At 43.6% G+C, this 44,134-nt stretch carries 30 protein-coding genes; 14 read left to right on the top strand and 16 right to left on the bottom strand.

Annotated features, from left to right (window positions below):
* Positions 1-432 precede the first annotated feature (432 nt).
* On the top strand, positions 433-687 hold the full coding sequence (locus ACYVAA_RS13390; RefSeq protein ID WP_460542497.1) for a YcxB family protein: 255 nt from the start codon (positions 433-435) through the stop codon (positions 685-687).
* 178 nt (positions 688-865) lie between these two features.
* Here the strand turns inward: ACYVAA_RS13390 and tnpC are convergent, their stop codons facing one another.
* The 9 genes from tnpC to ACYVAA_RS13345 form a co-directional block, all read right to left on the bottom strand.
* Positions 866-2,395 (bottom strand): IS66 family transposase, encoded by a 1,530-nt coding sequence (gene tnpC, locus ACYVAA_RS13385; RefSeq protein WP_460542495.1) that lies wholly within the window; start codon positions 2,393-2,395, stop codon positions 866-868.
* 173 nt (positions 2,396-2,568) lie between these two features.
* On the bottom strand, positions 2,569-2,913 hold the full coding sequence (gene tnpB / locus ACYVAA_RS13380; protein WP_460542493.1) for an IS66 family insertion sequence element accessory protein TnpB: 345 nt from the start codon (positions 2,911-2,913) through the stop codon (positions 2,569-2,571).
* Positions 2,913-3,209 (bottom strand): IS66 family insertion sequence element accessory protein TnpA, encoded by a 297-nt coding sequence (gene tnpA, locus ACYVAA_RS13375; RefSeq protein ID WP_460542491.1) that lies wholly within the window; start codon positions 3,207-3,209, stop codon positions 2,913-2,915. Before tnpA ends, tnpB begins: the two co-directional genes overlap by 1 nt.
* A gap of 12 nt (positions 3,210-3,221) precedes the next feature.
* On the bottom strand, positions 3,222-4,061 hold the full coding sequence (locus tag ACYVAA_RS13370; RefSeq protein ID WP_460542489.1) for a hypothetical protein: 840 nt from the start codon (positions 4,059-4,061) through the stop codon (positions 3,222-3,224).
* Complete coding sequence (locus ACYVAA_RS13365) at positions 4,030-4,752, bottom strand: NRDE family protein (RefSeq protein WP_460542487.1); 723 nt, start codon at positions 4,750-4,752, stop codon at positions 4,030-4,032. The genes ACYVAA_RS13370 and ACYVAA_RS13365 overlap by 32 nt, the downstream gene beginning before the upstream one ends.
* On the bottom strand, positions 4,739-5,230 hold the full coding sequence (locus tag ACYVAA_RS13360) for a DinB family protein (RefSeq protein ID WP_460542485.1): 492 nt from the start codon (positions 5,228-5,230) through the stop codon (positions 4,739-4,741). The genes ACYVAA_RS13365 and ACYVAA_RS13360 overlap by 14 nt, the downstream gene beginning before the upstream one ends.
* Positions 5,231-5,375: 145 nt before the next feature.
* A complete protein-coding gene (locus tag ACYVAA_RS13355) occupies positions 5,376-5,771 on the bottom strand; it encodes a DoxX family protein (RefSeq protein ID WP_460542483.1) in 396 nt (131 codons plus the stop codon).
* On the bottom strand, positions 5,768-6,127 hold the full coding sequence (locus ACYVAA_RS13350; protein WP_460542481.1) for a YHS domain-containing (seleno)protein: 360 nt from the start codon (positions 6,125-6,127) through the stop codon (positions 5,768-5,770). Before ACYVAA_RS13350 ends, ACYVAA_RS13355 begins: the two co-directional genes overlap by 4 nt.
* Before the next feature lie 169 nt (positions 6,128-6,296).
* Positions 6,297-7,001 carry a Crp/Fnr family transcriptional regulator gene (locus ACYVAA_RS13345; RefSeq protein ID WP_460542479.1) on the bottom strand — a complete coding sequence of 235 codons (705 nt, stop codon included), beginning with the start codon at positions 6,999-7,001 and terminating at the stop codon, positions 6,297-6,299.
* 323 nt (positions 7,002-7,324) lie between these two features.
* On the opposite strand from ACYVAA_RS13345, the gene ACYVAA_RS13340 reads away from it, so the two are divergent.
* The gene (locus tag ACYVAA_RS13340; protein ID WP_460542477.1) at positions 7,325-7,756 is read left to right on the top strand and encodes a DUF417 family protein; all 432 of its coding nucleotides are present in this window, start codon (positions 7,325-7,327) and stop codon (positions 7,754-7,756) included.
* Positions 7,757-7,877: 121 nt separating this feature from the next.
* On the opposite strand, the gene ACYVAA_RS13335 is transcribed toward ACYVAA_RS13340, so the two are convergent.
* Entirely contained in the window at positions 7,878-8,912 is a 1,035-nt protein-coding gene (locus ACYVAA_RS13335; RefSeq protein WP_460542475.1) for a LacI family DNA-binding transcriptional regulator, read from the bottom strand.
* A gap of 166 nt (positions 8,913-9,078) precedes the next feature.
* Between ACYVAA_RS13335 and ACYVAA_RS13330 the strand changes: the two genes are divergently transcribed.
* The 10 genes from ACYVAA_RS13330 (at position 9,079) to ACYVAA_RS13285 (ending at position 27,830) form a co-directional block, all read left to right on the top strand.
* Positions 9,079-10,746, top strand: a complete 1,668-nt coding sequence (locus ACYVAA_RS13330; protein WP_460542473.1) for a sodium:solute symporter family protein — start codon at positions 9,079-9,081, stop codon at positions 10,744-10,746.
* Positions 10,747-10,749: 3 nt separating this feature from the next.
* On the top strand, positions 10,750-13,029 hold the full coding sequence (locus ACYVAA_RS13325; RefSeq protein WP_460542471.1) for an FAD-dependent oxidoreductase: 2,280 nt from the start codon (positions 10,750-10,752) through the stop codon (positions 13,027-13,029).
* Between the two features lie 147 nt (positions 13,030-13,176).
* Positions 13,177-16,299 carry a SusC/RagA family TonB-linked outer membrane protein gene (locus tag ACYVAA_RS13320; RefSeq protein WP_460542469.1) on the top strand — a complete coding sequence of 1,041 codons (3,123 nt, stop codon included), beginning with the start codon at positions 13,177-13,179 and terminating at the stop codon, positions 16,297-16,299.
* A 19-nt stretch (positions 16,300-16,318) separates the two neighbouring features.
* Positions 16,319-18,109, top strand: a complete 1,791-nt coding sequence (locus tag ACYVAA_RS13315; RefSeq protein WP_460542467.1) for a RagB/SusD family nutrient uptake outer membrane protein — start codon at positions 16,319-16,321, stop codon at positions 18,107-18,109.
* Positions 18,110-18,195: 86 nt separating this feature from the next.
* Complete coding sequence (locus tag ACYVAA_RS13310) at positions 18,196-19,335, top strand: glycoside hydrolase family 43 protein (RefSeq protein WP_460542465.1); 1,140 nt, start codon at positions 18,196-18,198, stop codon at positions 19,333-19,335.
* Positions 19,336-20,247: a family 43 glycosylhydrolase gene (locus ACYVAA_RS13305; RefSeq protein ID WP_460542463.1), complete on the top strand. Its 912-nt coding sequence runs from the start codon at positions 19,336-19,338 to the stop codon at positions 20,245-20,247. It abuts the gene before it with no gap.
* 165 nt (positions 20,248-20,412) lie between these two features.
* The gene (locus ACYVAA_RS13300; RefSeq protein ID WP_460542461.1) at positions 20,413-22,521 is read left to right on the top strand and encodes a TIM-barrel domain-containing protein; all 2,109 of its coding nucleotides are present in this window, start codon (positions 20,413-20,415) and stop codon (positions 22,519-22,521) included.
* 27 nt (positions 22,522-22,548) lie between these two features.
* Positions 22,549-24,345 (top strand): FAD-dependent oxidoreductase, encoded by a 1,797-nt coding sequence (locus ACYVAA_RS13295; protein ID WP_460542459.1) that lies wholly within the window; start codon positions 22,549-22,551, stop codon positions 24,343-24,345.
* Positions 24,342-25,430, top strand: a complete 1,089-nt coding sequence (locus tag ACYVAA_RS13290; protein WP_460542457.1) for a hypothetical protein — start codon at positions 24,342-24,344, stop codon at positions 25,428-25,430. The genes ACYVAA_RS13295 and ACYVAA_RS13290 overlap by 4 nt, the downstream gene beginning before the upstream one ends.
* Before the next feature lie 117 nt (positions 25,431-25,547).
* Complete coding sequence (locus ACYVAA_RS13285; protein WP_460542455.1) at positions 25,548-27,830, top strand: beta-N-acetylhexosaminidase; 2,283 nt, start codon at positions 25,548-25,550, stop codon at positions 27,828-27,830.
* 381 nt (positions 27,831-28,211) lie between these two features.
* On the opposite strand, the gene ACYVAA_RS13280 is transcribed toward ACYVAA_RS13285, so the two are convergent.
* From ACYVAA_RS13280 to ACYVAA_RS13255, 6 genes are all read right to left on the bottom strand, one after another.
* A complete protein-coding gene (locus tag ACYVAA_RS13280) occupies positions 28,212-30,596 on the bottom strand; it encodes a beta-N-acetylhexosaminidase (protein WP_460542453.1) in 2,385 nt (794 codons plus the stop codon).
* A 23-nt stretch (positions 30,597-30,619) separates the two neighbouring features.
* Positions 30,620-31,588 (bottom strand): family 43 glycosylhydrolase, encoded by a 969-nt coding sequence (locus tag ACYVAA_RS13275; protein WP_460542451.1) that lies wholly within the window; start codon positions 31,586-31,588, stop codon positions 30,620-30,622.
* An 8-nt stretch (positions 31,589-31,596) separates the two neighbouring features.
* The gene (locus ACYVAA_RS13270) at positions 31,597-33,960 is read right to left on the bottom strand and encodes a discoidin domain-containing protein (protein ID WP_460542449.1); all 2,364 of its coding nucleotides are present in this window, start codon (positions 33,958-33,960) and stop codon (positions 31,597-31,599) included.
* 31 nt (positions 33,961-33,991) lie between these two features.
* Positions 33,992-35,350 carry an MFS transporter gene (locus ACYVAA_RS13265; protein WP_460542447.1) on the bottom strand — a complete coding sequence of 453 codons (1,359 nt, stop codon included), beginning with the start codon at positions 35,348-35,350 and terminating at the stop codon, positions 33,992-33,994.
* Positions 35,351-35,362: 12 nt separating this feature from the next.
* Positions 35,363-36,493 carry a glycoside hydrolase family 172 protein gene (locus ACYVAA_RS13260; protein WP_460542445.1) on the bottom strand — a complete coding sequence of 377 codons (1,131 nt, stop codon included), beginning with the start codon at positions 36,491-36,493 and terminating at the stop codon, positions 35,363-35,365.
* A gap of 984 nt (positions 36,494-37,477) precedes the next feature.
* Positions 37,478-39,313: an alpha-L-fucosidase gene (locus ACYVAA_RS13255; RefSeq protein WP_460542443.1), complete on the bottom strand. Its 1,836-nt coding sequence runs from the start codon at positions 39,311-39,313 to the stop codon at positions 37,478-37,480.
* A gap of 262 nt (positions 39,314-39,575) precedes the next feature.
* On the opposite strand from ACYVAA_RS13255, the gene ACYVAA_RS13250 reads away from it, so the two are divergent.
* Together ACYVAA_RS13250 and ACYVAA_RS13245 are read left to right on the top strand one after the other, a co-directional pair.
* Positions 39,576-40,451 carry a helix-turn-helix domain-containing protein gene (locus tag ACYVAA_RS13250; RefSeq protein WP_460542441.1) on the top strand — a complete coding sequence of 292 codons (876 nt, stop codon included), beginning with the start codon at positions 39,576-39,578 and terminating at the stop codon, positions 40,449-40,451.
* 132 nt (positions 40,452-40,583) lie between these two features.
* Positions 40,584-43,433 carry a ligand-binding sensor domain-containing protein gene (locus tag ACYVAA_RS13245; RefSeq protein WP_460542439.1) on the top strand — a complete coding sequence of 950 codons (2,850 nt, stop codon included), beginning with the start codon at positions 40,584-40,586 and terminating at the stop codon, positions 43,431-43,433.
* Positions 43,434-44,134: the final 701 nt, after the last annotated feature.

Below are 44,134 nucleotides of genomic sequence, written 5' to 3'. Positions count from 1 at the left end.
ACTTTTGAACGAAGTCTCAGAGAAATAGCAAAAAAAGAAAAAGATCAGAAAGTCAGAGAATTTGCAATTGAAAGAATTAATCAGCTAAAATGAAACTTAAGTAGCATAACAAATACTAGTCCACTGTCGACCGTCAACTGTCAACGGTGAATATGAAGGCTTCCCTTTTCAAAAGTAATTCGTGCTAATCCGTGTAAACTTGTCCGCCGAGGTGGATTCGTGGACAAAAATTTTCTATCCCAGCTTTGTAACTTTCAAATACGAGTCCACTGTCGACTGTCCACTGCCAACCGTGGACGGCTCCACTTTTTAAAAGCAATTTGTGAAAATTCGTGCAATTCGTGGACAAAAACCTGTCTAGCTGAAGGCTTCATTTTCAGTGGAGTTGGAATTTATGAATTTTGGAAATTCTATCGTGAGAAAAGGAAATGGTTGAAAGACCGCTTAGACGGTCAAATTACAGGACAACTGTTAAAGATAGAATTCAGTGAAACCAGAATTAAACATAATGGACCATTTCCCACAGGAGAACTTAACTGGAATGGATTAAAAAATATAATAAAAACAAAAAATGGGCTGCTTCTAAAACCTGTAAATGGGCTTAGTATTTATCTGCCTGACAAACTATTTAATGACAAGGAACAAATTGATTTCATAATTTCAAAAAAGAAAAAAAGCTACGTTTAACAGGCCTTGTCAGAGCCAATCCAACTTTTCTTTATGAACAAACTCCTTAGAAGGCCTCATTGGCAAGTATTTATTTATACGGTATTGGGCAATGCGCTTATTCCTTCGTCTGAACTCGGAACATACATTCGGGTACTTTACGGACTTATCTTCCGTATCCCCCCTACCAATCCCGTCTTTATAATTTGAGGATTTGCTTTTTGTAGTTTCGTGGGTAGAGTTTTCTGATATCCCTGTGGTTGGTGTCCATGATGTTGTCCATGACATATTTGAGCCACTCATAGGGATTGATGTCCTCTTTCTTGCACATGGCAAAGAAGGAGTAGGCTATGGCCGCCCTTTCGGCACCTTTATGTGAGCCGGCGAACAAGTAGTTTTTCCTTCCCAGTGCCAGTGGCCTGATGGTGTTTTCGATCAGGTTGTTGTCCATCTCCAGGTTGCCGTCCAGCAGGTAGTTGCACAGTTCTGCCCATCGGTTCATGGAATAGAGCATGGCCTTTCCCATGGCACTTTTCGGGAGCACATTGGGCAGCTCGGCCTTGAGCCATTCGGCGAAGCCGTTGAGCACCGGCAGGGCGTGGTCAAGGCGGTAGGCCTTTCTCTGGTCCGCATCCAGCCCCTTTTCGCGGCAATGGGCTTCCACCCCATAGAGTTTCTGGATGAACAGCAGTGCCGTCTCGGCCCTTTTGGCATCATTGTTCTTGGCCTCGAAGAATTCCCTTCTGGCATGGGCCCAGCAGGCAAGGTGGGTGACCTCCTTCCGGCTTCCGTAGCTTTCATACACCCTGTAGCCGTCGGTCTGCAGGTACCCCCTGAAGTCCTTCAGCATCCTTTCCGGGGCCTTGCCCCCGCGGCCCTTCTGGTAATCGAACAATACCGTACCGTCCATCGGGTTATGGTACACCCAATAGTATCCCAGGTGGGCGGCCTGCTTTTTTTCGCCGTCCAATACCTTTATGGTCGATTCGTCCACCTGGAGGTAGCCCTTGGAACGGGTATCCTCCAGCAGGCAATCGTACAGGATTTCCAGCCGGTCAAGGCTCTGACGGACCCAGCCGTCCATGGTGGAGGCCGCTATCGGGATCTTTTCCCTTTTGAAGCGCTGCAGCTGCCGGTAAAGCGGCAGGTGGTCCACATATTTGTCGGTCAGGATGCTGGCCAGAAGGCCTGTCCCCGCAATCCCCTTTTCGATGAACCTCGAGGGAAGGGGCCCTATCTCTACCTTCGTGCTGTCGTTTTTTTGCTTCGGCACGTACTTGTAGCGTATGTATCTTCTGACAACAAGTTTTGCAGGGACATAGTCCAGCTCCTCGGTCACCTCCGAGCCAATACATTCCATCTCCGAAAGGTCGCCTTCGGGGTGGATCTCGACTTCTTCCACGGGAAGGTGGCCGGGAAGCGGGTGTCTTCCGGGATGGCTCTCCCTGGGTTGTTTCTTTCTGATGTACTCGATCTTTTTGCCCAGTTCCTCCCCTTGTTGCTCCTCCTTTACGGGATCCGCTTCAAAGGGAAGGGGAAGCTGGTCCCTGTTGGCCTCAAAGCGTTCCCGCTTCTGGGCAAAGGCCAGGCGGGCAAAACGGTCGACAATCCCACGGAGACGATCGATCTCCTGCTCTTTTTCCTCCAGTCGGCGTACCGATTCCTGTTCCCTTTTCTCCAAAAGGGATATCAGTTCTGCTTTGGTCAACTGGTCGAGCGGTTTTGACATGCCCCGAAAATAATACATCACTGGCGGTCTTCCATGGATTATTTTTCCACAGGCCCGGTGGAAAAAACAGTTTCCGGAGAGTATTTTGAATAGACGGGAACCAAAACACCCCATTAATGGACACAGGGGCGGTTGCCCCTAAAAAAAACTGAACCACGGTCAGGTATTTTTTTTTACCTTCCGTGCACATAGCGGGGCGACTGTCTTGACCTTTCCACTTTGATGCCCTCTACCATCAGTACCAGTTCCGGCCAGCTGACGGTTCTCCCTTTCCAGGGTGAGGGGGGCACAAAGGTCCCTTTTTCCAGCCTTTTGTAGTAAAGCACAAAACCGCCGTGCTCCCAGTGCAGCAGTTTGATCAGTGTCCTGGACTTGTTGAGGAAGACAAAGACATCTCCCGAGAGGGGATCCCTGCCGGTATGGGAGCTGACCAGACCGTGCAGGCCGTCGAAGCTCTTGCGCATATCCACCGGACTGCCGTAAAGGTAAAAACGGTTGCCCGAACCCAGGCTGAACATCAGTACAGCTTGATCAGCGAGGACACCACCGAAAGGTCCCCTGAGGGAACCGATACCCGCACCCCGTTGGGATAGCTCACCTCAAGTGCGGACACTCCCCGGTGGGCACCGGATGTGTCCACTTCGATAAACCTAGCAGCGGATTCTTTGGAGACTGCCTCTTTCTTCAGCTTGCGGTACCAATAATTGAATTTATGAAATCCCATCCCTTTGGAGGCACTGAAGGCCTTCTGCGTCATGCCACTCTGTTCGAACTCGCAAACCAAGGAGGTCATGGTTTCGGTCAAATTGTCCATATCCTATCTTTTTTACAAAAATGGGGACTTGGGTTTTATCTTAAAATACGCAGTTCGTAAGGGGGATACGTATTTTAAATCAAATCTTCCATAATAAAATCCTGGGATGGAGGAGGCAATTTTATGGATGATTTTTTCTAAGTCCCTGGAGTTAAGATGGGAACCGTCCAAGAATTTTGTACCCTTGTTATGATTGCCAATTTCTTCTAAGACAATCGATTCGCCTTTAGCTATAACCTGATTGAGATCCATTTTCTTTGCCAGCCGCTTGATATGCATGGCATATCTGGGCTTAGCGTACAGAAGCTCTTTCAATGAGCTGGTCCCATTTCCCACCACCGTCAAAAACTCCTTTGTGGTAATACCCGATATCTTTCCATATTGCTCCATGGGATGTCTGCTGTAAAAAATAGCCACTTCTTTGTTGAAGTCAATAAAATCCTGGATCAGGAAGGGTTCTGGGTGGAGCTCTTTGTATGTGTCCAATGATGCCTTATCGTAAATTTTTTTCACCCCTTTTCCTCTGCAACCGTCATCTGGTTTCACTATTATGGGATAAGGCAAGTCACTCGATGATGATGCAGAGCCGTCCACTTGTAGCAGCTTGCCATTTTTCATCCTCCTTGTTGCTGGATAGGAACCAGGGGGGAGCTTGGCATAAATAGCCGCTTTGCTTACGTTAAATAAGCCTCCGTTCCTTATCCCTGGATTGATGTATTTATACAAAGTTGGGTTAAGTGTTTTGATGAAATAGTAAAACCATAGAGGAATTAAGGGAGCATAAATCGCCCACATCGGCCAAAATTCCCAGTGAAATAGTTTATAAACAAATATCCTGATGTAGTCTCTCATGGTGAAGTGAAAGCGTATTTTGTATGAGGTCAAGGTGTTTTAGGCTAACTTCATCATTTTTGATAATTCCCTGCGTAATGGACTTTGTAAGCATCTTATTTCCCCGGTTGATCACCAGGCCATTTTCTTTATCATCCCTTTTGGTATTTCGATGAAAGTCGAGAATGCGCTCACTGTCGACATGAACGGTTGATATAAAATCTTTGAACCATGACTCACGGGACTCCCTTACCGCGGCAGGATATAATGTTGAACTCGACCAAATATGGCACTCTTTTTCATTTAATGGAGTATTTACTTTCTTTGCTCCATCCCAAATCAATTGATAAAGAGCTTTATCATAATACATAATTATGGTAAATGGCTCTATTTGTTCAAGATTTATTTCTTCCCAAGCATTCAGGGGACAGGTTGCTGAGGCAATCATAAGGAGAATCTTGCCTCGGCTCAATTGATACGGAGGAGAGGGGATATGTTTTTCTTTGGCACCATTTAAAAGTACGACCATTAGTTGGCTTCCCGCTACCACAAACCAGGTTCCGTTGCTTGCGGGGTCTTTTGGGTAGGTAAGCGACTTGTTTCCTATTTTATAGGTTTCAGGAGGGAAGGAAGGTTTTCTTTTACTGCTTTCATCCCGGTTTGATGTGAGCACTACCCCATCCTTAAGCGGTACATAACTAACAGTGCACATTGAACTTGTATTTTATGGTTGAGGGGGACAGTCCGAAACTTTTGTCTACCAAATGGCTTTTGTCCAGTTCCTTTAAGCCTATTTTTATCAGGGCCTGGTGGTGAATACTATGGTCAAAATTGTATTCCAGTTCTCTGTAAAAACTCGAGGTCAAAGGCTGTGAAGACAGCTCTGCAGCACTTTTCAGCTCAAGCGGTTTATCGGGTAATTGGGTATTGCTTTTAATGGATTTTAGGAGAGAAACGGCAAATTCCCTTTCGGTTTGGGTTTTAAGGTTCCTCTCTTTTGCTTCATAATTTAGTCGGCCCGAAGGGTAGGATTTCAGCAGTAATTCAAATGATTCGATTACATGCCTTACGTGTTCACCGATACTGTTTTCGTCCAAAATGGCTAATCGGGTTTTGTATTCATCATCGGACAGTTGTTCGATAAGTTCAATTAGGGATTCTAAATTTTGAATGATGGCTGTTTTATTCATTTAGTTTTTTTAATTATTGGCAAATGGTAGCATTTCTTGATCTTCCTACTTCATCAATAAGCGATTTTTTAGCATAATTGTTATCGTAAACAGCTTGCTGCCGAAATAACAAGCCAAAATATCAGAATTATTAACTTAGTCAGCTTCATGGGAACAGCTTTTTTTTCCAGAAAAAGGTGGCAGGGTGGAGAAAGAGGGCTAAAATGTTAAGACAAAATATCGCAACAGCCATCTCAAAAAGCTTTCCTCCATCATGGAGTACCACGATGCCCAAAGGTCCTAAGTGGCTTAAAATTGCTCCAGCAATGATAAATAGGCTCAGGACGTTTCCGATCAGCGAGCTTGCGGGAATTAAGAGCATGATGGAGCAGATAAGCTCCAACAGTCCAATGACATACCTGCCATAGGGTTCTGAACCTAACTGAGAAAAGATATAAACGGAATCGGGGTGGGCTGTGAATTTATAAAACAAGGTCTGTAAGTAGATGATGGCTACAGCTATATTTACTGCAATCAACATACTTTTTTTTGATACATTCATTTTCTTGAAATTATTTTCTTCCAGTTTTTGTCGGCATTCTTTTTCAGGAAATCCTCCTTTTTATTCCATGAGGTCAAGGTGTTGTTTAAGTAGGCATTATAAAAGAGATATAACTTACCCCCCTGGACTTTAAAGGTTTTGGGGTTGATATCCACTTTTTCCCCATAGTCCCCCATAGCGAATGCACAGTATCCCCCGTATTGAGGTAAGTATTTCGCCGGTGATTTAAGAAAGAGTAATTTGTTTTTGTTTGAGGAGAAATAGTAGGTGGCTCCTTGGTATGGGGCCGAAATTGACGGTTCCCCTTCTTTTGCTTGTCCTTCCTCAAAATAACTGACAAGGTCATAACCGTGCACGCCTATTCCTTTTTCGAGGTTTTGGTGGTTGGAGGATTGGGCTATTGAAGCATAAAAAAGAAAGAGAACAAGAAAATTAGCTTTGATGATAATGGTATCATGTTGGGTGAATTTTGATGATACCCAAAAATAGTTTTGACCGGCTAAATGAATTGTAAGTTAGTTTACATTAGCTCAAAAAATCCTTTAATTTTTCTACATCGAGTAGAATAATGGTTTTTCTGGAATAGTGAATTAGTTGTTGTGTCTCCAACTTTTTGATCAAGGAAATGACCGTTTGCCTGGTACTGCAAATGATCTGGGCCAGGTCTGCTTGGGTCAAATAATTTTCTAAATGGATTTCACTCTGGAACGCTATTCCTTCTGAGTTGGCCCACTCGATCAGGAATTGAATCAAACGATGCTCTGCAGACTTCAAAAACAGGTTGGTATAATTGTTTGAAATTCTTTTAAATTTCAAACCGATGAATTTTGTGTATTTCAAGGCCAGTTCTGGCTTTTTCATCATCAAAGCTTCGAAATCCTTTACCGTAAAGCTGCATAGGACCACGTTATTGGTAAGGACGATTCCGTATTCGTTTCGTTCCTTGGTATCATCGGAAGCATCAGGGAATTGACCAAAGATATCGCCTTTCCGGACAACTTCCTGAACTATTTCCTCTCCATCTTTACCGATGCTGACAATTTTTATGACGCCTTTCTTTAAAAAAAATATCATGGACTGCTCCTCAGAACCAAAAAATACCAGATCACCCTTCTTCCCTTTTTTAAATCCGGAAATTACACATAAGCTCTTTAAATCTTTGTTACTGATTTCCCTGAAGAATTTATGGTCGCGTAAATACCAAAAGCGTAAGTCAACTTTATTTTCCACTGTAATTTGTATTAAGTCACTTTGATGGGGGGCGGTGGTTGCTGTTTTGGAGGAATTGATTAGGTAAATATATCATGGCCTGTTGAAATATAAAAACAGGGACCTGGAAACCGGTGAAAGGAACAAAGCCTCAATACCTGCCCTGTATCGTAGGGATCCGCTCATGCTCCTTATTTACTATTTTTTGATCCCTTTAGCTCATTGGTGACAAATTTATCCAAACTGTAAACTCCTATACATTTTGTCCCTTCATTGAGACCTACATTTGAAGATATGAAATACAGGAGATGAGTTGAGATTAAAGTTTAAACAAAAGAAAGAGTATGAGTTTCGAAAAAAGAATTTACCGGTATGGGGTTTATGTGTCCTCCTTTGGAGTGATCTTGTCCTTATTATGGATTGGAGTGTTTAAGTTTACTCCTACGGAAGCTGCGGCGATAAAACCCTTGATGATTAATCATCCGCTTACCCAGTGGCTTTATTTTGTCTTGTCGGATCAGCAGGTATCTAATTTTATTGGTGTGGTTGAAATAGTGACCGCCATTTTGATCGGGCTAGGATATTATCAAAAAAGTATAGCCAAAGTGGCTGCTGTTTTGGTGATGCTGACCTTTATAACCACCTTAAGTTTCCTGATAACCACCCCTAATGTTTGGAGGCAGGTGGATGGAGTGCTGATTACAGACTTTTTTATTTTAAAAGATATCCTCTTTCTGGGATTTGGGCTGATGCTGTATGGTGATCCGAAGGAGTAGGAGTAAAAGAGCTTAAAAATAAAACTGACGGAGAACCCGGAGATGGATGAAATAAATGGATTACCCCGCTTATGCTTTGTCCATTTCCGGGCTTCTATAGTTTTAAACAAAACTGATTCGTTCAATTTCCCTGATTCTTTAGTTGTGATGATTCTCTGATGTTGAGTTTGCCTTGTAATACAATGGTTTGAGGACGGAAGTTTTTTTCGTCCTTCAATTGGGCTATTAATAAATTGGCAACCTGAACTCCCATATCATAGGTGGGTTGTTTGACGCTGCTTAGGGAAGGGTCCACCATTTCCACTATGGGTGTTTCTGTGAAGCCCATAATCCCAATATCTTCAGGGATTTTGTACCCGTTTTTCTTCAAGGTTTTCATAGCACCGATGGCGGTACTGTCATTGACGCAAAAGAAAGCATCGGGTAAATTTTTGTCTTCGATAAGTTGTTGGACGACTTGCTCTGATTCATAGTGAAATAACCCTGTACTGATTACATGGTCTTCACTAAAGTGTAGATTATGCTTTTCCAAGGCTTTTTTGAATCCTTTTATTCTTTCAGTAAATAATTCCAACTTCTGGTGTTCCTTTCTCCCACTCAAGTGATATATCTTTTTGTACCCCTGTAAAATGAGGTGTTCGGTAGCAAAGAAGGACCATTTGAAATCATCAAACTTCACACAACTGGTATTGGGGATATCAAATACCCTGTTAAAAAACACTATAGGGAGTCCTTTCTCAGATAGATTCTTGTAATGGGCAAAATTCGAATTGTCTGTAATGGAGACAATTAAACCATCTACCATATTGCTGTACAGGTAATTTAGGTTATCCTTTTCCATGGTAGGGTTTTCATTGGATTGGGTGATGACAAGTTGGTACCCGTTGCTGGATAATATGTCTTGGATCCCCATTAAGACTTCGGGAAAAAAACTGTTCATGAATTCTGGAATCACCGCTCCAATGGTAAACGTTTTGCGTGAAATTAGCCTTTTAGCCACAGGATTGGGGCGATATCCCATCGCTTCCGCTTTTTCCAGGATCATTGTCTTGGTTTCCTCTTTGATGTCTCCCTTGTTATTGAATGCTCTTGAGACAGTGGAGATAGCCAATCCTAATTCTTTTGCAATGTCCTTAATGGTAATGTTTTTCATCATGTCCTGTTTGAAGTCTGACCAAATATAAATATATAATTTTACCGGAAACGTTCCCGTAAAAAGGGAACGTTTCCGGTAGCGTTTCCGCACACTTTTCTATTATTTGATTGGTAACTGATCAATTGTATTGCGAAATTTAAGCTACACTCAAAGCTCAAGATAATCTATGAACAATCTAGACCTGTGGTCCATATTACTATTTTCGGTGATAGTATTTATCACCGGAATGTCTTTTTCCAGAAGCGGAAAGGACATTAAATCATTCTTTGCTGCAGGAGGGGCAGTTCCTTGGGAAATAAACGGCTTGTCGCTGTTCATGAGTTTTTTTTCTGCAGGTACTTTCGTGGTCTGGGGATCTATTGCCTATAGTCAGGGCTTTGTTTCTGTGGTTATTCAATGGATGATGTGTCTGGCAGGATTGTTTATAGGAATGTTTTTGGCAAAGGAATGGAGGAAAAAGAACGTGGTGACTGCCGCCGAATTCATTTCGCTGCGCTTGGGCACATCGGCACAAAAAACATACACTTATTTGTTTTTCCTTATTTCCATTTTCACAACGGGTGGATTCTTATACCCTGTTGCCAAAATTATAGAGGTATCTACTGACTTTCCACTTCATTATTGTATAGTTTTATTGGGGATATTTATTGCTTTGTATACTGCAGTGGGTGGTTTATGGGCTGTTTTGGTTACTGATGTGTTGCAGTTTATCGTCCTCACAGCAGCCGTAGTTATTGTCTTGCCATTGACCTTGTCAAAGGTAGGCGGTATGGATGCCTTTATTACCAAAGCTCCAGCAGCTTTTTTCAACTGGACCAGTCAAGAGTTTTCTCCTGAATTTATGCTGGCCTTTGCCATTTATAATTTTGTTTTTATCGGTGGAAATTGGGCTTACGTCCAACGTTATACAAGTGTAAGGTCAGGAAATGATGCCAAAAAAGTGGGCTATGCTTTTGGCGCCTTGTACTTGGTAGCCCCCTTGGTATGGATGCTCCCTCCGATGATCTACAGGGTAATGAATCCCACTTTGACGGGCCTGGCCATGGAAGATGCCTATTTGATGGTTTCCAAGGAAGTCTTGCCTGCCGGGATATTGGGCTTAATATTGGGGGGGATGATTTTTGCAACATCAAGCTCGGTCAATACTACTCTGAACATCGCTGCAGGGGTTTTTACCAATGATATCTACAAAGTCCTAAAACCTAACAGTTCGGACAAAAACATGGTCAAAGTAGGAAGGTTGGCCACTTTGGGTTTTGGTTTTCTGACCATAATGGTGGCACTCTTGGTTCCCTATATGGGAGGAATCGTAGAGGTTATTTTTAGCGTGGCAGCTATTACGGGAGGTAGTATGTATTTGCCGGTAATTTGGTCACTTTTTTCAAAGCGCCAAACGGGCAAAACGATTTTGTCCACCACTTTGGTGAGTTTATCTGTCAATCTGTTCTTTAATTTACTTGCTCCTGTTTGGTTAGGAGTGAGTCTGACGAGGTCGCAGGAAATGTTGTTGGGTACTCTTTTTCCGGCAGTTATGCTACTGGTTTTTGAATACTGGCTGTACAAAAAGGGACATGTGGCAAAGGAATTCAGCCGTTTTTCTTCCGGCTCCAAAGAGGAAAAAAGCAGTAGCTCCAGTAATACCCGTGGGATCCGGATCATTGGAATGGGAATCATCGCCATAGGTACACTCATCTCCCTACTCGGAGCAATCGCAGATTATGCCAATGCGGTGGTGATTTCTGCCGGGATGGCCATTGTAGTGATTGGGAGTTTTTTATGGTATAAGGCAAACAAAGTCGAGTATAAAGAAAATAAAAGTTTAGTTAATAATTGATAAATGATTTTACAAGGGTATCAAGCGAATACAAGAAAGCCACAAACAAAGGATTTGGAGGCTGATCTGGTAGTGATAGGAGGAGGGATGTCTGGTGTTTGTGCAGCCATTACAGCTGCAAGGGCAGGTGTCAAAGTGATTCTGGTCCAGGATAGGCCTGTTTTGGGGGGGAATGCTTCCAGTGAAGTCAGGCTTTGGATATTAGGAGCCACTTCCCATATGGGCAATAATAACCGTTGGTCAAGAGAAGGTGGGGTGATCAATGAAATCCTTTTGGAAAACCTTTACCGTAACAAAGAAGGGAATCCCTTGATTTTGGATACTGTCTTGTTGGAGAAAGTGACCAATGAGAAAAACATCCAACTCTTGTTAAATACCAGTGTCCATGAAGTAATCAAGAAATCAGAGAGGGAAATTGACTTTGTGAAGGCTTTCTGCAGTCAGAACTCCACTGAATATAGATTGAAATCCCACTATTTCTGTGATGCATCGGGAGATGGTGTAGTAGCTTTTCTTTCCGGTGCAGCTTTTAGGATGGGGGCAGAGAAAATGGAAGAATTCGGGGAGAAATTTGCCCCCGATGAATCCTATGGAGAGCTGTTGGGCCATTCCCTGTATTTCTACAGTAAAAGGGCTGAAAAACCGGTCAAATATGTTCCGCCGGCTTATGCCTTGAAAAATATAGAAGAAATTCCCAGGTATAAGATTTTGAATGAAAAAGATTATGGTTGTCGTCTATGGTGGATCGAATATGGGGGAAGGAAAGACACCATTCACGATACCGAGGAGATTAAATGGGAACTATGGAAAGTAGTTTACGGTGTTTGGGATTACATTAAAAACAGCGGGAACTTTGAAGATACCGAAAACCTCACACTGGAATGGGTTGGGACAATTCCAGGAAAAAGGGAAAGCAGAAGGTTTGAAGGGCTTTATATGATGAAACAACAGGATGTGGTGGAGCAAAGAACGTTTGAAGATGCCGTAGCCTTTGGAGGATGGTCTCTGGATCTTCATCCAGCAGATGGTTTGTATACCAGTAGGCCTGGCTGTAATCAATGGCACTCCAAAGGTGTCTACCAGCTTCCTCTTCGGAGTTTTATCAGTAAGGATATAGATAACCTCTTTCTTGCCGGAAGGATCATCAGTGCCTCTCATGTGGCTTTTGGCTCCACCCGTGTTATGGGAACCTGTGCCCATGGGGCCCAAGCTGTTGGGGAAGCAGCGGCATTATGTATGGAAAAAGGGATGCTCCCGAAGCAAATTCTGGAAAATGGAAGCTTGAAAGTCCTTCAGCAAAGATTGAACTTTAACGGGCAAAGTATCCCTGGGATAGCAATAGATAAAAGTAAGGACTTGACATCTTCCTGTACCCTGAAAGCTTCCAGCACCTTGGTGCTGAGTGAAATCCCATTTGATGGAGATTGGCAGTCACTGGAACATGCGTCGGCCCAATTATTACCCTTAAAAAAAGGAGAATGCTATACCTTTTCGGTAATGATCAATGCAGAGGAAGAAACCAGTCTCTGCTGTGAACTTCAGACCAGTCTTAAGGCGCACAATTATACCCCTGACAGGCTGATAGAACAAAAAGAGATAAGACTCAAAAAGGGCCAACAGCGGATATCCATTGCTTTCTCTGAACCTTTCCCATCCGACCAATACGGTTTCTTGCTTTTCAGAAGTAATGATAAAGTGGCTGTTTTGAATAGCCAAAAGCGAGCTACTGGAATAATCTCCGTGTTCCAAAAATCGAATAAAGCTGTTTCCAATAATGGTATGCAGCAGCCGGATAGGGATATAGGAGTGGATGCTTTTGAGTTTTGGACCCCAGGGAGAAGACCAGAGGGACAAAATTTGGCCATGACGATCAGCCCTGCCTTGCATGCTTTCGATGTTTCCCAAATCAATAATGGTTTTGTAAGGCCCTATGAGAAGGTCAATGGATGGGTAAGTGATTGGAATGATAAGGACCCTTCCCTAGAGCTGGAATGGGATCATGAGGTCACGGTTTCTTCCATACGGTTCTACTGGGATTGCGACTACGACCACGCCATGGAATCATCGCTAATGGATCATCCTGAGGATATTGTCCCTTTTATCATTCAGGAGGCAACGGTGATGGACTGCTCGGGAAAGTCGATCGCAAGTGTCCAAAATAATTATCAAGGGATAACTGAACTTTCGATTCCTGAAGGACATCGGACCAAAAAACTTAAAATTGCGCTTAAAACAAGCAATGACAGTGTGCCGGCCTCATTGTTTGAAATCTCAATAAGATAAATCAGTAGTAGTTATTACCAATACGGAACCTTTGCATGCGAGGAGGTAATGGGGTAACTATGGTTGAAAGGAGGTGTAAATAAATAGTTTTATATAAATAGTACTCTAAATAGTTGTTTTTTATAACCCAAAATAAATTGAAATGTTATGAATCTTTACTTACAAAATAAATTAAAAATTTGCTGCACATTGCTAGGTGCAATGGTAGTAAGTTCTGCAGCACATGCTCATTTTGACAAGGCTGGTGCAGCCACGTTGACAGGGGAACTCTCCGGTAGCGACATGAGCAAGGTCAGTATCTACTCTGATCATGCCGAAAGGAAAATTTCAGGAAAAGTATTGGCAGAAGACTCAGGAGAGGGGTTACCCGGTGCGAGTGTACTGATAAAAGGTACAGGAATAGGGGCAGTGACAGATCTGGAAGGTCAGTTTTATTTGGAGATACCTGAGGACATCAATAATCCCTATTTGGTCATTTCTTTTATCGGTTATGAATCGGTAGAAGTCCAGGTAAAAAACCAGAGCTCATTGGAGGTTTCTTTGTCACCTTCGGTTTTGGAAGAAGTAGTGGTGGTCGGTTATAGCGCCAAAAAGAAAGCAGATCTTACCGGATCCGTTGCCACGGTAAATACCAAGGAGTTGGTTAAGCAGCCGACATTCCAGGTATCGCAGGCTTTACAAGGAGCAATCCCGGGCTTGACCGCTATTCAAAGCAGTGGCCAACCAGGGAATGATGGTGCAAGCTTGGTCATTCGTGGGCGGGGATCATTTAGTGCCAGCTCCTCACCATTGGTGTTGATTGATGGTGTTCAAGGGGATATAAATGGGTTGGATGCCAATGATATTGAAAGTATATCTGTCTTAAAGGATGCTGGTGCAGCAGCCATTTATGGCTCTAGGGCTTCCAATGGAGTGATTTTAGTTACTACCAAAAGAGGAAAAGCAGGAGGGGTCAAGGTAAGCTATAATGGATATATTGGTATTCAAGAACCAACCAATCAACCTAAAGGTGTAGGTGCACTAGATTATTTGAAGGCGATTGGAGATCAGGCGACCTTAGACCAGTATTTAGCGAATCCGGGAAACACCGATCTTTATCCAGATACAGATTGGGTTGGTCTACATTTCTCAGAAAATGGAGCCATGCAATACCACAATGTAGATATCAGCGGAGGGTCGGATAAGGCACGTGTAAAAGCGACGATATCGTACCAGGACCAGGATGGAAATATTCCAGGATTTAATTTCAAAAGGTATCAGGGTAGATTTAATTCTGATTTTACGGTTAATGAAAAGTTGGACTTGAGTTTTGACCTTAATCTAAGACAGTCAGTAAATACTTCTCCCAATTCAGGAGCAAATCTTAGGGACACCTATCGCCAACCGGCGATTTTTCCAGCTGTTTTTAGTGATGGAAGATATGCCTATCCTTCCACAGGAGGAAACCCTGTTGCTTTTGCGCGGTTATCAGGCTCAAGCACGGGGCAGTACAATTACTTCAGAGGGATCATGAAGGCGGTCTATATGCCTTTCAATGGATTGAGCATTTCAGCAATGTACTCCCCCGAGTTTTCAGAGAGCTATTCAAAAAGTTTTCGTCCTCAATTTGGAGTATATGAGAGATTTGGGGATACTGATCCGTTGATATTGAGCACAGGAACCAATAACGAGGCTCAAATGTCCCAAAGCAGTTCTAGAAGTTTTACGGACAATTTTACCAGTACGGTTAACTATAAAAAAGATTTCCAAAAGCATCAGATTGAAGCATTGGCCGGGTATGAGTATATTTTCTTCCGTTCAGAATACTTTGGTGCAAGTAGATACGAATATATCATTCAGGATTTTGATATCCTGGATAATGGAAATGCAGAAAATGACAGTAATTATGGCAATGCCGACCACAACGGACTGGTATCTTATTTTGGTAGGTTCAATTATAATTTTGATGATAGGTACCTATTTACCTTTAATATCAGACGTGATGGCTCCTCCAGGTTTGCAAAATCCAACAGATGGGGGGTATTCCCTTCATTTTCCGCAGGATGGAATTTGCATAACGAAGATTTTTTTCCAAAAGGATCCTTTATCAATTCATTGAAGATCAGGGGCTCGTGGGGGCAACTTGGCAATCAGTCTATAGGGGACAGCTTCCCGTATGCTTCTTTGATAGCCATTGGTTCCAGTCATTATGCAAATGGACAAATCCAGCAAGGCGCGGCACAGCAAACACTTTCCAACGCTTTGATCTCTTGGGAAACAGGAGAAAGCACCAACCTTGGTATTGATTTTTCCGCTTTTGAAAACAAGCTTAACGGTTCTGTTGAATATTATGTGAGAAATACCAACGATTTATTAGGGTCACAGAGAATTCCGTATACAACTGGACTTGGTGCTCCCACAGCCAATGTGTATAGTATTAGAAATACGGGGGTTGACTTAAATTTGGGTTGGAAGGATTATTCCAGGGCTTTTAAATATAGCATTAATGGAAATATATCTACCCTTAAAAATGAGGTAACAGATCTGAATGGGGTGGAATTTATTAAGGGCGGTAGTTCCATAACCCAAATAGGTAAAGCGGTAAGTTCCATATACGGTTATGAAGCCATTGGTTTTTTCAATAGCCAGGAGGAAATTGATAACTCCCCTGGCCAATTTGGAAACCTAACTCCTGGTGATATCAAATTTAAGGACCAGCTGACGGTAGATACCAATGGGGACGGGATTCCTGATGAAGCTGATGGCGTGATTAATTTAGATGATAGGGTTATCCTGGGAAATAGTTTCCCCAGTATTTCTTTTGGAACCACTTTCAATATGGACTATAAAGGCTTTGACCTAAGTCTAGCTATGCAAGGTGTAGGCAAAAGGCAGGTTAGGCTTTGGGGCAACCTAATTCAACCCCTTTATAATGCAGGGAATATTTTTGAGTACCAATTGGAAGAATCATGGAGAGAAGATAACCAAAATGCCAACTATCCTGTAATCAAGCCTTACAGTGGGGCAAGTAATAACAGTAGGGTGAATTCGGTATATGTATTTGATGCTTCCTATCTACGGTTGCGGAATATCACCTTGGGTTATTCATTGCCGAAAGCATGGTTAGAGGGGGTGGATGTATCGACGATAAGGGTATTTACTTCGGCTCAAAACCTGTTGACATTCAGTAAAATGCCTCCCGGTATCGATCCCCTGATTCCTAATGACTCTGAAGGTGGCATTTACCCCATCGTGAAGACTTACACCTTAGGCATTAATGTCTCCTTTTAAACCCAAAAACCTCGATAAAATGAAGAACAAAATAATAATGACTGCTTTGGCCATGGCTTTGGTAGCAAGTGGCTGTGAGGAAAAGTTCTTGGATATAAAACCATTGTCCAATCCAACAGATGTGACTTTTTTCTCTGATGAGAATCAATTACAATTGGCAATCAATGCCATTCATGGGAACTTGTGGTCCTCAAGTGTGGAAGGAATGCCCTTGAACTTCTATGTGGAGAATACACTTACGGATAATGGTGTATTTAGGATTACGGATGAAAGATATGGCATCAGGGCCTTGAGCAATTCTGCCCATGATGCGAGCAGTGGTTTTGATGGCATATACTTTGACAATTATAGAGCGATTGGTAGATGCAATAATATGCTTCAGAACATGGAGCGAGCATCAGATAAGGTAAGTGAAGAAAAAATGAATGATTTTCGTGCACAAGCCTTGACCCTGAGAGCCTATTTTTATCATGAACTTATTCAATATTTCGGTGCTGTACCTTTTTTAGACTTTCTGCCCACAAGTACAACGGGCGGATTTATAGAAAGGACCTCTAGGAATGAAGTCATCGATATATTGTTAGCAGATTTAAAGGAGGCTGCCGGTTTGATTGATGGGAGTATTACGGGGGCACAAGATCGAGTTACTCTTGCCGTTGTCCATGGCTTAAGTGCAAGAATAGCCTTATTGGGGGAGAGGTTTGAAATTGCTGCCGATGCGGCGGATGCCTCCATTGAAGCTGCCAAGGTTCAAGGACTTTCCCTTCATAGTTCCTATGGAGATTTGTTTACCATGGATGGAGAAAATTCCAGTGAAATTATGTTGAGGGTTCCGTTTAATGAGGAGTGGGGCAGATCACATTCTTTGCCACAAAAAATGGGGTACCGTTTTGGGAGTTTGTTCAGTCAGGCGCTTCCCACACAGAACCTTATCGATGCTTATCCGACAGCCAATGGCCTGCCTATCGATCAGGACCCAAGTTATGACCCCACTGCCCCTTGGGAGAACAGGGATCCTAGGCTTAAGGCCACCATCGTATTGCCGGGAGATATGTGGGGAGGATATATTTATGAATCTCATCGGGACAGCTTACAGACTTTTCAGTTGGTAGAAGGTAAATTGGTCAGGGTTTTAAATGAGGATTGCCGTTCTGCACAATGGCCAGCAGGCATAACTGGATATCTCTGGAAAAAGTATGTGGATGAAGAAAACATGCAAAATAATATTTCATTGGCCTATAATGATATTATTTTAATGCGATTGGGGGAAATTTATCTTATCAAAGCAGAAGCTGAAATTGAGGCCAATAGAAATCTTGAGGAAGCAGCAGAAGCCTTGAATACCCTTAGGCAAAGGGCCTGGGGTGACGGGGGATATCCTCCGGTGGTGGTTTCTTCGCAAGAGCAAATGAGAAAAACCCTGAGAATGGAAAGAAGAGTAGAGCTGGCCAATGAGGGATTCAGGTATTATGATATCATAAGATGGAAAATAGCCGAAAAGGCAAGGCAGGAGCCCTTGATCGGTAGAATACTGGATATTGCTAATGCATCTGAATCCTCCATCCCTCACATTGACAAAGACGGGGTGGTTACTTACCAAGACAGAAGTGTTTACGATGATTTGAGGTCGCTAAGGGTAAATGGAGAATTGATTCCAAATGGATATGATGCCAGGTTGTTTGGTAACTGGCAGAATATGGTAGAAAGGGACTTTACTGCCCCAAGGGACTATTTATTGCCTATTCCACAGGCCGAAATTGAGCTTTACCAGGCCAATGGTTTCGCCCTGGATCAAAATGATGGCTACTAAGTGATTCAATTAGGAGTGAGAGGAAATCAAGGATATTTCCCTCCACTCCTAATGTCTTATTTGGAATTTGATTAAACTATTGTTGTATGCCAATACGATTTGTTGTTTTATTCCTTTTTATGTTGAATATCTCGGTGCTGGATGTTTCAGCTCAGGAGCAGAAGTATTTTTTTTACAAAAATCCTATATCGTCTGGGATCAGTGAACATGACCTTCGGGACTGTCAAGTTTTGAGGGATGGAGATACTTGGTATTTAACGGGTACCGCCTATCCACATTGGGAAGGGGCTGAAAATTCCGGAACCCTTAACCCAGGGGTTCCTCTTTATAAATCAAATAACCTGATTGATTGGGAGTTTGTAAACTATATCGTTGAAAGACCCGATTCGACAAAGTGGTATTATCGCAGATTTTGGGCACCTGAAATCCATAAAATTGAGAATAAGTACTATGCAATACTCAACTGTAGAAATGATTTGGTAGGGTATGATTGGCAACATATTGGGTTTGCTGTTGCTGACCGAATCGAGGGACCATATAAAGTGGTAACAGAGGATAAGCCTTTAGCTAGAGGAAATGATATGACTTTTTTCCAAGACGATGATGGAAAAGTATACGCTTTTTGGCATAACGTGGAATCTGACGGCTCTTTTTGGATGGGTTCAGCCCAAATCGATTTGGAAGCTGGGGAATTTTTATCGGAACCTGTGGAAGCCATAAAAACAGGTAAAGTGGATTATGAAACAGATTCAGTTGGGAATGTTGTTATCGTACATCGGCATGGCCGGAACGAAAAGAAAATCAAGAAATATTTTGAATGGGATTCAGAGGGAATTGAAGGGGCATATGTAATTAAGCGTAATGATACCTATTATCTGTTTTATTCCAGTTGGACGCGAGGCTATGAAATTGGATACGCTACGGCAAATGATATTAATGGCCCGTGGAAAAAGGCTTCTAATAATCCCATTTATGGAGCAACGAGCAAAAAACTATGCGAAGAGAAAGGATTTGTTTATGAGGGAAATCCTGGAAATCCTTTTTATGCTGTAGGTCATAACGAAATATTTACAGGACCAGACGGAGGTTTGTGGTTGTCCTGTCATGGTCAGCAAAACGATCATTCTACACCATTCTTGGTAATAGATCCACTGGAGTTCAAAGAAAATGGTGAAATAATAAAAAAAGAACCTTCGTATTCAAGTCAAAAAGTAACATTAAAATAGATGAAATTATTAAAATCAATCCTATCTATATCAATTCTATTAATTGCTTCCTGTCAACAAAAAACTCATGAGCAAAGTGTTGATACAGAAAGCTTTTATGGAAAGTTAGAACTTGGAGAACTTAGCACCATTTATCAACTACCCTATGCTTACGACCATACGGTCATCTATCATCAGGATGAGGGGAAGTGGCACCTTTACGGTATTATCAATGATAATAGGGAGTTTATACATCTGACTGCGGATTCACTTACTCAGGAAGGCTGGGAGAAACATGATTCATTCCGGTATAAAGGACAAGAAATATGGGCGCCCCATATCATAGAAAGCGATGGTCGCTACCATATGTTTTACACAAGCATTGGCGTGCCAAGACAAATCCGATATGCTGTATCCGAAGACTTATATAATTGGAAGCATCCTTTTAAAGAACCCCTGTTTGCCTTTAAAAATGAGCATACAGATAACATGAAAAACAAGGATCCTATGGTATTCAAATACAAGGATCAATGGATTATGTACTACAGTATGATGAAAGATGACAAACATTGGGTAGTAGGTTACAGTACTAGTAAGGACCTTATAAAATGGTCTGATCCCAAAATATGTTTCGATGAACATACCGAAAGTCCCGGTGTAGAATCTCCCTTTGTTGTTCAAAGGGGGGATTATTTTTACCTGACCCTGTCGGCCAGGCCTTGGCCACATGGGGCACAAGAGTTTTTTATCAGCAAGTCCCCATTTCATTGGGAAAGTAAAGATTTAGTGAAAAGTGTTTATCCTTGGCATGCCGCAGAACTTGTTGAAGACCTTGATGGACAATGGTACATGACCAGATCATCTGGAGATCAATCTGATTTTCGAATTGCTCCATTGCAATGGAATGATGGCCTCAAGCCTGTTATTTATTAATCTTTATTTTATGGTAGGTTTCGTGCAAATCATGAGTACAAACCAAACTTCTTCCTTTCATCCTTTAATCCTATTTAAATAATGCAATCAATTCGTTTACACTCTATACTACTTGTTTTAGGCATGCTGATAATTGCCTCATTTACTCCGAATCAACCATCTTTCTTGACCTTAAGCGATGGTGAGCATCGGCTAAGGATTGACCTGGAGGACTTAAGCATGGAAATTCAGGAAGCCTCCGGAAAGGTAAAGGTGCCTTCTGACCATGAAACGGGGCTTTCCTTCAATGGTCGGCCAGTTATTTCGTCAGAGGTAGTAAAAAGTACCTCCAAGGAAGCGGTATTAAAGGTGGTATTTTCCAATGGGGATAGTGCGCTAGTGGATATTAAGTTAGAGGAAGGGGTGCTTGCCATTAGCGTGGATCCCAAAAACGATCAATTAAATAAAATTTCCGTTCGGTTTGGGGGGATGCCCGTTGCTTATGGTTTAGGAGATGCTGGAGGTTGGAACAAGACCTTTAACCTGGTGGGAGATGAGGAAAAAACGTTCCGTCTCATTAATGATGGGGGAGGGAACCGATGGGGAAGTTCATTCGCCATCTTTCCCAAAAATGGTTTTGCCGGTGCTTTCTTTTCACAAGGAAACAAATCAGTGACCTTGTCCAAGGATGCCTATCATGTGAATATAAAAGCTAAAGGAGTACCCACCTTTTATTTTTTTGTTGGAGGAATACGGGAGATCTATCAGCAATACCAAACTATTCTGGAGGCAGAGGGTTTTGAAGCGGCAAAGCCAAAATTTACCTTGTTTGAACTGGGTTGGGAATCCTGGGATGCTTTGGGCTGGAATACCAACCAGGAAACGGTTAAAGCCATTTTGGAGAAGTTTCTAAGGGAAGGATATCCTATAAAATGGGCCGTAACCGGCTCCGGTTTTTGGGACAAAGGTGGTACCACGACCAGTTTTGGCCGTTGGGGTGAGAAATTTACGGAGCCCGAACGGTTAAAGGAGTGGATGCATGCAAATGAGATCCACTGGATGATAGGCTTGAGGACAAATTTTATTCCTGAGGGAGGTCCCTATTTCCCCCAAACGACCAAAAGGGATAAAAACTTAAAGGTAGCTTCATTCTATGGAAATGACCTGTCACGTATAGGAGTACGGAAGGGGTATTTTGTAAACACCGAAGAGGGAAATCCCCTGCAGTTAACATCTACTATCTTTCCTATAGTCCCCAGCTACTTGCTGGATGGCAGGAATAAAAAGGCGGCCCAATGGTATGCTGACCAATATGAAAAATGGGAGGTAGATGGAATAAAAGAAGATACCATGATGGACCTGGACTCCCTGACAGGTATTTTTAATCGGCCTATCAAAAACATTAGTGATGGTGGCGGGCTGGTAATGGCCAGAAATGGAGAGTTTGTCTCCACGGGAACATTGTTGAGAATCAATGATACTTCAGTGGGGGAAAAAAAATCCAGGATCCCTATTAACTACTTTCAATATGCCGTATCTGGATTTCCCAATGTTTATTCGGACGTGGCAGGAGTTCATAATATGCATCATCTCTCTCAGGTGGAAGCCAATATCCAGCATGCTTGGCTTTTGGCACTGACTGCCGGGATGGCCGTTGGCGCCTATCCAGAGAATTGGCCGGAGGAGCAAAGAAAGGCTTTTAAAAAGGCTGTGGATGTTCACTACCAGTTGGCGCCATACCTGTACAGTGCTGCTTTAATGTCATACCATTCGGGTTACCCCTATACCCTTAGCCCGATGCCCTTGGCCTTTCCGCAAGACCCTGAGGTTTATCGTATGGAGAACTTTCAGTGGATGATTGGAGAATCGGTGCTGGCAGCTCCGAAACTTTCCGATGATAAGGAGCCAGAATACAGCATTTATTTGCCCGGGGGTATCTGGTATGAGTTTGAAAGTGGCAAAAAGCATATAGGGCCTGTGCACCTGGACAAGTACCAATATGATCGGAACAAGGTGCCCCTGTTTATAGGAGGGAAGGGAATCATTGTCTTGAGGAAGAATGATGAAGAACATATTGCCCAAGTGTATCCCACATCAAAAGAGCCGGTAAGCTATAAACACCATTATAATGACAGCGGTGAAGTTTCAGAAATCAAGGTGGTCAAAGAGGGATTAACAAAGCCAAGGGTACTAGAAACCAACAACGGTAAGGAAATCAACTATCAGTATAAGGATACCAACGGGATGCTTGCCTTTCCGGTACGTCCGGGAATTGACTATCAAATAATATTTTAAAGAAGTAAGACCTTTAATTTTAATGATATGAAAAAGTTTCAAAAAACATTTTATGCTCAAATGTTTCATTGCTGTTTTTTTCTGCTGATCTGCTGTTCTGCTGTATTTGGCCAGGGGCAGCATACATTGATCGAGGCGGAAAGCTTTGATGATCTTGGCGGTTGGCTGGTAGATCCCCAGTTTGTGGAGCAGATGGGATCCCCCTACCTGTTGGCCCATGGAATGGGAGTGCCGGTGGCCAATGCTTCCACGGAAATCCAACTCGGCAAAAAGGGAAATTACCATTTTTGGGTGCGGACCAAAAACTGGGCACCTGGGGAATGGAAAGCACCGGGAAAGTTTAAGCTGAAGGTAAATGGAGAGGTTTTGCCCAATGAATTGGGGACACAGCCTGGCTGGGGATGGGAGTATGCCGGGGAGATGACACTTAAAAAGAAAGTACATTTGGAGCTGATGGACCTGACAGGGTTTAATGGAAGATGCGATGCCATCTACCTCAGCACGGATAAGGAAGACGTTCCTCCAAGAGCTGGAAAAGCACTGGCAGAATGGAGGAAGAAGGTAAAAGACGAAAGCAGCAGCCCCTCTATAGAAAAGGAATATGATTTGGTAGTAGTGGGAGGAGGCATAGCAGGCTGCGCTGCGGCCATCGCAGCAGCCGAGCAGGGATTGGATGTGGCCTTGATTCATGACCGTCCGGTGTTGGGAGGAAATGCCAGCAGTGAGATCCGGGTACATACGCTGGGGATATACGGGAATTTTGAAAGGATATTGAAGATGCTGGATACGGAGCATTACCCCAATGGCTCCCCCGAAGCCTATAAGGACGAAGAAAAACGACATGATAATGTGGCCAAGTATAAAAACATCGCGCTTTACACCAACTGGAGGGCCTACGATGCAGTGACGGAAAATAATACCATACAGGCCGTGGATGCCCGCCATACTTCGGAAGGAAAGAGAATACGCTTCAAGGCATCCAAGTTTGTGGATTCTACCGGGGATGGTTGGATTGGCTATTGGGCTGGGGCTGAATTTTCCTATGGCAGGGAGGCGGTCGATCAATATGGGGAGGCTTATGAGGAGTGGGGGGAGCTATGGTCGCCCAAGGAAGCGGACGATTTTGTCATGGGTTCTTCGGTGCTTTGGCGTACCTTTCATTCCGATCAATCTTATGCATTCCCCGAAGTACCCTGGGCCATGGAGGTGGCGCAACAACATCAGGCCGATGCTGGAACATGGAAGTGGGAGCTTAGCCGATTGGATTACCATCAGATAGAGGATGCGGAAGAAATCAGGGACCATATGCTGAAGGCCATTTATGGCTCTTTTTACAACCAAAAACAGCTTCCTGGAATGGAAAACCTTAAATTTGAGTGGATTTCTTACTTGGTGGGCAAACGGGAATCCAGAAGACTTGTCGGCGATCATATCTTCACTTTTAACGATGTCACAGAGCAAAGAAAATTTCCGGACGCTGTGGTGATGGAGGAGCGTGAAGTGGATGTGCATTACCAGCAGAATTTGAAAGATGGCTCCAAACCGGACTTTCTCTCCGAGGCCATCTTCTATAAGACGCCGATGTATTATATCCCTTACCGTTCCCTGTATTCCAAAAACATCAACAACCTGTTTATGGCTGGCCGAAACTTCAGCTGTTCGCATATCGGGCTGGGAGGGCCAAGGGTGATGAGGACCACTGGACAGATGGGGGCAGCAGTGGGACTGGCAGCGGCTATTTGTGAGAAATACCAATGTAGCCCTCGGGAGGTATACGAGAAACATTTGGAGGAATATTTGAAGTTAATAGAAAATCAAAAGTGAAGTTTTCTTTACGTCTAATAGGGATGATCGCTTTCCCCTTGATGCTTGTTAGCTTTGAGGGGAAAGAGGTTTTACGTCCTCTTTTTTTGGAATTGTCCCTGTCGGAACCGGAAGGATATCAAAGCAAAAAAGTTACTGAATTTTTGGCCGGGGAACTTCCTGAGCCATTGGCAATAGAATTGGTCAGTCGCCAAGGCTTTCCTGTTTTTTACAGTTCCGCTTTTGTGACCGCTGTCTGTGAAGACGAAATTTGTGAGCTGCTGCATATTCAATTGTTCTGGGATTTGACGGGAAACTATATTGGCTATGATACGCTTTTGGGGCATCCCCTGACCAAGTTTGATCACCAACCGTTTGAGGGGGAGGATTATGTGAAATTGCATGAGCTCTTATTGAATGAAGGCTCTATTTTGAAGTTCAAAGAAAAGGAGGAGTTGATCGATAAAAAGCTACTCAGGGCATCGGATGTGATTGATGGAACCACCGGGGCCACGGCATTGGAAATCAGGGAGGAAGTGGTAGAAGGGGCCTTGTATTCTTCCTATACCCTGTGGCATCTGGCGCATAAAGGTGACATAGAAAATAGGCTTACCGAGCAAACACAAAAGCTATTTGATGATGGCATGGCTACTTTCTTTCTTCAATCAGACCGGGATAGTTACAGGCTATTTGCAGTGGAGCAAATGGAGGCCGAGGATCTAGTCAATAAAAAGGAGCTACTTTTAGCCTGTCTGGAGACAGGCAATCCCCTTTTGAGAAAATCCATTCTAAGTAAATTGCCCGATAGTCTATGGAATGATAACGCTTATCAAACCAAGCTAAGCCAGTTTTTTGAGGTCTTTGATATCAATACCAGGTTTTACTTCCTGACAAAACTGGAGGAAAACGTTCGTATTTCCCCGGAAAGCCTTTCCGTCCTAAGTTCACAAGTACCTTCCATGTCCAAAAACCAGCTGGAAAAGTTCCTGGAAATACTGCTGCGTCAAAAAGATGTAGCCCCTAGGATAAAGGAAGAATTAAACAAGTTTGCCCAAAGTGATTTTAGGTACGCTTACCTTATTTTGGATTCAGGGATTTTGGAGTAGGCATGGCCATTGGTTACTGGTTGAAAATTATGGAATCCCTATTTCCTTAATAGCATCTACTGCAATAATTTAAATTAATACCTTTATCTTTGATAAATAAATTTATTAAGTAAAGGTATGAGAATTAAGGAAATAGGGATATTTAGTATCATAAAAAGTAGCTTGGTACAGTTGGTAATGCTGTTGGCTTTAATGCCCAGTATGGTCAAGGCGCAAAATACAGACCTCATTCCCAAACCGGTCCATCTTCAGCAAAAAGAAGGAACCCTTTCCTTAAAGACCATCAACCGGATCATTGTTCCTTCAGTGGAATGGATGGATCATGCCCGTTTGCTTCAGGCAGGTTTAGCGATCAGTCGTGAGATTTTTTCTGCTGATTCGGAAAAAATGGGCAAGGGTAACAGCATTGTTATTCAGACCAGCAGTGATTTATCCACTGTTTCAGACAGTCATTACACCATTTCCATTGCTGCAGACGGAATCATCCTTACCGGTGCAAATCAGCAGGCATTGTTGTTGGGCATCAACCGGTTGGTTCAGCTGCAACTTCTTCAAGACAACCGGGATGCTTTGCCTTTGGTTGAGATTTCCGATTATCCACGATTTGGTTACCGGGGCTTGCATTTGGATGTTAGCCGCCATTTCTTTCCCATTCCCTTTTTGGAAAAGATGCTGGACATGATGGCATTGTATCAAATGAATGTATTTCATTGGCATTTGACGGATGGGCCCGGGTGGCGTTTGGAAATCAAATCTTTTCCAAAACTCACCGGACAGGCGGCTTTCCGAACGCATAGGGTATGGGAAGATTGGTGGGATTCTTCCCGACAGTATTTAGAAGAAGGAGATCCCCTGGCTTATGGGGGCTATTATACCCAGGAAGAGGCAAAGAGATTAGTGGACTATGCGGCCAAAAGAGGGATAAGCATTATCCCGGAAATTGAAATGCCAGGACATTCTGAGGAGGTTTTGGCAGTATACCCAGAGCTGTCCTGTTCGGGCGAACCCCACAGCCAAAGTGAGTTTTGCCTGGGAAATGAAGCTACGTTTGACTTTTTGGAAAAAGTACTGTTGGAGGTAATGGATATTTTTCCTTCTGAGTATATCCATATAGGAGGGGATGAAGCCAACAAATCGGCATGGAAAAAGTGTCCCAAATGTCAAGGGCGAATAGCAGAGGAGAACCTGAGAGATGAAGATGAATTGCAAAGCTATGGTATACGGCGGATGGAAAAGTTTTTGTCTTCCCATGGAAGAAAACTGCTCGGCTGGGATGAGATCATAGAAGGGGGACTGGCACCGGGAGCTACCGTCATGTCTTGGAGGGGAGAAAGCGGAGGCATCAAAGCTGCCGAAGCGGGCCACGAAGTGGTGATGACACCAGGAGGCTATTGTTATTTTGACAGTTACCAAACCGATCCAGCTACCCAGCCGAAGGCTATTGGGGGCTATTTGCCCATAGAAAAGGTATATTCCTACGATCCTGTTCCGGCAGAACTGGCCAATGAAAAAGCCCATCTTATAAAGGGAGTACAGGCCAATGTCTGGACCGAATATATCCCAAGTCAGGAGCATGTGGAGTACATGATTTTTCCGCGCCTGTTGGCACTCTCCGAGGTAGCTTGGACCAGCCCAGAAAATAAAGGCTGGGAAGATTTCTTTTCACGGCTGCAAAGCCACTATCGCTTACTCCAACGAAAGGGAATCAATTATTATCGGCCGATAGCAGAACTGAAGATCAAGGCGCAAGTGGATACGGTAAAAGAAGCCTCATTGGTAAGCATTTCTTCTGAACGGTACGGTGCGGAGATCCGCTATACCTTGGACGGATCGGATCCTAGCCATGATAGCAAGAAATACGAGGGGCCATTTTACGAGAAAGGCACATCAGAGGTGCGCGCAGCCATGGTTCTTGGTAATGGCGAGATGGGGCCTGTTGCCAAAATGGAACTGGCCTATCATCTGGCAGTGGGGGCCAAGGTCACTTACCATGTGCCCTACAGTGAAAACAAATACCCGGCCAAGGGAGCCGCTACCCTGGTCAACGGTCAAACGGGATCATTTACCTACGGGGATGGAGAGTGGCAAGGCTTTGAGGGCAAGGATATGGATGTGACGGTGGAATTGAAGGAAGCCCAAAAGGTAGGATTCATTAAGGCGCGGTTTATGCAATTGACCGGCCCGGGGGTATATCTCCCAGAAGAAATCCGATGTTCCTGGTCAGTGGACGGTAAGCAGTTTTCACAGCCGGTCACGGTTAGCCATACTGTTCCCGAGTCAGAGGACCGCTTGGTCATTTATCCTTTTGAAATTCCAGTAGGGGAAGAGGTGAAGCATGTGCGTATTGTGGCCAAGATCAATAAAGGCTTTCTTTTTACAGATGAGCTTATTTTTTATTGAATTTGTTCTGGTATTTCTTTGGAGAAACCCAAAAATAGCTCATCATTAGAGAAAGACTCCTACCAAAAGAATAAGTGAGGATAAAAAGATCCCTCTTCTCTAGCCAAGCGGAGAAGGCTTGATGAGTATTCATGGCTTATATAAGGTGGTCCGATGCCGGATAAAGTGGGCTTCGAATAATATTCATCGAATTCCCTATGTAGGGGACTAAAGCAACAGCCATTGACTCTAAAATTTCCCATCTGAATATCACTGTAGAAAACAGTTCTATTCAGATGGGAAAACTTGACGATCAAGGTAAGTAAATTCCTCTTACAGCTATTGTTAGCTTAGTGGAAAGACCTTTTTAAAAGCATTCAATGATCTTCTGTTCGTTTATCTTCACAGAACCAAAATCTCGTCGACCAATAAATTGGCCTTGCCGCCCGGCCTGTTGTGCCAATCGGGAATGGGATCCAGGGAAGTGGTGCTTACCCTTATCCGGGAAATCTTTTCAGCAGGGCAATTGACCTTGGTCCTGATTTTATTTCTTCCCTGTTTTAAATTGTTCTCTTGATAGCCTGAATCACCTATCTTAATGAAGTCCCCACCTTCGCTTGCTCCAAATACCTCAACCTGCAATGGGGGATAATTGCCAAAAATGGTCAGCCGTAACGATGATATTTCCACCGATTTAATATCCATGGGCTTGTCCAGCACGAGCTCTACGTCCAGGCCATCGGCATAGCCTTGCCAATCGGTATCTCCCGGCGCTTCCAATTCTCCGTAATTCAGGTCGGTAAGCGCTATTTCCCTTTCGGTAGTAGCCTTGTCCGCAGGGGCTTTTAGGTTGATTACCTGGGCGGAAGCCGCTTTATGGACAGGAAATGTATCTTCAATAATATCCCCCAATCGTTTTCCATCTTCAAAGATCGCCGCTTTTAAGGTTTTGGTTTCCTTCAGCTCAAACTGTTTGGAGTAGAGGGGGCTATCGGCCTTAGGGTCGGATCCATCAAGTGTATACCTTATTTCTGCATCGGTAAGCTCTGAGTCCAGGCTGATTTCAATGGTTTTACCATTGCCTTTGGGGCGGATCCATGGGTTAAAGACACTCTTGGCATAGCGTACTCCCAATAAGTCCAATCTTTTTAAATGTGGCTTTAAGCGTTGCATAAAATCATCAAAATTTTGCTGGCTTTCATCCGTCCACCCATTCTCCGCAACGGCAAATAAACGCGGATAGGTCATATAGGTCAGCTTGCCCCAGTCTGAAATGGACTCCGTCCAGAGGTTGCCTTGCAGTCCCAGTATTTTGGAGGCTTCTTCTTGGCTAAAACCTTCCGGTATTACCTGGTAATTGTAGCAGGTAGAAAGCAATGCCTCTGAGTACCCGAGGTTGGGCTCGTAATCGGCCTGTCCCTGTCTCAGGTCAAGGTACACATATTCCATAGGGGTCATAATGACATCATGTCCCGCTTTGGCTGCTTCTATTCCCCCATGTTCCCCTTGCCAGGACATGACCGTGGCATTAGGCGCCAGCCCTCCTTCCAAAATCTCGTTCCAACCGATAAGGTTCTTCCCTTGGGCATTGACAATTTTTTCAATCTCCTTGATAAAGTGGCTCTGTAATTCCTTTTCATCTTTCAGCCCGTTCTTTTTCATAAACTCCTGGCACAGGTGATGCTTGTTCCATCCTTCTTTGTTGCATTCATCACCACCTATATGAATGTAGTTAAGCGGGAATAAATCCATTACTTCGCCCAGCACGTCTTCCAAAAACTGGTAGGTCAGCGGGTTGGAGGCACAAAGGGCATTGTCCCTTGCTACCCCTCCTGTGGCCACATAAAACTTGCGGTGAGGTTCACAGGAAACCTCTGGATAGGAAGCAAGAATGGCCTGGGAATGTCCCGGTACATCAATTTCCGGTAAAACTTCAATGTTTCTGTCTTTGGCATAGGCTACGATCTCCTTGATATCTTCTTGGGTATAATAACCGCCATAGCTGGCCTTTTCACTTTCTTTTTGGCCAGGCCGTCCCCACCATTGGATGGTGCTTTCATCACTGGTGTTGTGATCCACACGCCAAGCGCCTATATCTGTTAATTTAGGATATTTTTTTATTTCTATCCTCCATCCCTGATCATCCGTCAGGTGCCAGTGAAAACGGTTGAGCTTTAGCTCTGCCATAAAATCAAGTACCTTCTTTACCTCCTCCTTGTCGAAAAAGTGACGGGAAACATCCAGCATATATCCTCTCCACCCAAATTTGGGGGCATCGCTGATCTCTACTCCGGCGATGGCCATGGATTTTCGGTTGCTTAGCCCTCCCTCGATTTGAAATGCATCGGGAAGCAATTGAATAAGGCTTTGCAAGGCATAGAAAAGCCCTGCCGGTTGACTGGAAGACAGGATGACTTGATCAGCATTGATATTAAGCTGGTATCCTTCATCCCCTAGACTATCCAATGCGGGATCTAACTGCATCCGAATGCTGTTGGTGACCGACTTGTTGGATTTATCTTCTTTTAATGTCCATCCTGAAGTCTTTTTCAATTTTTCATTGAAATAGGCCGCCAACTTTTCCAAGCGGTGGTCATTTTCAGAGATTTGGAGAACCGTATTTTCGCTCAATGCGAAGGATTGACCATTTTCTACAAGGCTTGCAGGCTGGGGAATGATCGCTACCTTTTTGGGAAGGCCTGGGCCTTTGGTTTCCCTTTCTGACCGCCCACAGGAGGTTTGTAGAAGAACAAACAATACAAGGGTATATCGGAAGATACTAAGCATACTATTAGTGTTGAAGAGTTAATTTATTGTTTTGTCCATTGCAACTCGTTCCAGTACAAACCATGGTTGTCCAGCATCTGCCTTCCTTCGATACCGCAGGAACTGATATAAGTTTTACCTTGAAAAGTGGTTATTTCTGGGGCATGGCTATGGAGTGTGGTGATGGTATTTTCCATATTGAACGTGTCAAAACGGTCGGAGACCAATACCAGGGTTTCATGGTAATGACGGTGCGCATACGATACAAACAGATAGTATAGTCCATTTCTTTTTACCACATAGGGAGACTCCAGACCACTCCAGCTTATCCCATCAGCGATATGAATAACCTCTTTAGGCGCTTTGAAGGTCTGAAAATCATCGGTTTCGATTACAGAAATGGAAGAACCTTCTTTGCGGGGAGTGACGATATAGAAGTATTCCTTACCATTGTCATCTTGGAAGTAGCAGGGATCCCGCATATTGTCATGGGAAGAAAGTACCGGCTGATGCTGTCTGTCCCAGTGATAGAGATCCTCGGAAACAGCCAATTCCATATAGCGCTTGCCATCGAATTTAGCCTGAAAAAACATAAGGTACTTGCCATAACTATTTTTTACCACATAAGGAGCGCCCACAAAACCGTGTCCATTTTTGTATTCGGAAATGGCCATGCTATGATGCTTAAATCCTTGGTCAGACTCACCCATTACTGCATGGCTGATATGCGGGTGGTAGGTATAGTTATATGTTCCGTCTTCAAAGAAGGGATTGTTGATCCCGAAAAAGTGAAGCAGGCCCTTATCGTCTTCTATAAATGTATGGTCATTGATGTACCATTTACCGGTGGAATCTGTGGGACAAGGATCTAAAACATACTGTGCCGGTCCTTTGGTAAAAGGAACTTCCGCTCTCTCCAGTATATCCCTTTTAGAAGCGCAGCTGAATAAACTGGCAGAAAGCAATAGTATACCGGATAGCAAATAGCCAAGGCTGGTTTTATTGGATTTCATCACATTTTTTATTTTTCAGGACCTACTACTGTTCCCCCATACACGGGGACTTTGTCGAGCACTTTCAAGCGTAAAACGCCCAAAGAAGCATGGTCCCCGATATCGTGTACTTTTAATTTTACATAGCGGGCAGCTTCCGGTTTAAAACCTTCTTTATACTGCTGGTTCACGGCGATGGTTGAGGTCTTTTTCCCATCACCATAGGATTTCCATTCCTTACCATCGATAGAGGTCAAGTACTCAAATACATAGCCCTTTCTGTGGTAGACTTCTCTTTGTGTGACTTGGTCTATTTCTCCAAAAGCGGCAATAATGGAATATACATCTGCTGTTTTTCCTAAATCGACCACAAGTTCGCCCTGCCTGCCCTCGGCTTTCCAGTAAGTGGCTGTCTTTCCATCTGTTGCAAAGGAAGCTTTGTAGTTGGCCGCAGTGCCCTGGGCCTTGATTTTCTTGCCTACTATATATCCCTTTTCAATAATGTTGGCATCGTGGTTGGCAACAGGGGTGTCAGGGAGGATGGCTTTTATTTCTTCCCTGCTCCGGATGTGCTGGACCGCTTTATCGACACCGGCTTTTTCTTTGACCCAGGCAGGAAAATCGCCGGTGCCTTTTTCATAATAGTAGGCGGCCCCTCGGGTGTTATAACTATGGCAACCGTTTGCCAGATAGGGTTTTTCGGCGCATTCCACCACCACATTTTCCCAGATATAAATCCCCCTGGAACCGTTATCGGTATAGATGCCATGGACTCCCTTGGTGGTATTTTTCAATTTTGGGGAAGCAAGGTTTTCTATATAGTTGGCATACCATTTCGAATGGGGAGAGGCTCCCAGGTTATAGATGGCCCCGGTATCTCCCAGAAGTGAAGTGATGTTCATTATCTTATTATGTGCTACTATTACACCTCCGGCAATGGTGGGATGGTTATAGCCTTTGTCAGAACCGTCCTGCCAGAAGGCAAAATTCTCCACATCAAATCTTCCCCAGCCCCAGCCTAGGGAGATGGCACCACTGCTGGCGCCATTGATCGTATTGTTTACGATGACCGCGTTTTTGACATAAGAACTTTTGATGGCACAGGCATCAAAATATTCTACCGCGACTTGTTCAATTAAATTATTATCGACAATGATCTCTTCGCTTACCTTATCATGGACAATATGGTGGTCTTGGAGGTTGCCCATGGTAATGGCCGACCCCGAGATGTCTCTGAAAGTATTGCCAAAAACATTGATGTACTTGTTATTGGTATCGAAGTTCAGCGCCGTGCCTCCTAGGTGAACAAATTGGTTGTCTTTGATGATGACATTTCTGGCATTTTTGAAATGGACATTTCCGGGGATATCGATGATGCCTTCAAAAGCATCTTCTATGGACATGTAGTCCGGATCAGTAAGGTAGGCACCGGACTGGATACTCACGTATCCCTTTTTGCTGGATGCCTGCTTCCAGTCTGCATGGGCAAAGGTAAGCCCCTGTAGTGTTACATTTTCCACGCCATCTGCATCGATGAGTTTTTCGATATGGGACAGGTAAACTTCCGCATTTTCCATGTCCTCATCCTGAAGAGGTTGATAGTAAACGATGCTTTTATATTTGTCCAAAAACCATTCTCTTTCTTCATTCAGAAATTCAAGGGCATTTTCCAGCCAGGAGACGGCATCTGCGTTGGGCTTATCGAGCACTCCGAAGGGACCTACCTTAGCCAGTTCCCAATATTCAGGTTGCATATAAGCGGTGCCATTTTCAATTTTTTGAATGCTCCCTCTGTAAAGTTTCCAGCGCATCACGTTGAGCATTTCCACATCTTCAGGATATTGGAGGGTAGGGAGGTCCTCAGGGATTTTGTAGGTGTTGGGTGTATTTTCCTCTTTACAGGCCACGGAGCCGCAGTTACTGACATTGTTTGCTTCTCTGTACCAGCCTTCGCCATCCCGGGTTCTGGCCCGGACAGCTCTTTTTCCATCTATATAGAGGTTTCTACCTACCACTCCTTTGGGCACTTTTGCGTACCAGATACCATCCTTTCCTTTTCGCCAATTGGCTATCTTTACCCCACCACTGATAACCGGTGTTTCATTTTCTACTGCCTTGAAGCTAATATTGGAATCTTCATGGCTTAGGTTGAGGGGAGCACCGAGGGTATAAGTGCCTCCGTGGAGATAGATGATCACCTTCGCCTTTATGGAGCGGGCTTTCTGCTTGGCGTATTCCAAGGTTTTCCAAGGCTTTTCTTTGGAACCATCTCCAGCGTTGTTTCCCTTGGGTGATACATAGAATTCGGTATTATCGATGGTTTGGGCAGTGCCCATACTGACTATAAAGAGGAGAAGGCAAAAACTGGCGATGAAGTAGTTTTTTAAGTTCATTTTTACGCGTTTACTAAATAGTGGTGTTTACTTAAATTTCTCTTAGCTCCTGAAGTTTTGAGGCATTCAGGGCAATGGTTTTGGTATTTAATTTAAATAGGCCCACGACCAGGGCGGTAAGTACAAATACCAAGGCGGGCACGATGGAAAATACCAAAAGGATACCGTTGGTGGAGGCTTCGCTTTGTTGCACACCTCCGCTTTCATAGCCATAGTATCCCATGATGGCCAGGGCCAATGCTCCTCCTACGGATAGTCCCATTTTTAGTGAAAACAGGGTAAAGGAAAGTGTCAATCCGTCCAGGCGTTTTTTGAATTTCAGTTCTCCATAATCTACTGCATCTGCCGTAAAGGTAAACCAGATGGGGGCGATCATCTGATTGAAGAAGCCTACAAAAAATTGAATGGCCATAATGAGGAAAATATTCGAATTGCCTGCGAAAAAGGAAATAGCGGACATAAAGGCGCATACATAAAGAAGACGGATATAGGCTTTCCTCTTGTCCATGATGTCCAGGACCTTTGAGGCCAGCTGTGCCCCGATCATACCACCTACCATCCAGACGGATAAGAACAGTGCCGAGTAAGCTGCGGCATCTTCCACGTAGAGGGTAATGTAAAACATTTGGGTGGTGTTCTTAATGGTTTGGGCGGTCACCATTACCAAAGTGGCCAAGGCCACCAGGCGGTATTGGTCATTTTTGAAAATGAACCTGAGGTCAGTAAAAAGGCTTTCCCTTTTCGATGAGACACCTTGAACCCTTTCTTTGGTTGTCAAAAAGCAAATGACGAACAGAATGACCGAAAGGATAGCCATGATGATCATGGCATTTCTATAGCCTAATGCTGGATCATCCCAAAGTTCGGTGAGCGGCAATACCAAGGAGGTTACGATCAGGCCGCCACCAGTGGCAAACATAAATCGGGTCGCATTGATGGATGCCCTTTCTTTAGGATTGCTGGTCATTACCCCGGTCAATGCCCCATAGGGGATATTGGTGGCGGTAAAGAGCAACATCAGGGTAGTGTAAGTGGCATAGGCATAAATGATTTTTCCCTCCGGCCCAAAGTCAGGGACGGTGAAGACCAGTACACTGGCCAAGGCATAGGGCACGGCCAGAATGATCAAATAGGGACGGTACTTTCCCCATTTGGTATCGGTGCGGTCTACAATGCCTCCCATAATGGGATCAGTTACCGCATCGACGATCCTTACCACCAAAAAAATGGAAGCCACCGTAGTGGCGTTCAAGCCATATATTTCTGTATAGAAAAAGCCCAATAGCAAAAGGACAGATTGGTATACAAAATTACCTGCGGTGTCTCCAAGCCCGTAGCCTATCTTTTCAAGTAGTCCAACTTGGCTTTCTCTTGTTTTTAACTTATTCACTTCCCGGCTATTTTATTGGATACTCATTCCTTCTCTATCAGGCAACCTTTTCAGCGGTATACTGGGCAGCGTTTGGTACCAAAAGGCCACTGTAGCAATATCATCCTGTCGGGCAAGGTATTTTCTGTCTTCGATCACCTCAAAATGTTTGGTGTTGAAGTTTTTCCATCCCAAATCCTGTACCGTCACTTTCAACTTTTTCCTGAAACGGATAGGGTCGGGGATGTGCCAGCGGTATAAGGAGAAGCGGGGCTGGATTTTATACAGACCGTCCGGCGCTTCGTATCGGTGAAAACCTCCATAGGGTGAATTATAGGTGGTATATCCCTTGTTGGTTTCCCAGTTGAAGGCTCCTAAAAAGTAATCTTCCAGGCCTGTACCACAAATCGTAGGGAAATCTTCATCCTCGTCCATGTAGAATTTCACTTCACCTTCTCCCCACCAGCCACCGGCACCATTGAGCCCTACACTCATCGCAGTACCTATATAATGGCCCTGTCCTTCAATATTGTCTATGATCGTATGGACTTCACCTGCCTGTACGGGATTGGACCTCCTGAAAGAAGCATGGAAATAGGCGCAATTATCCGGCACTTGGGTCAGTTGGTAGTTGAGTTGGTAGTAGACTATCCGCTCTATATCACTTCGGTTTTCAATGGTGAAATAGCACCGTTCTTTGAAGGGCATGCTCCAAAAGCAGTTAAAGGCATTGGATGGGTTCACTGCCACCGGGATGGAGTTGAGCGGAGCAAATTCACCTCCCAGCAATACATCGGTGTTGTCTACGTAGCCACTGGCAAAGAAGTCGGGAAAGGGCACCTCTACCGAGGGGTGCTGTTGATTGTCCCAATATATTCGGATGATCAAATCCCGGGAAATAATGCCGGTCATCCACATGCTTTGGATATTTCCCATGCCTTTTATGTCTGCTATCACGGCGGTTTCTCCCGGGGCAATGCTGATGGCCGGGTTTACTTTCCAGCCTTGGCCCAATTCGCTGGCCTGTTTTTCCGCAAATCTACTGGTGGCCCGACCTCCTTTTCCCGGCTCCCCCGTTGGGTTTTCGGCGGTGATACACCGGGATTGGGCTTCTGATAGTAAGGAGAGGTTTCCTAATGAAAGGTTCAATCCATTAAAATCCATATGCTTTTCTTATCTGCTTGATCGTTAAATGATATTCGTATCGTTATAGTTAACAAAACATAATTTACGTATTCCTTCGGATAAGATTTTCTGATGTATTTAGAATTTCCTACCGAATTTTTGGATGGAATAACCTAAATTGGTGTTAAACGATTAACCTAAGGTAGGCAGTTTTATTGAAAATTGCATCTTTTGCGGTAAATTCTTTCTATCGGTTCCTTTCTCAAGGGGGTCATATTAGGGAGGATCAACACTGTTTTTGAAAGGAACACAGCCAGTATTTTAGTTAAATAGTTTGTTCAGTCATGTTTTTTCGGTGTTTTACTGTTTTAGCCTCTAAAGACAACGAAAAGAAAATAAATTTTAACGAAATGTGTTTTTTTGTTTTAAATACTTTTCCAAATATGTATATCCGCAAAGACACCAGTAGCTCTAAGTTAGCAAACGATCTCTCACAGAATACACAGAAACCCACAGAAACCCACAGAAAAGGTTTTTTAGTTCCGTGAAATTCTGTGGAATCTGTGAGAAATAAATTTACTGGTGTAATTCCGGATAATCGTATTTCCAAAAAAGATTCGTAATTATACACGTTGGTTTCTCAAAGTTGCCTTTTGAGCGTAGGGTAAAAAAAGCAGGCTGTCTCTTAAGTCATGACCATAACCTGATTGGCAAATATTCTATGGGTATAAGATTACCCATCACTTAGGGTGACGAAATTATATTGGGTAAATTTATCAATTGAAATAAACGGGGTTTGGCGGCAAGTTGTATGCTCTATTGCTGCTAATCCGGCCAAAACAAGAGCCCTGCGGGGTACTTTAGCCCGGGACTACCGCCCCAGGCTATTATAAATTTGCCCCTTTGGATCGGGCGCTTTCTCCACTGATTCACACACCATAACGAAATATTATTTGTGTAAGACTCAGAGGGATCTATTATGAGATAGGCTCTGCTCCATTAGCCTTCCTACATCTGATTTATTTACTTGGCAAAGATGTTGATCTTGCTGAGATGGAGGATTTCTTTTTCCTTATTTGCCAGGCCGACCTTGATGTGGCGGGCTTTTACACCGGGGATGGTCGCACCCATGCTTTGGTTTTCAAATGGTATCTCCCATTGGTCCTGGATTTTGTCGCTGCTCCAGTATTCTTTCCAGTGGATATTGTCCTCAGAAATCCAGACCGTCAGGTTTTGGGCCCTTTCCTTGCAGCAATCCACCCGGTTGTGGATAACCATCCAATGGATTTCTTTTGAGTCGCCTAAATCCAGTTTGATATAAGGGGCCAGTTCACTTTGGGTGTGGAAGGAATAGGTGCTGACCTTATCATTATTAAAAAGGGCTTTTGTATTCGCTGATTGATGCCAGTCCTTATGCTCGGTGCTCAATTCATACATGATACCCTCAGTGATTTGCTTAGCGCCATTAAGTTTGAATTTCTCTAATTTTTGATCCTTTTTGGCCATTTCAACCGGCGCATCAAAAACCAGCTCTATTACTCTTACAGGCATTGATGGTTGTTGCGGAATGCGGAACCGTAGGTTGAGTTTGTCGGTTTCAAATGAAATGCTCTGATCTGTGCCAAACAGCTTGGCTGATATTAGATTTTGTGACAGTTTGGGCAACACAACCTTTTCAGCCTTGGGGTCAAGAAGGAATAGCCAGGCCTTTTTTCCTTTTCTGGTACTTACTCCTTCATCAAAGGGATAAAATGGTCCCCCTCGGGTTCCATAAACTGCCTCCCCATGTGTTTTTAGCCACCGGCCCATTTCGTCCATCAAGGCAATTTGCTCAGGCTCAAAGCTTCCATCAGGACGGGGGCCCAGGTTGATCATATAGTTCCCGTTATTTCCGATGACGCTGACCAGGTCCCTGATGAGTTCATCAGCCGACATTAATTTGGGATCAGGGTTATAGGACCATTGGCTTTTGTCAATGGTTACCCAGGCCTGCCAGGGATGGTCCAGCCATGAAATCACATTGTTACCGTGGTTGACCACCCTTTCCCGTTCCTGATAATCTCCGGCATATTTCTCCCCGTCCATTTCCAGGTGGTTTCCATGGCCGGCACTCCTTCGGCCGATATCTATCCGCGAACTCAGTAAAATTTCCTTTTTTTCTTCATGAAATCTTCTGTACAATCTTGATCCTACCTCATGGGTGTAGGTGGAATCCCATTCACCGTCAAATTGTAAAAAATCCAGGTCGTATTTTCTGATCAGTTCAATCACCTGGTTTTCAAAAAAGGTGAAGTATCGGTCCAGGTTGGGGCTGTCCTCCTTTTTTTCAAACAGGGGACCCGGCCCCCCGTATTGGTAGGGAAACCAGTCAGGATGGTACCAATCCAAATTGGAATAATAGGCCCCTAACATGATATTATTTTTCTTGCAAGCGCTGGCCAGTTCTTCCATGATGTCGATTTTCAGCTGGGCATTTTCCATATCGTATTCCGTAAATGCTGAAAACCACAAGGAGAATCCATCGTGATGTTTGCTGGTCGGTGCCATGTATTTTATTCCCCACTTTTTCATCAGTTTTGCCCATTCATCGGCGTCAAACTTGTCAGGATTAAAGCTTTTGTAATAGTTGTCGTAGGTTTCCTTGGGGATTTTGGAATCACGGGACCAGCTGATTTCCTCTCCACCCAATGCGGAAGGTCCCCAATGTACACTTAAGCCGATACGTCTATCCATCCATTCTTCCTGGGCTTCTTTTGGGGCAGTTAGGTCAGGATTGAGATCTCCTCCACCACTCAGCTGGGCATGTGACAAATGCATGATGCTCGTCAAAACGAGTCCGAGCAATAGTAATCTTTTCATATAATTATTGATTGTGCAGTCAAAAGGTTTCATTTTCTTGGGATCAAAATTATTGAGATTCTATCCAAATGGTTTGCGCTATCGATGCAATTATTTGATCAATAACGACATGGTGGTTTGTGAAGAAAGGTTTAAAGATTTAATTCCGGGCTTTAGCTAAGGGAAATGGTTAAAAAAATGAAAGCGTAATGGGGCTGGCTTTCCTGACCGGTGTATCTTTAAGGTTGAATCAACAATCATCAGGATTAGCTTACCGGATAAAATGAACCCATCCCTCTCTGACCATATCATAAAAGTGGCGTTAAAAAATATAGGCTTATCAAAATTTGAGAATGACTATAGTTGTCCTAATATCATCAGCCCCATTTCTAGAATTTACTTGATTACCCAAGGGGATGGATGGGTTCAACTTGCCGATGAAAAAATCATCCTGGCTCCCGGGAAGCTCTATTTGATTCCAAGTTTTACCCCCTGTTCGTATTTTTTCAGCAAGGACTTGGAGCATTATTATATTCATTTTGGGGCTGAACTGATGAGTGGCCTCAGGGTTTACAGTCTTTTTCATACCCTTCGGGAATTAAAAGCCAGTGAGCTCGATAAGAGCCTATGCAAAAGATTATTGGAATTGAACCCCAACCTGGAATTGCCCAGTATAGATCCTAAAATCTATCAGACAAAAGAATGGCTCAGCAAACCGACAAATAGTCAAGCCCTTTCCCATACTTTCGAATCCAGGGCAATTGTGGAACAGTTATTTTGCAAGTTTATAGCCCCGGAGGTCAACTCAAACTATCATGAGCTGATGAGGTATCAGCTTAACCCGGTGTTGCAATACATTCAAAACCATTTATCGGAATCGATCCAAGTGAAAAGCCTGGCTAAAATGACCCACTTGTCCACCGACCATTTTTCAAGGGTCTTCAAAAAGATAGTGGGGTATTCTCCGGGAGATTTTGTGATCCTAAAGCGCATAGAGAGGGCAAAGCTGCTTCTAATTACAACCGACACGCCCATCAAAGGGATAATTGAGGAAACAGGCTTCAAGAGCCTGGCCCATTTTTCCAGACTTTTTAAAAACCATACCTCGTTAACGCCTACCCATTACCGTAAGATGAGGGGGGATAGTTGGTTTAGGTAACGGGGAGCTTATTAAGTGGGTCAAGTGCTGGGTTGTTCCTTTTGAAGGGCAGCACACTAAAAGCCCAGGGAATAGGTATGAAAACAGGATATCTTTAAAAATATGAGGATTAATTTTATTTTTGCTTACGAAATGAAAGCGAATCTCCTTACAATACTTACTTTTTTGGTCAGTTTTTGTGCTTATTCGGGCATAGATCCAGTTTTGCATCATTATACCACGGTGGATGGGCTTTCCCATAATGAAGTCAGGGTGATGGTAAAAAGCAGCAATGGCATGCTTTGGTTGGGCACCCAAAATGGACTGACAGCCTTTGATGGACACCGCTTCAGGGTATTTAAACATAATGAGAACGATTCCCTTTCCATTTGCAGTGATAAGATTTATTCGCTGGCTACGGGGACTTCAGGAAAAATCTGGGTAGGAACCACAGCGGGTTTGTGTTCGCTTGACCCCCTTACCGGTAAATCGGCTGTTTTCAAGGATACCTTTGATATCAAAACCAACCTCAGTTCTGCGCTTATCACCCATTTGTACGAGGACAAGGAGCAGTCATTATGGATTTTAACCGATGAGGGGAGTTTTCGCTATGATATTGCCAATAGCAAGTTGGAGAAAATATGGGAAGGTGTGCAAGTAGAGAGCTTTTACGAAAGTAGGGCCAATTCCTTTTGGATATGCCATGACCAACAGGTAAGCCTGTACAGCCGGAAATCCGGAAAGATAGAGCGTTCCTATGCTGTGGATATCAACAAGCTTTATGAAGATAGGTTCGGAACGCTCTGGGGAGTAGGGACCAGGGGGCTGTTTCGGTTTATGCCAAGCCAAGGGAAATTTGAGTGGTTAAGTGAGGTTCACCATCCTCTGAAACAAGGATTTGGCATAATTTCAGAAGATAGACAAGGAAGGCTGTTTTTAGGAGATTACGGAGGAGGAGTAAGCATCTATGATCCAAAAAGAGGTGAAGCTACCTATTTGTTGAGCTATCCCGACCAAAAAAGCGGCTTGAGCAGTAATGATGTCTACGACATTTTTAATGATGGAACCGGGGTAGTGTGGATAGGAACCCAAGAGGGATTGGATTATTATGACTGGACCCGGCAACGTTTTGTCAAATGGCAATATGATCCCGCCAATCCAAAAGGCCTAAGTAACAGTTTTGTACAGTATATCTATAGGGACAGAGCTGAGAACCTCTGGCTGGGCACGCGGGACAATGGATTGGAAAAACTCCAAAGAGCGGGATCGCTAAAGGATCCCCAATTCCGTCATTTCCCCCCCGATTGTGAGGGAAATAGTATTTGTGGGGAATACGTCACTGCTATTTTTGAGGATTCCAAAGGAAGGTTCTGGGTGGGAACCATGGGGGGAGGCCTGAACTTAAAGCAAAGCGGAGATTCCCCATGGAGACATTTTCACTATGAAAAAAACTCCGAGCATGCCTTGCCTTCCAATTCAGTAACTTCCATTACCGAAGATCGAAAAGGACAGCTATTGGTAGGCTCGCTTGGTGGCCTATCAGTACTCAATATGGATGAAAACGGAGATTTCATTTTCAAGAACTACCAATCAGATGACACCGTCAAAGGCAGCATTTCCGGGAATTCCGTTTTTACCATTTTTGAGGATTCCAGGGGAAGGGTGTGGATAGGTATAAATGAATACGGGCTTAATCTTATGCATGAGGATTTGGATGGTCGTGTATGGTTTGAGCATTTCAGGCATGATCCTGAGGATAGCAACAGCCTAAGCAATGACGAGGTATTTGTACTTTTTGAGGATAGCAAGAAAAGGCTTTGGGTAGGGACTTCAACGGCTGGATTCAATAGGGTAATAGAGGAAAAAGATAAAGAGGGAAAAAGTTCATTTAGGTTTAAGGCCTATACCGAAAGGGAAGGACTTCCGGATAATGAGGTGAATGGGATACTGGAGGATGATTTTGGTTTTCTATGGATTTCTACCAATAATGGTTTGTCTAAATTCGACCCCGATAGTGAACGGTTTTGGAATTATTCGGAATATGATGGGGTGTTGAAAGGGAAATTCCGGAAAAATGCTGCCTGGAAAGATGAAGATGGTACGATGTATTTCGGAGGAACCGGGGGCGTCAATGTGTTCAATCCTGTTCATTTTGAAAGCAATGATCATGTGCCCCAGCCTGTGGTAACAGGCGTGTTGGTGGATGGACGGGATATTAAACCCTTCGCAAATCTGCCAGGGGAGCAGGGGGCAGTATGGGACATTTACCAACATAGTATCGAAATCCCTGAAAAGACTTTTCAATTGAAACTGGAAGTGTCGGCCATGTCTTTCGCCAGTCCAAAAAGAAATCAACTCAAATGGATGCTAGAAGGAGTGGACCAAGAGTGGCAGCTTAGTGAGGCGGCAGAAAGCGGTATAAGTTATGGTAAACTGGACCCTGGAAGTTACACCTTGAAACTATTTGCCTCGAACAATGATGGGATCTGGAACCAACACCCCATGGAGCTGACCATTAAGGTAACGCGTCAGGGATTTAGTACAGCGTGGATTTATGGGCTCTCTAGTCTACTGATAGCAATGTTCCTTTTGATCTACCTCATCAAAAGGTGGGGAGCTAGAACGAAGGAAGAGCAGGTTCAGCCCGTTTCAGAGGAGGATGAGGAGTTGGTGAAAAAACTGAATGCGCTTATGCTAGCGAGACAGCCCTATATGGATGCCAACTTGGGATTGGCCGATTTATCCGGCATGTTAGAAGTCAGTACCCATAGACTTTCTGCCTTGTTGAATGAAGTGATAGGAAAACCATTTTATGATTATATCAATGAATATCGGATAGCCGAAATCAAGCGAAGGCTATTGGATCCCGAGCATGGAAATAAGAAGATAATGTCCATAGCGGAGGAGTGTGGGTTCAATTCCAAATCGGCATTTAACAGGATTTTTAAGGCCAGTACCGGGCAAACCCCTTCTGAATATCAGAAAAATTCTGGTATCGTTTAAGGTATTGATTTTAAGGTAAATATCCGTAATTATGCCCGTCAACGAAAATATCAAGAAGGTGTCCACGAATTAGTACGAATTAATTTTTTTTGACTTTCCGGAATTTTGTACGTAGTAGAAATGAAACAAGATACTTAACTGAAATCCTTCTAAAGGCCTTTGGAGCATTCGGTTTTGGGACAGTTGATGGAGGCGTTAAGAAAATGAGTTAGCTCGCGAAGTGGACGAGCGAGATCCACTCATTTTTAGCCTACAGCAAATGGCACAAAATCAAATTGAGGCAAGCTGATCGTAATCGAAAACGAATTCACTCAATTTGAAGAACCTGTCCCGACTACTGTACGGGAGGCTCCGTGGCCTAGTCCCGAAAGCTTCCTTAGGATGGTTCTTTTCATCAATGGAAATGCGTAGCATTCATGAAGAACATTAAGAATAAATCAATACCTGAATAAAAGAACAGAAAACAACAATAACCTAATAAGATTTGATTACGTGCAACATTCCGAATACACATAATATTTAATAGGTTCAAAAAAACTCAATGAATTAGAGGGAATTTATATGGTTCTATATGGATTGCTATGGGTAGACAAATTTAAATTATTAAGAAGATCTAAATGACTTGATGTTCAAAGAGGCCCTTTACCGATGGCTATCGGTAGGAAAAGATTTTTTCACAATTAACAGGAAAATCAGCTCAC

This window comes from Echinicola sediminis, from assembly GCF_054777495.1.
Note: the sequence above shows the minus strand (reverse complement) of the source record. Positions and strands in the feature narration are given on the sequence as shown.

Excerpts from the sequence above, each read along its gene's own strand:
- tnpC (WP_460542495.1), bottom strand. The coding sequence starts at position 2,395 with ATGTCAAAACCGCTCGACCAGTTGACCAAAGCAGAACTGATATCCCTT.
- tnpB (WP_460542493.1), bottom strand. The coding sequence starts at position 2,913 with ATGTTCAGCCTGGGTTCGGGCAACCGTTTTTACCTTTACGGCAGTCCG.
- tnpA (WP_460542491.1), bottom strand. The coding sequence starts at position 3,209 with ATGGACAATTTGACCGAAACCATGACCTCCTTGGTTTGCGAGTTCGAA.
- ACYVAA_RS13370 (WP_460542489.1), bottom strand. The coding sequence starts at position 4,061 with ATGAGAGACTACATCAGGATATTTGTTTATAAACTATTTCACTGGGAA.
- ACYVAA_RS13365 (WP_460542487.1), bottom strand. The coding sequence starts at position 4,752 with ATGTGCACTGTTAGTTATGTACCGCTTAAGGATGGGGTAGTGCTCACA.
- ACYVAA_RS13360 (WP_460542485.1), bottom strand. The coding sequence starts at position 5,230 with ATGAATAAAACAGCCATCATTCAAAATTTAGAATCCCTAATTGAACTT.
- ACYVAA_RS13355 (WP_460542483.1), bottom strand. The coding sequence starts at position 5,771 with ATGAATGTATCAAAAAAAAGTATGTTGATTGCAGTAAATATAGCTGTA.
- ACYVAA_RS13340 (WP_460542477.1), top strand. The coding sequence starts at position 7,325 with ATGAGTTTCGAAAAAAGAATTTACCGGTATGGGGTTTATGTGTCCTCC.
- ACYVAA_RS13335 (WP_460542475.1), bottom strand. The coding sequence starts at position 8,912 with ATGATGAAAAACATTACCATTAAGGACATTGCAAAAGAATTAGGATTG.
- ACYVAA_RS13330 (WP_460542473.1), top strand. The coding sequence starts at position 9,079 with ATGAACAATCTAGACCTGTGGTCCATATTACTATTTTCGGTGATAGTA.
- ACYVAA_RS13325 (WP_460542471.1), top strand. The coding sequence starts at position 10,750 with ATGATTTTACAAGGGTATCAAGCGAATACAAGAAAGCCACAAACAAAG.
- ACYVAA_RS13320 (WP_460542469.1), top strand. The coding sequence starts at position 13,177 with ATGAATCTTTACTTACAAAATAAATTAAAAATTTGCTGCACATTGCTA.
- ACYVAA_RS13315 (WP_460542467.1), top strand. The coding sequence starts at position 16,319 with ATGAAGAACAAAATAATAATGACTGCTTTGGCCATGGCTTTGGTAGCA.
- ACYVAA_RS13310 (WP_460542465.1), top strand. The coding sequence starts at position 18,196 with ATGCCAATACGATTTGTTGTTTTATTCCTTTTTATGTTGAATATCTCG.
- ACYVAA_RS13305 (WP_460542463.1), top strand. The coding sequence starts at position 19,336 with ATGAAATTATTAAAATCAATCCTATCTATATCAATTCTATTAATTGCT.
- ACYVAA_RS13295 (WP_460542459.1), top strand. The coding sequence starts at position 22,549 with ATGAAAAAGTTTCAAAAAACATTTTATGCTCAAATGTTTCATTGCTGT.
- ACYVAA_RS13285 (WP_460542455.1), top strand. The coding sequence starts at position 25,548 with ATGAGAATTAAGGAAATAGGGATATTTAGTATCATAAAAAGTAGCTTG.
- ACYVAA_RS13280 (WP_460542453.1), bottom strand. The coding sequence starts at position 30,596 with ATGCTTAGTATCTTCCGATATACCCTTGTATTGTTTGTTCTTCTACAA.
- ACYVAA_RS13275 (WP_460542451.1), bottom strand. The coding sequence starts at position 31,588 with ATGAAATCCAATAAAACCAGCCTTGGCTATTTGCTATCCGGTATACTA.
- ACYVAA_RS13270 (WP_460542449.1), bottom strand. The coding sequence starts at position 33,960 with ATGAACTTAAAAAACTACTTCATCGCCAGTTTTTGCCTTCTCCTCTTT.
- ACYVAA_RS13260 (WP_460542445.1), bottom strand. The coding sequence starts at position 36,493 with ATGGATTTTAATGGATTGAACCTTTCATTAGGAAACCTCTCCTTACTA.
- ACYVAA_RS13255 (WP_460542443.1), bottom strand. The coding sequence starts at position 39,313 with ATGAAAAGATTACTATTGCTCGGACTCGTTTTGACGAGCATCATGCAT.
- ACYVAA_RS13250 (WP_460542441.1), top strand. The coding sequence starts at position 39,576 with ATGAACCCATCCCTCTCTGACCATATCATAAAAGTGGCGTTAAAAAAT.
- ACYVAA_RS13245 (WP_460542439.1), top strand. The coding sequence starts at position 40,584 with ATGAAAGCGAATCTCCTTACAATACTTACTTTTTTGGTCAGTTTTTGT.